This window comes from Pseudoalteromonas sp. SG41-5 (genome assembly GCF_014164495.1).
GTDB lineage: Bacteria > Pseudomonadota > Gammaproteobacteria > Enterobacterales > Alteromonadaceae > Pseudoalteromonas > Pseudoalteromonas rhizosphaerae.
On sequence record NZ_JACJFH010000002.1, the window covers coordinates 1 to 57,671 of the forward strand.

Here is a 57,671-nt window from a genome sequence, read left to right on the forward strand (position 1 = left end):
GAAATGAATTTATTCCACGCTTGCGAAACCTGTTCGACTATTTCTTCATAACCACTAAACACACGATTAGATAAACAGTGTTGCCGTATCCAACTCCATACTTGCTCTATTGGATTTAACTCCGGGGAGTAAGGCGGAAGTTTTATTAGCGTGACATTATTGAATGGTTTTACAGTATCAATAGTATGCCAACCAGCGCCATCAACGATCACGACCGCATGACGTCCTACCTCCGTGGCTTTTGATATTAATTCCATGTGTTGCGTCATGACGTCTTTATTGACGATAGGGCTGATCAGCGCTTCTGTTTTACCATTACTTGGGCACACTGCACCAAATAAGTATCCATACTCAAACTGCTGTTGTTTTGTTGCGCGAGGCCTAGAGCCTGTTTCAGCCCATAAGCGTGTTGTTTGATTTTGTTGTCCAAACCGTGCTTCATCTTGAAACCACACATCAATGCGATCTAAAGGGAGATGTCCTGGGGTGTGAAGGATCGTTTCCACTTGGAACTTTTTTAAAAGCCTCTTGGCTTTCTTTTGACTGCTTTGGGTGCTTAGAACGGCTTGTGATCCAGCTAAACCCACGCTTCTTGAGCAGTTTGTAAATATGATCGGTGTGATATCTTATGTTGAACTGGTCATAAATATACTGAGCAATATCTTCCCCCATTAGTCTGCCTCCTTCTGAAGAACTTGCTGACTGTTTTACATAATCTGACAGTGTGTTTAGTTGTTGTAAGGTTAATTTAGCTGGACGACCTTTAATCGGTTTGTTGTTCAAGCCAGTAACGCCATTATTAAGGTAGTTTGAAACCCATTTATTGACACTGCCGCGCGCTGTATTTAGCCGCTTAGCAATATTCGTTCTGTTTTCACCCTCAAAGAATAATGAAACAGCAAGCAGGCGTATTCGCTTTCTCGCATTAGGCTCTTTACGTGATAAAGCTAAAAGTTGCTTGGATTTTTCTAAGTTCAATTTAGTAAAAGTAGATAAGTATCAGTGTGCTAATTAGATCACATAATTTGGCAGATTGGTATAATTGAACTTTGATAAGGTATATCACAGGCATAAAAAAGCGGCCAAAGCCGCTTAAGGAAGTAATATAATTTTAGTTTTAGCTTAGAACGCGTATTTAACTGAGAACTGCAGGCGATCTAAATCACCATCAACGCCACTTTCTGTTTCGCGTTCTGCATGCTTTAACTCAGCACCAAACGTTAAACGTTTAACTGGTGAGTATAAAATGTTAGCACTATAGCTTTGGCTAGATTCAGTTGGGTCACCGGTAATCGTAAGCAAATCAGTGTTATTGTCTGCTGAGAAGAACGAGTAAAGGAATGTTGAGCGCCATTGGTTATTCCAATTGTGCTGGTAAGCAATAAACCCTGATGTAGAGTCAATTGCATCTAGCTCATCACCATTAAGCACTGCACCATGCGCAACATTTAAGCCAACGTAACGACCTAAGCCTTTACCTTGGGTAAGCATAAATTTAACGTTGTCTTGGCCAACTTTAAACATACCTGATGCACTAATACCAATTGATGTTTCATCAGCGTCAAGGCCGCCCACTTTATAAGTAAGTTGACGAGCAAGCGCTGCAACCACTAAGTTACCCCAATCAGCAGTATGTGTGTAACGTGCTGTGAAATCCGGTAATGATGCATCATCGGTTACAGCCATACCATTTGAAGTTGTAATTGTACTTTCAGGGTTTTCTAACGAGAAAGACCATGCGCCAGTTGTGTATTTAACTTGTGCTTGGCGAACAAATACCGTGCCTTCAGCTGGACCTACAAAATCAAGAGTTTCAGGCAGTGCACCAACATTTTGGAAGTTTGACCATGTTTGACCAAATAACCAGCCGTCGTAAGAAATAAATGCGTGGCGAATACGTGGCGCGTATGAGTTAGATACGCGCTCATTACCGCCAGCAGCAGATGCTAAAAAGTCTATTTCGATTTTACTACTTATGGTTTTGCCGTTGTCTAGGAGTGTTGATGTGCCAAAATTAAAACGAGACTGACGTGCGTGCATATCAAATACAGCATCAGAGTTGTTGTCGGCACCGACTGTTAATGTACTTGGTACATAAAAGTCACGCCCTACATTTGTACCCGCAGGCGCGCCAGCTGAATAATCACTCCACATTGCATCGAGTTTTATATAACCGCCATAAGTCACATCAGTGCCACCGATGGTTGCGGCTTGTGCTGTAGCTGAAAGCGCGCACAATACGGCTGTGGCAGTAAGTGTTTTTAATACTGTTGATTTTGTTGTCATAGTCAAAGTCCTATTCGGGGCTGCTTGTTGCATTATTATACTTGTGTTGTGATACCACTTTTGATTAAGTATGCTTTTTACTCAATTACCTATTGGTCTATTAGACTAAGGTGGCAAGCTTGCCATCTCAGTATAAACATATCATTAACATTTTGTATTGATAGCGTAAAATGATGAAATTTTAAAACAATTTGAGCGTACAGTGAAATAAATCAAAGATAATACAACTAAGGTCTAATACTTTCGCCCGCTATGCTGGGTGATCCTTAAGATAGGCCTTAGGCAAGTAATTAAAATGGAGACGACTATGTCACAAAGTATCTATCCAGTTCCTGCACATATCAAGAATGCAGCCTTAGTTGATAACGATAAATATAATACACTTTACAAGCAATCTATTGATGATCCAGAAGGTTTTTGGGCAGAGCACGGTAAACGTCTCGATTGGTCAACACCTTTTACTAAAGTAAAAAACACCTCGTTTGATAAAGGCCATATCAGTATTAAATGGTATGAAGATGGTGAGCTTAATGCTTCGTATAACTGTATTGACCGCCATCTGGCAACTAAAGCAGATAAAACGGCATTGATCTGGGAAGGCGACGATCCTTCGCAAAGTGAACATATTTCTTATCAACAGCTGCATGACGAAGTGGCAAAATTTGCCAACGGTTTGAAAAAACTCGGTGTTAAAAAAGGCGATCGTATTGCTATTTACATGCCTATGTCACCGCAAGCTGTTTATGCAATGCAAGCATGTGCGCGTTTAGGTGCAATTCACTCGGTAGTCTTTGGTGGTTTCTCACCATCAGCAATTGCTGATCGTATTAAAGATTCTGGTGCTAAAATTGTTATTACTTCTGATGAAGGGCGTCGTGCAGGCAATACAGTGCCGCTGAAAGCAAATGTTGATGAAGCCGTTGCACAACAGTCGGTCACAACCATCGAACACGTTGTTGTACATCAGTTAACGGGTGGCGAGGTACAATGGCATGAACATGATGTATGGTGGCATGATTTAGTTGCTGATCAAGCCCCAGACTGTGCACCAGAACCGATGAATGCAGAAGATCCACTCTTTATTCTTTACACTTCAGGTTCAACAGGTCAGCCTAAAGGGGTGGTTCATACGACTGGTGGTTATTTAGTATATGCATCGATGACTCACGAATATGTATTTGATCTAAAAGAAGATGATATCTTTTGGTGTAGCGCCGATGTGGGCTGGATCACAGGTCACAGTTACATTGCTTACGGCCCATTAGTTAATGGTTGTACGCAAGTCTTATTTGAAGGTGTACCCACTTACCCAACCGCAGGACGTATGGGTGAAGTAGTCGATAAGCATAATGTTACAATTTTATACACAGCGCCAACGGCAATTCGTGCACTGATGGCCAAAGGCGATGAACCAACAGCGACTTCAAACCGCGATAGCCTACGTATTTTGGGCTCGGTGGGTGAGCCAATCAACCCAGAAGCATGGACTTGGTATTACGAAAACATGGGTAAAAGTAACTGCCCAATTGTTGATACTTGGTGGCAAACTGAAACTGGTGGCATCATGATCACACCTTTACCAGGTGCAATTGATATGAAACCTGGTTCTGCAACCCGTCCATTCTTTGGTATTGCGCCAGCATTATTTGATGCTGAAGGTAATGCTCTGGAAGGCGCAGTTGATGGTAACTTAGTTATTCTTGATAGCTGGCCATCACAAGCTCGTACAGTTTACGGCGATCATGAACGTTTTGAACAAACTTACTTCTCAGCTTATCCGGGTGTGTACTTTACTGGAGACGGTTGTCGCCGTGATGAAGATGGTTACTACTGGATCACCGGCCGTGTTGATGATGTATTAAACGTATCAGGACATCGCTTAGGTACTGCCGAGATTGAAAGTGCACTGGTTGCTCACCCTGCGGTTGCCGAAGCTGCTGTAGTAGGTTACCCGCACGATATTAAAGGCCAAGGTATTTATGTTTACCTAACGCCAAACGAAGGTATAACGGTCAGTGACGAATTAACCAAAGAAGTTCGTAACTGGGTTCGTAAAGAGCTTAGCCCAATTGCATCGCCAGATATGATCCAATGGTCACCAGGCTTACCGAAAACGCGCTCTGGTAAGATCATGCGCCGTATTTTACGTAAGATCGCTGCAAATGAGCACGAGCAATTAGGTGATACCTCAACACTTGCAGACCCTGGTGTGGTTGATGAATTAATCGAGAACCGATTAAATCGTTAAATATGCGTTAAAAACTTGATTAGAAGTTGATTCTAAACGTAGTATATCGGCTGTCAGCTATTTGATAGATGGCAGCCGAATTCATTAGGAGTGAACCATGAGTCAGTTTTTAATAGCGGATGACCACCCGTTATTTCGCGAAGCACTAAAAGGGGCATTAACGGCAAAGTTTGATGGTTTAGAGGTTTTTGAATCTGAAAATTTTGAAACTACATTGCAAGTGCTTAGTGAACAAGAAGATTTAGATATCTTACTACTAGACCTACATATGCCCGGCAGTGGCGATTTATATGGCCTAATTCGCATTCGTGAAGATTATCCAAGCTTGCCAATTGCTGTTGTCTCTGGCAGTGAAGATATCAATATTGTTTCAAAAGTTATGAGCTACGGGGCGATGGGATTCATTCCTAAGTCATCATCATCAGATGATATTGCCGGAGCAATTAATCAAATACTCGATGGCGATGTATGGCTACCACCTGAGCTTAAAGACAAAGTAGCGAGCGTTACCAATGAAGATAAAGAAATCGCCGCTCAAGTAGCCTCCCTTACCCCACAGCAATATAAAGTGCTGCAGTACTTACACGAAGGTTTGTTGAATAAACAGATCGCTTATGAACTACATATTTCAGAAGCAACGATCAAAGCGCACATCACCGCGATATTCCGTAAGCTTGGAGTGTATAACCGCACGCAAGCGGTGTTGATAGCTGCAAAATTACAACTCGAACCTATCGAGCAAACACATTAAGTACAGTATAAAAGTAGTCAATAATAAAAAAAATAAAGAGGCGTTGAGCCTCTTCATTCTACTCTATTTCTAGAACCTAGCTAAATACGACGGTTCGATTACCATTAATAAATAGCTTATGTTCTGATGCTAATTGCAGTGCTTTACAAAACACTGTTTTCTCTACATCTTTGCCCATTTTAGCCATCATTTCGGCAGTGTTTGCGTGGTTTACATGGGTGACGTCTTGCATAATAATCGGCCCTTCATCGAGCTCATTATTAACAAAATGCGCTGTTGCACCAATGATCTTCACACCCCGTTCAAATGCCTGATGATACGGTTTTGCACCGATAAAAGCAGGTAAAAATGAATGATGAATATTGATAATTTTACCGTCAAAACGGCCTACAAATTCAGGACTTAAAATCCGCATATATTTGGCAAGGCCAATGATATCGGGATTGTAGCTGGCAATTAAGTCACCCACTTGCAGGTCGTGTTCAGCGCGTGATAGCCCTTCATGGCTGACCACATGAAACGGCACATCAAAGCCCTTCGCCAATGGCGCTAAGTCAGGGTAATTAGCAATCACAGCCAATACTTCAATATTCAGTGCTTGCTCAAATTGCTTTAGCAATACGCCCCCTAAGCAGTGGGCTTCTTTAGTCGCTAGTAACACCACTTTAGTTTTCTCGTCAGTGTGCAGTGCTAATTGCGCGCCATCGGGTAACAAAGCTTGTAATTGATTTAAAAAATCTGGATGTGGTTGGCCCGTTAGTTCAGTGCGCATAAAAAAGCGCTGAGCATCTTTATCTACAAATTCATTATTGCGGGTAATATTTAAATTATGCTGATGACAAAGCCCGGTGATTTTCGCTATTAAGCCGACATCATCGGCACATTGCGTGGTTAGTATCGTGTTCATTTTTCCTCATTCTAATCCCGTGAACAGTGGCTCCATTATTTGTTAATTTGTCACAATAGCAAGGGCTTTATTGAGAAATTCAGTATTACCTAAATTGCTATAAGTGGAAAATAAAAAAATATTTTAATTTTGTGAGAAATTATTATACAGATTTCGTTATGGGTTATTTATTGTTCATTATCTTATTATCGTCAGGTAGACAAAATATAACAACGAAAGGGATAATTTTATGAATCTAATTAAATCAATGCTTGCGGCATCTATTTCGCTGGCTTTATTGTCTGGCTGTGAATCTGATTTTGTTGATCACCCTGATGAGCCTATAAATACCGCACCAGTTATTAGCGTAAGCGATACAGCAGTAGTTGAAAAACAAGCTATTTCAATCAGTGCCACAGTGCAAGATGAAGGCCCCGTTACTTATCTTTGGAGCCAAAATGCAGGGTTGTCAGTTGCATTAGAGAACACCAATACAGGGACTGTTAGCTTTATTGCGCCAAGTGTTAGCGAAGATAAAAAAATATCTTTAAATTTAACTGTTACAGACAGTGAAGGTTTAACGAGTGAAAAAAATGTTGTAGTTGATATTCAACAGCAGCTGGTTAAATTATCACTGGAAGGCATAGCAACAGATTCCCCCTTAATTGACGCGGCTATAAAAGCCAAAATAGGATCGCAAGAGTTCACGACAACGACAAATAGCGATGGTTATTATAGCTTAGAGTTAGCACTTGACGATGATGCTGATATGAGTCAATTGGTGACAATTGAAGCACAGGGTAAAGAGCAACAACAAGCCGCTTTGTTGCAGTCACGACTAATGAGCTTTGCAAGCTTAAAAACGAAAGCGGGCGATGACGCTGTACTTACTAATGACGAAGACTTTTCGGTAAATATTACTAATCTAACCACAACAAAGTCGGCGCTTTTGGCGCGAGAAAATTTATTCGTAGACATTAAAAGCGAGCAAGACTTGAAACGCTTGTCGAATGAGATTAGTGCTGATGAGCTCGTTAAGGTTGCTACGACTATAAAAGTTATTTTGGACAAATCAACGAGCAATGAATTATTTGCTTTACCCGAGGGAGTAAATAATGTTTTAGAGCTGGCTTTAGATAATGAAAAAATGACTCAGTATATTAAAAAAGTGGAGCAAACGCCCGAGTTTAGCCAGGCCCAAGAAGAAATGCTAGCTGATGAGAAGGTTGTTCAGTCTACAAAGACTAATAACATTAAAACTTTTTACTATAATCGTGGCAATTTATCTATTAATCAAGTTATTGAATTAGATAACGACGGCACTGGTCGTTACCTTCTTCAAAATTATGATGGTCGCTTCGACTGGATATATCAAAACGATGTGTATACCTTAAATAATCCTGAAGGTTTTTATGCTTATCAGACTACTGCTGATATTGAAATTGGTGGTGAAACAAAGCGGGTTCGCCAAGAGGTTACTACTTATAAAGCAGAGCTAAAGTTAATTGCGGCAACTGAAAATGGTTTTTTAGTCAAAGAAACTGAGTATAAAAATGTAGAGTACCCAGATGGTGAGTTAGAAAATTATCAACTCACTAACGAGTCTATCCTTAAAGTATTCACTCAAAATGAGCAAGTTGATTTTACCTTCGCGCAAACTCAAAACCCTATTGCATTGCCTGCACCGCATATTTTCGTTGATCAAGTATCTCTTGGTGCGATTACGTTAATGTTAAATGACGATGGAACAGGTGCTGTTTCAGAGCTTGGAAATACGCCTATTACTTGGCGAATGATAGAAGATAATAACAAACAGTCATTACATATCACACTGAGTGATTACGATAATGAAACAATACTATTTAGGCAATTAACAAGTGATGGTGATATTGCAACGTTTGCTGCATTTAGTGAATTTGACGGAATTAAAAATGCGAGTGTAGGTACTGGCAGCATTATCGACGAATCAGAGACATTCAATATTGCAACAATCCCTGGAATATATAGCTACAACTTTGATGGTAAGAGTTTAGATGAGTTTTGGTTTGAGCTTTGGCCTGATGGCAAAGCTATTTCGATGAGTGTGTACGACAGCAATGAGGATGGGCAATTATCAGTTGCTGAAAGTCGAATTTATGCTGGTAACTGGCATCTTGATGATGACATTCTTACAATAACGCGAAACCTAAATGGACGAGATGATTGTTACTACGTTGAGCAAGATCCTAATTGCTGGTTGTGGAATACTCGGCAATGGAAGCTAATTGAACAGATCGAAGATACTATTTATGTAAATAACATGCATCAATTTACCTATAGCCAAGGTGAGGAACCAAGAGAGAAAACGTTCGATAATCGCAAGTTTAATCGAGCAACTGAGCGGCCTATTTCGTCTCCACTACCTGATGAAATTTTACAACAGATAGGCTATCAGCCCCCTGTTTCTTTGACTGGCCTAATTAGCCCTAATAACTACTTGGGTAAGCGTTTGTATTTTACAGATCATGATTATAAAGTGGAAGGCGAGCTTGGTTATTTTCAATTTGATGACAATAACTCATTTCAATATTATCAAGATAACAACCTATCAACAGGGACTTACCAGATATTTTCTGATAATCAATTAATATTACGCGATGGTTCATCATTAATGTATGGGGCTAATTATAGTTTATTAATTGGCTCGAGTAATGTGGTAATTGCTACTTTTGAAGAGCATATTTGGCCGCATTTTACTAGCGAAAACGATGCCAAAGAATACATGAGTATTGTTGCCGACAATAAACCAGTAAGTAACGTCGAACATTTAATCGGGCGCGATATATATATGGTCGACCGAGATCGAGATGATCAGTGGGTGGTTAGTTATTTGAAGTTTGATGAAGATAAAATCACAATTTATAGTGATGAAAGTTTCACAACCATTAATACAGAGCTTGATTACAGTGTTGATGACACAGGCATGATTAGCTTCCCGGATGATCAAAATACAATGTACTTATCGTTAGTGACTGATGAGTTTAATATTATTATTACTAATGATGTAGGAAATAGCAGTAAAGATTTTAACTATTTCTTATTTGATCAGCAAAAAGCAAAAGATTTTGTTAACAACACAAATGCATTAAGAGAAAGCGCACAGCGTTAACTCCACTTACAATCTTTTAGTTTTAACAAAAATAAAGCGCGATAATTTTTATCGCGCTTTTATTCGTTTTAGTGGCCTGCAAAATTACCGTCGCAGAGATTTTATATCACGTAAAATGTGTAAATGTTAGGTTATAAGGCCGACGCGGGGTAAACCCTTAAAAGAACGGGGGTAAACCCGCTGTTATGGTGTTGTATGGAGGTGATTGTGGCTCGTTTAATTTTTTGTTGTTTGATGGTTGGTGTTTTACCAGGGTGCGCGATGAGTGACCCATCTGCAGAGATTGATAAAAATCAGTATGTATATCCTTATAAATGTACACATAAAGGAGAGGTTGAATATCATTCAATCACGGCACGTGAGCCTTTAAGTAAAGCGTTTTTAGCTAAAATGCAAAATGCATTGCACGAGGGCTTTGAGCTAGATCCTAATAGTTGCGTGCCTGTAGAGGCAATACCAGACGCTAAGAATAAGTAATTCGTCTCAACGATTTAGTAACGCCATTAAGACAGATAAAAATATTTTAAATTTATGAGAAAAATTTAACTGCTATTCGTGTCTGTCATTGTTGTGATTTCTTCGTAAAATTTATTTAGCTATAAATAATAACTATCTAAGGAATTACATGAAGTTACAGTTTGAATCACCTAAAGTTAAAACATCAATTTTATTCACGTTCAGTCTTCTTCTATCTGCTTGTGGAGGTGGTAGCGATGACTCACAAACTACAAAATCTGATGCAGATAAACAGCCAGATAAAGTAGAAGCGTCGCGCTTAGTGTGGGAAAAATTATTACCAACAACAAGCTTTGCTTATTACTCGTCACCGGCACTTAGTGCTGATGAGCAAACAATTTATATAGGCACAGCTAAGAATGTACGCAATGACCCCGCAGGCAGTGATTTGATGGTAGCTTATAACCGCAATGGCAGTGAAAAGTGGCGTTACACTTTGCCTAATGGTGAAGAAGTGCGTTCAAGCCCTGTTGTACATAATGAAAATATTTATTTCACTGTTGATAAGCGAGTAGGTGAGTTTGAAAAAGCATATCGCGATTTAGTAGCTCTAAATAGTAGCGGCGAGCAAATGTGGCGTCAACGCGTATCTGATTATGGCTTTCAAACAGGTTCTGGTTTAACCAAGGTTGCGGCTTTTGAAGGCCAAGTTATATATACCGGTTTAGATATCCGCGCTTTTAATGCGCAAACGGGTGAGAGCTTGTTTGAGCGTTTATGTAACTGTGTAGAGCGACAAGACCGATTTGTAAATGGAGCGGTAAATCACAATGGAGAATTGGTATTTTATGATGAAGGGCGCGTACTTAAGCTTGATTTAAATAGTTATGAGTTAGTTGGCGAATTCAAAGATATAGACACCTTTGAAGGTGACTTGGTTTACTCTACTCCAGCTATTGATTCTAACAATAATATTTACTTTGGGTCTGAAGCCGGAGTTTTATACAGCTTTGATGATAATTTGGATCTTCGTTGGCAGTTTGAGTTAACAAACCCGCAGGTGTTCGAGGCGCCATACATTCGCTCATCGGTAGCGATAGATGAGTCGCGTAGTACGATTTATTTTGGTACAAAAAATAATGATGATAGTGAGTTTTACGCACTCGATATCAATGATAAAAGTATAAAATGGCAAGTGGCAATTACCGGTGATGTTTATGTGTCTCCTACCATTGGCGATAATGGTAATGTGTACTTTTCTTCAGAAAGTAATTTACTTTATACATATAAACCAGATGGCACGCTTGCATGGCAATATGATTTAAAAGCAAATGTAACTTGGTCTTCTCCAGCTATCGATAGTCAGGGGGTTTTATACATAGGTACTTTATCTGAAAGTAATGTATCGGCCGCAAGTGCAACAGGTAAGCTTGTGGCTATTCAAACCGACAGCACAGGTTTAATGCCTAATACTTGGTCTAAAATTCACCGGGATAATCAAAATAGTGGCGTGGTTAAGTAAAGTTAAAGTAAAGCAGTCGCACTAGTGTGCGATTGCTTTAACTAAAATTACAACGGGTTTACCACTGAGAACCGTTTATCAGAAACACTCCAGTAACCCAGATCAGAGACGATTAAAATTTTATAATTGTTACCTCGGCCATTAAAGAGTGCAGGGTCTAAGTTAAACTCTCCTGTATTTGGCAGTTCTTCAGCGAACTGGTACCAGCGCCTATTATTCACGATATTTAAATCCACTTGTTGCTTATCGCCAATTCCGCGAGAGTCATCATGCAGAACATACATAGCAACGGTTTGTCCGTAGAGTTTATTGGCGTTCCAGGTTATCGTTTTTTGCTGACCTACAGGGTAAATATCAAGGGCTTTAGGTGTGATAATAGTTGTAACCAATTTGTCTTTTAGTAAAAAGTGCTCTAAACCGTTATCAACAGTTTTACCTGAAGCAATACTAAAGAAACCATCAGATAGGCTCCAATAGCCTAAATCGCTGATGAGCATAAGTTTAAAGCGATTTGTGCCATTGGCCATAAAATGATAAGGGTCAATTTGGGCTGTTCCCGTGTTTTTTAAATTAGTTGCCGCTGGGTGCCAATCAATTTTCTTCAAATTATTAAAATCATCAAAGCTGTTAACTTTATAGTTGACGGTATGATTGACTAATACACTTATCGTATTGCCAATTAATCGTTTGCTATCCCATTCAATCGTAAATTCAGAGCCTATTTTTAGTTGGCTTGCATGTTTAGGGGCCGTGATCGAGCTAACTCGCTTTGTTTCACTTATCGCGTTGATATCTCTGGCAGGGCTAAATTGGTTCTTTGTGGAGTGTGATATATGGTTTTGCTTTTCGAGTTGTGCTAACCACTGTGTGTGTGGATTATTGTTTAGCTTATTAATAGTCGCTATTAATTCAAATGCCAAGGGAGAGTTTGATTTAGCATAAACAATGAGCTGCTGCATTTGCTGTGAAGTTAAAGTATTAAACATATTTGTTTTTATCACAAGCTCTAACCATTGAACTTGCTGTTGCTTGCTTAGTTGTGTTAGGTCAATATCAAATAATGCTGTTTTATTCAGTGTATTTTGTTCATATTGCGCCGTGTATTTTGCTAAGGTGATATCGTAATATTGGCTTGATTGTTGTGTACCATTGGCAAGCCATAGCTCTGCATTCTTTAAGGTTTGTGAGTACTTACGCAAACTTAAACCTAGCATGGTACTTTCATAACGCCCCTTCATGCATTTTTGATCACTTGTCGAACAATGTAGTAGCTGTTTATTTAAAAAGTTATTTGCTTGCAAATAATCACGTTCTTTTAGGTAATATTGATATTGCTCATATAGTACAGTACTAAGTTCATGTTCAAAGTTTGGGAGTAGCTGTTGATAGATAAACATGGCTTTATTCAGGGCTTGTTCTTGCGCAAGTTGTGCACCTGCTTGAGCATATAAATTTGCCGCAAAATGGTTTAATTTTGCGAGCTCACAATGTAGTGGGTGGTAGTTATTCGCAGCATTTTTTAATGTTGAGTCTAGTAACTTAATTGCTTGGTCTATTTGATTATCTTCTATCAGTAGGCTGCTTTTCATTAACGATTGCCATGCTTTTTGCGAGGCAGACGTTGCTGTCGTATTTTCATTCTCGAGAATTAATTGACGGCTGAGTATAGGGTGATTATCACGATGAGTAAAAATATGTATTAATAATTCCAGTTTTAGTTCGGATGCATCGCTATTTTGAAAAGCTATTTTGATCTGCTTTATGTCACCAGCTAAATAGCTATCTTTAGTAAGCCAACCAAGCAATTTAATGTTGCTGTTTTGAGGGTTTTGCTGCGATAGTTTTTGCCAAAGAATTCGTGCTTTTTGTTGTTGATTTAATTTAATTAAACTTTTAATTTTTAATATTTGCATGTCAATCGAACTATCGCACAACGCCAATATATCTAAAGCTGCTGTAAAATTTCCATGCAAGTATAAGCTTTGGGCAACGGTTAAGAGTACGCTTTGTTGGTTTTTTGGGCTTAATTGACTCTGCATTACTTGTTCAACACCAGCAAGTAACAAGGCCGATACCGACAGTTTTGCACCTTGCGGCGCTAGCGGTGTGCGCTAATTAGTAAGTTTTGATAAAAGTTGAGCAGTTCATACTGTTGCTTTACGGCTTGCTTTTGTTCATCTTGATAAAGAAATAAGCTAATACAGGCGACACCCAAAAAAGCGATAGTTGAGGTTATTAGAGCAGCAGTAAGAGGGGAGCGTCTTATAAACTTACCTAATATATATGTTTTTGAGTGTTTAAACCAAAGTAATGGACGATGCGCCAGATAAGCGGCGATATTTTGTTTTAATGTATCTGCTGATGCAAAGCGTTGCTGTGGTAGTGGCGCCAGTGATTTATTGATGATTTCTTGAAGCTCTGTACTAATAGGTTGTATAAGTAGTTTTTCTAAAATACGCCCAAGGCTATAGATATCAGCTTGGGTTGTTAAGCTTTCACCAGCCAGTTGCTCTGGGCTTGCAAACTCGTGACTAAGCGCTTTTATATATGCGTTATGTAATGGTATTTCATGATTCATGGAACTGGAACGCGCAACCCCAAAATCAACAAGTTTAGGTTCACCATTGTTATCTACTAGGATATTTGAAGGCTTTAAATCTGCATGGATCACCCTATTTTGGTGAGCATACTCAACGGCATCACATACTTTTTGAAATACCTCTAACCTTGCTTTTTGCGAAAGGTTTTTTGCGTAGTTAATTAATGTATCACCGGCTATATATTGAATGATGATGTAAGTGCCAATACTGCATTTACCGACATCTAATACGCTAGCTATATTGGGATGTGATAATTTGGCAAGATATTGCGCTTCTTGTAAAACATGTTTTTGTCCATGTAATTGTACAATGGATGGATAAAATAACTTAATCGCTACCTTTTGATTTAACTGGCCATCATTTCTAGTCGCCAAGTAAACTGCACCCATTCCCCCATAGCCAATTAATTGCTCTAACCTAAAGTGACTTATTTCGCCGCCTTGCAGTTGTAAAAGCTGATGATCATTAGTAAGTAAATTTAATTGGCCATGTAATAAGTCATTAAACAATGAGCTTTGATCATTACTTGTATGTGCATTTATTAATTGCTTCACTTCAATGATGAATTGTTCATCAGATAGTTGTAATTGCAGCAATCCTGAGGTTAAGTTGTTGGCATGGTGTGTAAGTAAGTGTTCAAAACACGAAAGCGCGTCTTTAAATTGATTCATTAATTATCTTAATTTGTTTGAATACGCACTTTTATAAACGCTTTAGCAGCATCTAATTCGCGATAAATAGTAGCAAGTGAGACCTTGAATTGTTTAGCTAGCACTTTAGTATCTAGGCCCAAAAAGTAATGTTGAGAGAATATTTGAGCTTTTTGCGGATGATTTTTTTCTAGATGATTTAGGGCGCTATCTAATGCTAAAAAATCCTCTTGGTGTTTTAGTTGATCGTTTTGTTGCTGGATTTTTTCTGCGTTAGGAGTGCGTTTGAGAGTTTGAAACTTGCGAATTTCATCGCGTAAAATATTACGGATAAATACACTTAAATAAGTATTAAATTGTGTTTGGTGATTAATGCTTTGTTGTGGCGGGATTAATTCAATAAGTGACTGATGTAGTAGCGATCCAGTATGCGGTAAGTGCTGCAATACATAGGTTGAATCGATTTCATTACGGTAACCTTCTAAATGTACATGACAAACTTGTTTCAGGTGGTAGTAAAGCCGAGCTTTAAGTTCATCAGCACTTTGCGGGCAACCATTTTGCCAGCCATTGATTAGATCTTCTAATGATGCCTGCATCGATCTTCCTTATTTCGATATTTCAATTAATAAGGTACATTTGCGGGACTTTAATTACAAGTGTTAACTTAATGTTCGTTAATCAATTCTCTCAGCTGTGAGGGAGTCGTCCCAGTCCAGCGTTTAAATGCGCGGCGAAAGTTAGTTAAGTCGCTAAAGTTAAGTTCGCCTGCTAGGGTTTCGTTACTTTGCGCTAAAGTGGCGATATTAAACACCGCGGTTTGGCGATTGATACAATCTTGCAAGGCGCTAAAACGAGTATGATGTTGTTTTAGTTTTCGCTTAAAAGTGGCGGGGCTCATAGCGAAATGCTGGGCAACTGTTTCGAGGTTTTGTTGTGGTTGAGCGCCAATATGATTGCGCACTAATTGCAGCCAAGATGCCGCAGGTAAAGGGTGCTGCTTTATGGTTGCTAATGATTGCTGCAGCAGGCTCGGACAGCTATCTATTAAGTGTTTGTTATAAAGTTCATCACTAATACTGACCATAAATAATTGTTGTGAAAACTTGCAGTTGGCTTGTAGGTTAGTTTGATATTGCTCTATGTGTGAGGGCTGCGCATAGGGAAACGAAAAACATAAATCACTGTTATTACCTATTCGCCATTTACATGTTGCAGCGATAAAACTGGCAAATAATTCGCAGCAAAATTGTTCTACGGCTGCATTTATTGCCCCGAAGCTGAGGTTGATAATGAAGTAATGTCGGCCTTGATGGTATTTATGTTCGGCATTAAATAAGTTAAAGCCATGCAAAGGAGTGCGTGTGAGTAGTTTTTGCAGTGTGCGTAAACTTTCTGCTTGAGAAAATGCGCTATATAACGGATTGTGATTAAGTAGTTTTCGCCCTAGTAAAAAACTGAGTTGGTGTTGATTATCAAATTGACGACAGTTTTCTTGTAATCGATAAAATTGCTCAACACTGATCGAAGCCGTTCCAGCTGCAAAATCTTGATAAAATAATCGAGTTCCTTTGAGTAACTTATCAGGGTGTACCCCTCGGTGTTTGGCTAAATCAACTAATTGCGCTGCCCATGACTGTAAACCTTGATAAGGAGAGTCGATATAACTGCTGTTACTAAGGCTTGCACTCACGCAGTATGTCCATGTAAGTTTTTGTTCGTTAGTAATTTTTGATGCAATTGACTGAGTAAACCAGAGGTCGAATCACGGTGCGTTGCGGCTACTAAACTGGTGTGTACTTTTTGTTTGTAGCTCACTGCTTTGTCGCTGCTATTAAACGAAAACGCTTCTAAAGCACTGACTAACGATACGCTTAGCTGCTCTGCGACAGCGAGTTCGGTATTGGGCAACATGACAATAAAGCAATCACTGGCGTAACGGCAGACTAAATCTTGTTCACGTACATTCAAGGTGATCACTTGAGCAAACTCTTGTAACAGCTTATCGCCTTCTGCATCACCAAATTGACGATTAAACCGATCAAACTGAGCAATATCTAACATCAGTAATGAAAATCCATGCAGGCTATGGTGGAGCAAATTTAGCTCGCGGCTGATCTGGCTTTTCATATAATCGGCGCTAGCTAGTCCGCTGATAGCATCACTGAGTTGATGCTCTCGATAAAAGCGCTCGCGATTACGTAATTGTTGATTAATGGTCATTTGCTCTTGGTGCCAATGATACAAAGCCATGGTCATTAAAATCATCCCAAATGGTGCAGGAATGGATTCAATAGTACTGAGCCATGCTTGTTCATTGCTGTAATATACAAATTCATCAATAAAATCGAGGGTCATCGATAGATTCATAATCGCAAGGCCTGAGAATAATAAGTTAGTTACTCGTCCCTTTGGCCTACTTAATAGAATAAAAAAGATCCACAGCAGGGTCATGGCAGTAATACCGCCTTCGCCACCTACATCAAACCAATCGATCTGGCTATGGCCTTTATAGTGACCGTAGCTAAGTGTCAGGGTTAATACGCTGGTTAACATCACCACTAAGATAAGCAGTAATGAGCGATGTAATTTTAAAAACGATAAATTCATTGTCAGCTCAATAGGTATATTTGATAGCCAGAATAAGCAAACAGCTTAAACACCACTAGGGTCAGATTAGCTCACAGTGATGACATATTTTTTACGTTGGCAACTTTTCAAACGGATTATTGTTGATTTTTGAATTAAAAAACCATAAAAACAGGGGGTCAAATCAGCTCATTTTGCCGTATTTAACTACTTAAAATGCCCTTACAATGGCTAATTATCAAGGACGTAACGGGTACTGACATATTTCTTTCATGATTGCCCCTTAGGGTGTTGCTGCGAGCCAAGCATGGCCAAGTAAACAATCAAAATCATTAGCAGCAACCAAGAGAACAATTATGAACCCTTTTATCAAATCGAGTATTGCATTAGCGTGTTGTGGTATTTTATATGCGACCCCAGCCTTAGCGGATGGTCGTGTGCAAGGTCGCATCACTGATGCCAGCCAAAGTGTGTATTTTGGCGGCGCGAAAGTATCGGTTAAAGAGTTAAACTTAAATACGGTAAGTAACCGCGATGGTTCTTTTTCATTTAATAAGTTGCCAGCGGGTGATTACACCCTAGTGGTTGATTACATTGGTGCACCATCGGTAGAACAAAAAATTACGGTGGTTGATTCACAAGTTTTTACACAACAAATTATTATTGGTGAGCAACAAGAAGCCATCGACAATATCATTGTTTATGGCCAAAGTGCTGGCCAAGCAGGCGCAATTAACCGTCAAAAAAACGCAACTAATTTAAAATCGGTAGTCAGTGCAGACTCGATTGGCCAGTTCCCTGATCAAAACGCAGCAGAAGCATTACAGCGTTTACCGGGTATTTTTATCGCTCGCGACCAAGGTGAAGGGCGATTTGTTGGTATTCGCGGTATTGATCCAAATTTAAACAACGTTACGGTTAATGGCTTAAATGTGCCGTCGCCTGAGGCCGGTGTTCGCTCTGTGGCGATGGATGTATTGCCAAGTGAACTAATTCAAAGTTTAGAAGTAAGTAAAACTGTTACCCCAGACATGGATGCCAGTGCTATTGGTGGCTCTATCGAAGTAAAAAGCTTAAGTGCCTTTGATAAAGCAGGTGAAAGCTATAGTTTTACTGCGCAGGGCTCATATAACGAATTAGAGTCAAAAACTAGCCCGAAGCTTTCAGGTAGTTACACTAATGTTTATGAGCTTGATGGTGGTCTTGATCTAGGTGTAGCAACAGCTATTTCGTGGTTTAAGCGTGATTTTGGTTCACGTAATATGGAGACCGACGGTGGTTGGAGTGAATTTGATGTTGAAGATGCAGCAACTGGCGACAAGGTCTCATTATTTGGCGCTGAAGAAATTGAGCAACGCCAGTATCAAATTACCCGTGAGCGTTTAGGTGCAGCACTTAATTTAGATTTACACAGCGGCGCCACTGATAAATATTATTTACGCACACTATATAGTGACTTTTCTGATGATGAGTATCGCCAACGTAATGAGTATAAGTTTAGCGATGGCAAACTATTAGATAGCAACGAGAGCGGTGCAAACTTTAGTGGTGCAGAAATGGACCGCGATACCAAAGACCGTTATGAAGAACAAAGTATTCTTTCACTGGTACTTGGTGGTGAAAATCAATTAGATAATTGGTTTGTTGAATATAATGTTGGTTATTCTAAATCAGAAGAAAAAGAGCCAAACCGCTTAGATGTGACCTTTGCTGGTAAAGATATTGATATGGGCTACATTGCGCGCGTTGATACTCCATTATTAAGCCAATCGACTAATGCCCACGATTTAAGCCTGTTTGAGATGGATAAAATTGAAGCGGCCAATAACCTTAGTGAAGACGAAGAGCTTAGCTTTAAACTCGACTTCAGCCGTGATTTTGTGTGGCAAAATAATAATGGTGAATTTAAGTTTGGTTTTAAACATCAAAATCGCGAAAAGCGTAATGATGTAAAGGTTGCTATTTATGATGGCGACTTTTTAGATGCTCTTGGTAGCGACTTTGCCGCGCCTGCACCTGACTTTGATTTGGGAAGTTTTGGACCGGGCCTTGATCGCGGCGCGATTCAAGCCTTTGTGAGAAAAAATAAAGAGGCGTTTGCTTTCAATAGTAATGAGTCACAAGTTGAATCTGATGGTCAAAGTTATGTAAGTAATGAAGATATTACCGCCGCTTATGCGATGGTTAGCATGGATATTGATAAGTTACATGTTGTCGCGGGCGTGCGTTATGAAGGTACTAAGTTTGAAACGCAAGGTAACCAAGTTGACTTAGTAGTCGATAAAGTAAGTGATACAGAAACTGTTACCACCACGCCTTGGCAAGTAAATAAAGATTATGACTACTTTTTACCAAGCTTAAATTTACGCTATAACATCAGCGATAAACTAGTGACCCGTTTTGCTTACACCAATACTATCGCGCGGCCAACCTTTAGCGATTCGGCCGCTTACCAATTAATTGAAACTGAAACAGTTGAAGATGAAGGTGTAATGGTTACAGAGCGTAAAGCTGAAGTCGGTAATCCAGCTCTCGACCCTTATGAATCAATGAACTTAGACGCATCAATCGAATATTATCCTGGTTCCATTGGGGTGTTATCTGCAGGTGTTTTCTATAAAGACATCGACAACTTTATTATTCAACAAGAAGTACAAGATAACGGTGATTGGGATGGTTTTGACGAAGTAGTGCAAATGGTTAATGGCGGTAAAGCGTCATTAACGGGGATCGAGCTAAACTGGAACAAAACCTTTAAATCAGGATTTGTGCTTGGTGCAAACGGAACCTTTATTGATGCGGATGAAAAATTACCAAATCAAGCAGACACAGTGGCAAATATCATTGTGGGCTTTGAAAATCATGCTATTAGCACTCGTTTAAGCGCATCATATAAGAGTGAGAGTTTTCAGTTTGATGATGCTGATATGGCGGTTTATGAAGATAGCCACATGCAATTGGATTTCAGCAGTAAATATTACTTAAACGATAATATGAACTTGTATTTCAATGCCACCAACCTAACAGATGAGCCAATGTACTTGTATCACGGCGAAAAACGTTACAACTACCAGTACGAATCTTACGGTCGTACATTTGAGCTAGGTTTTACGTTTTCTTCTTTGTAAGGTGAACATATGAGCCTGCTTAACAGTAGGCTCATTGTTGAGGATATTATGATTAATAAAACTATTTTGTATATTGCACTAACCGCATGTTTAGCAACGGTGGGTTGCACAGCTCAAAGTAACAAACAAAGCAGTACTGACGTCGCAAGTACCAGTAAAAAAGCCTCCGACAAGATTGAGTTTTTAGCTTTTGGTGATGGTGGTTATCATGTTGACTATCCAAAAACTAAACACATAACCAACCCTAAAAACAAGCAACAGTTTATAGCCGCAGAGCTTGCTGATTGGTTAGAAGATTATCGCCCTCGCGATGAATTTGACCATGCACCAATATATATTTATCCAGGCACTGAGATTGCTACAGAGCAAGGGGGCGCTCAGGCTGTGGGGATCGCAATGGCAAAATTGTGTGAAACAAAAGCGTGCCAATTTGCTATTCAGCTCGGTGATAACGTATACCCTGATGGTGCCGATGCTAATGATGGTAAAGACGACCAAAAACGTTTACAAGACTTAGTGTATGCGCCGCTTGAGCCATTATTTAAAGCTGAGCCTAATTTAGTGGTGTATTCCGCATTAGGTAATCATGATTGGAAAAGCTCGCGCAAAGGCGTAGCGGTACAAACGCAATGGATGGCAGAGCAAGCGAACTTTCACCTAGACGAAAAAGGCTACTATAGCTACAAAATGGGTGAGCCGGGTAACGATGTAGAGTTTTTTGTACTCGATACCAATATGTTACTGGCAGGGCAAAGTTATTATGATGTGCCGCTAAACCCAGATGGCAGCGAAGCAGATGAGCAACAAGCAATACGTGATGGCCGCGCAGATCTTGAAGTACACGACCCCCATGAAGGGCCACAAAATGATGAAGACCTAGCTCAGCTTATATGGCTTGAACAAGGCATTGCAAACTCGACTGCTAAATGGAAACTGGTTTATGGGCATCATATTTTATGGTCAATTGGGGGCACTAAATATAGTGAAGGCCACGTACTGCGTAAATTACTAATGCCAACTCTTTGCAAATATGCAGATGGTTATATTGCCGGCCACGAGCATGACTTAGAGTTACTAACCGATGATTGCTCAAAGTTTGATACCGGTAATAGCGTTGGCAAATTGCCGCTGATCATTTCTGGCGCTGCGTCTAAAATGCGTGGTAAACATACCCCGTTTGCACAGTTTCAAGAACGCCAATATCCTGAATATGATTTGCTTTGGTCAAAAAGCTTTGTATGGGGGTTTAGCCACATCAGTCTGGATAATCAAGCCAATAAGCTTGATGTGAGCTTTTATACCACGCCACGAGATTTAACGGGCAGTATTATTGATGAAGGTAGTTTTAGTTTTTCTAAACGCACTCGATAAACTTATATTTTGCATAAAAGCCAGTGTAACTACGCTGGTTTTTTGTTGTTTTAATGTGTTAAATTGTGCATTTTTTTGCATGTTTGTACATTTATTTACGGTTGCGTAAATATTTGTAAGTGGAGGTAATGCTTTGTAAATCATGGAATTATTGCTTTTGTTAATGGTCAAATTCAAACTATTAACAATAAGGAATTGATTACATGCGTGGCCCGTTATTTAAAACTGCACTAACAACCTCTTTACTTGCAACCCTAACTGCGTGCTCTGGCGATGACTCAAGCTCGAGTAAAAGTGGTTATATCCAATTATACAATGGCTCTTATAATAGCCCGTACACCCGTTTATTTATCGAAGATGCTGAACGCTCAGGCACTGATTTTGGTGGCGTTACCACTCGTCATAATTACAGTGCTAATAACTATGATGTGAGCTTTAAGTACCTTGATGCAAACGACAGTTATATAACGATCAGTGAAAAAGCAGTTTCGGTAAAAGACGACATGACCCAATTATGGGTGATGAATGGCGATTTTTCAGAGCCAACATTCAGTGAGTTAAGTTTACCAACCGGCAGTGATGAAGGGGCTATTAATTTAGGCTTCTTTAATATTGCCGGAGAAAATATTAGTTTTGATGTGTATTTAGCAAATGATGATGGCTTATTTGAAACCGCTGAGTTAATTGCATCACCACGGTATTTAAACGAACTGGCACTGCAAAGCTTTGATGAAGGATATTACACACTGTATTTAACTCAAAGCGGCAGTACTGATGTGCTATTTGAGTCTGCTTCGATTTACCTAAATGATGATGCCAGTTATGTTGCGATGATCAGATCAAGTTACGCCACTGAAGAACATGGTATTACGCTAGATCTCGTTACTTCAAGCAATACCGTAACCACGCTCAAACATCAAAATGCCCAAGGGCAATTGCGTTTTATCAATACTATTGATGATTACCCGCAAACTAGCTTTAGTGCAACGCGGGGGAGCGCAAGCAGCACTTCGCAAGTAACCGCTAATGACAGCTACTCAAACTACATTGAGCTTGCTCCAAACAGTTACAGTATTGCTATGTTAGATGAACAAGGAAATGCAATTGTTGATAACTTTTTACTAACCCTTGAGCGCGAGCAAAGTAATGTTGGTGTTTTTTATAAAGATAAAGATTACGGCCCGCGAATGATGACAGTAAAAGAAACCTTAACGCCAAGTAGCTACAGTCATAAGGTGACAGTCGTTAACTTAATTGATAGTTACGCGGGGCAAAATATTACTGACGTTGATGTGGTATTTACCCTCAATGGTGAAACCGTAGATGATGCTAAAAATATTATTGATGGCATCGATCAGTATGATCAAGAAGATCAGGTTGTCGATAATGAAATTTACACCACTTATGTGCTTTATGAAGATAATGGCCAGCAAATTGTACTCATGCAACAAGGCGATATGGACTTTAGCCAAGAAGGTAACTACATATTAATTCTTGAGCATGATGAAACAACCAGCACTGGCTATAAAATGACGCTAGAGCGAACGGTTACTGATTCGGTAGAGTAATCTTACTTTAATTTCAGCCTCGTAATAGCGAGGCTGAGATTTTTGGGTATATTTTCAATACACTTTACGTTATAAGGGAATATTAAAAGCAGTCAAGGATTGAAAAATGGACGATGTTTTAGGGCTCATAGTCATTTTATCGTTAGTTGTAGTCGCAGGCTCTATTGCCGGTTTTATTGCTTTAACGCAAATAAGTACGTTAAAGCAAGATATTGCGATGTTAAAAAAACAACTGCGTGGAGTCATGGTAGACAATACCGGGCAGCATCAAGTGCCGCGAGACATTGCTGCTAATATAACTGAGCCGCAAGTAGAGCATCCGGTTACGCTAGAACGATCATCCCAAGCTGAGGCAATTTTACATCAGCAACCACCGGTAAAAAAATACGTAAACACCGCACCGACTATAATAACAACTTCTCGCCAGAAACAAGCTTCTCCCTCAGTTATTGATATATTCTTTAGTAAATTAAAAACACAGTTCCAAGAAAATTGGATGATCTGGATTGGCGGCGTCGCGCTGGCCTTTGGGGGGATATTTTTAGCAAAATACAGTCTTGATGCCGGCTTATTATCACCAAGCTTACGACTCACCTTAGGGGGCTTATTTGGTGTCGCATTAATTGCCGGTGCCGAGTATTTACATAGAAAAGGTATTGTCTTCGAAGGCTTTAATAATTACGTGCCTGCAGCACTTGCAGGTGGCGGGTTTATTAACTGCTTTGCATTAACGTTATTAGCTTATTCAAGCTATGCCATGTTAAGCCCAACCGTGGCGTTTGTGATGCTGGCAGTAATTGCACTGGCTGCAAGCTCTATGGCGCTGCGTTTAGGGCCTTTATTGGCCGTGCTTGGCATAGTTGGCGCTTACAGCGTGCCGATTTGGGTTAATACTGGCAGTTGTAACTTAATGGCGTTATTGATGTACATTGGCTTTGTTACTTTTGCTGCGGTATTAGTGGCGCAAAAAGTAAAACGTAATTGGTTGTGGTATTTACTATGGGCTGGGCATATAGGTTGGTATTGGGTGGCACTGAGTGTAATCAATACGCAGCAATATTGGATTGTTGGTGGTTTTGCACTGCTCTCTATTATTGGTTTAATTGCCATTGCACGATTAGGTTTAACTTTGCGTTTATTAGAATATCGCCCACATAGTTTACAGCGATTATTAAAATTACAGCCGGATCATCCGTTATTGCTAGCGATAGTAATTCCTTTATTGCTGACGATAATGGCAGAGGCAGTGAGCTTACAATGGCAAATTGTGATGGTGTGTTTAATCGTCATGCTGTTATTTTTAGTGCTGCAAAATAGTCGTTGGGATCTTTGGCAAGGTTTGGCGTTAGTGGTTGCGATGTTATTAGTCTTTAGACAACAACGTTATAGTGTCGATAGCAATGATCATTTGTTTGTATTTAGGGAAATGTATGGCGTAGGGTTATTACTCGCGGTTGGGCTTTGTCTATACGGGCTTTATTTTGGCGCGCGTTACTATAAACGTTTAATGTTTCATTTAGTGGCTGCGTTTAGTGTGTTTACCTTGATTGCAACGCTCTATACTATAACACCCGAGCAAGGCTTAGGCGTTGCGTATCCGCTATGGACTGTATTGTTGCTAGTTACGAGTGGTGTATTAATTAAACGCGCACAAACAGCTCACACTCAATGGCAGCAGTTTAGTTATTGGGTTGGCGCTAATGCTAATATAACTCTTTGTTTAACTATGTTATTAGCCGATAGCGGGTTAACCCTCGCACTGGCTGCTCAAGTGTTGGTTATTAGCTATCTGGTGAAACGCCATGATGTGCCTATGCCGCATTGGCCTATTAAAGTGCTGGTGGCTGTGGTGCTGGCAAGGCTAACCTTTGCACCGTGGACGGCACATTATTTTGATCTAACCATATTTTCAATGCATTGGAGCGCAATTGTGTATCCATCAGCGGTTGGGTTATTTTGGTTTGCCGCAAAACAGTGGCAACAAACAGATATGAAAATTTGGCTCGAAGGGGCTGCATTACATTGCTTAGCATTATTTATCACCACCGAGACCAGCTATCAACTAGTCGGGCATTATCCACAGCTTACTTCTTTAAGCTTTTATGAGCAGGTATTACTCAGTTGTAATTGGTTAGCACTTGGCTGCGTTTATTTGCATCGGTCACACAGCGCAGGGAAACTGGGTAAACTTTATCGCATTGCAGGGCTTGCACTTGCGGGACTCGCTGGCTTGTTGTTGATAAGTACAGCATTATATGAAAATCCACTATTTATACGCCTTTACGTTGGTGAAATGCCATTATTTAATTGGCTGTTATTAACCTGGCTCGTACCAAGTATTCTTACACTGTGGTTGGCTAAATTAGTTAAACCACTTAATGCTAAGTTTAGTAAAATAGTACTGGGTGCATCAGGCTTATTAGCAGTGTTAGCTATCAACACATTGATCCGCCAATATTGGCAAGGCGGGTTCATTTATCTTGATAAAGCGACCAGTGACGCCGAGCTATACAGCTATTCGATCATTTGGTTATTACTTGGCGCGTTGGTGGTCATTACCGGGCATTTAAAACAACAGTTGCTACTACAAAAAGTCGGCTTAGGCATTCTCGGCGCGGTTATCGTGAAGGTATTCTTAATTGATATGGCAAGCCTGACCGGCTTGCTCAAAGCTGTATCATTTATTGGTTTAGGCCTGTCGCTCGTTGGCCTAAGCTGGCTGTTTCAAAAGCTCAGGAGTAAAGCACCAGCGGGGTAATTTAACTCAAGCAGTACACCCAATAAGGTTGTTGGGTGTACTTAGTTATGTTGTTTAACGCCAATCTGTTCTAATCTTTTGCCTAGCGCCTTTCCCTTCACGTACTATGGTTTAGCAGTGCTTTTAATTTCCCTGGCTTGATTGGTTTAGACAAATAATGAATATCAGCGGCTTTAGTCGCTTGTTTTAGCTCTACGTCGCGTACTGCGGTGATTAAAATTGCCGGCACATTGGTTTGCCAAATTTCCCGCAGGGCTTTAATTAATGTAATACCATCGTGTTCATGGCCTAACTGATAATCCATTAATATCACATCCGGTGCGCTGCGTTCATTTGCGTATGCGAGTACGCCTTCAACTTGATCAAACAACTGATAATTAGCTTGCCAATTTTGTAATAAACTGGCCATGGCGTTTAGGTTTTCAGGGTCGTCATCAACGGCAACGATATTCATTGCAGAGCGCTCTTCAAACAAGCTATTGGTAACGTGTTTTTGCTGAACAAATTGGCTTTCGCCATAAGGGACTTCAATACTAAAGCAGCTACCTCTTTGCGGGGTTGAGCGCACATCTAAGCGAATCGACAGTAAATCTACCATACGCTTTACTACGCTAAGGCCAAGGCCAACGCCTTTATTGTCAGAGGCCTCTACGCGGTAGAAGTCGTTAAATATTTTTGCTTGCTCTACCTCGCTAATGCCAGGGCCGGTGTCCCACACTTCAATGCGCAGGTGATGTTTGCGTTTACGACAGGCTACTAATACTTTGCCCGTATTGGTGTATTTAACTGCATTTGATACTAAGTTCTGCACAATTCGCCGTAGATAGGTGATATCACTGTGGACAATATGCTGTCCGCTGCGCACTGTGAGCTTGAGGCCTTTTTCGCTTGTTAAAATGGCGTATTCATTGCGCAGTGGTGCGAGGATATCATCAATACTAAAATGGCGAGGGGTGGGGGTCATCGCACCTTGTTCAAGTTTGGCAATTTCTAATAGGGCTGACATTAAATGCACTGTTGAATCGAGGCTGGCACCGAGCTTTTCGAAGTTATTGATATTATTATCAGCGAGGGATTTTTCATCTATCGCAGCAAGGTATAAACGGGCGGCGTTAAGCGGTTGTAAAATATCGTGACTTGCTAAAGCTAAAAAGCGGGTTTTACTGTCATTGGCTTGCTCTGCTTCTCGTTTTGCTAAAGTGAGTGCTTGCTCTGTTTGTACACGGCTTTCTATTTGTGCTTCGAGATCTTTATTGATAGTTCGAATTTCTTGGGTACGCGCTTCAATACGATTTTCCAAATCCATATTCACTTCTTCAAGTGCATTTTGTGTGGCAATGTGAGTGGTAATATCTGAAAAGCTAGTAACAAAGCCGCCATCAGGCAGTGGGTTACCGATCATTTCGTACACTAGGCCGTTACGACGGTGACGGATAAAGTGATGCGAACTACCATTTTTTAAATGTTGCACGCGCTTTTCTACTTGGCGTTCTATTTCACCAGGGCCACATTCACCGCGCTCGGCATTGTAACGAATAATTTGCTCAATCGGTTGTCCTACTTCTAAAAATCCTGTTGGGTAATTAAACATTTCTGCGTAGCGCTTATTCCACGCAACAAGATTAAGCTCTTTATCAACAACTGAAATACCATGACTGAGATTCTCTAAAGAGGTGAACAACAGGTTTTGGTTAAACTGTAGTGCTTGCGTTGTTTCATCAAAAAAGTTAACCACTTCTTCAAATGCCATTCGCTTGCCCGATGCTACCGTGTGGATCAAAGCTTGCGCTGAAGAGGCGCCTAATACACCAGTCAAGGCGCGTTCGCAGTAAGCTATAAACTCAGGATCGGGGTGAGTGTTATTGTCTCCGAGTTGGTGAGTTAGTGAAAAATGCGTCAATACTTGTTGGCTACGCTGGACTCCTAAAAAGGTTTGTAACAGTACTTTAAAATCGTATACCGTGGCTTTTACGTTTTTGTTTAAACGTCTTGCAAGTACTGCTTGCTCCTTGGGATTAACGAATGCTGCTGCTTGAATTTTATCAATTAACCGCTCATCAGCTCCCAGTGAAAAACTAATATAACAGCCAATATTGGCAAATAAAGCGATCAGTGTGCCGCGGGTAATAAGGGTTTGTTGTAGTTCGGTGTCAAGTGTATTACCTGCATCTAAAATAGGTAACATTAAAAATAATATCCAACAAATCAATCCTGCTAATAAACCAGCATAAACACCGTAGGCATGACCTTTGCGCCAGTATAGGCCGCCCACAATGGCCGGTAATAATTGCGTTACCAAAGAAAATGCCACTAATCCCATGCTGGCAAGTGCTTTGCCGTGACCAAACCATTGCTGATAAAAATACGATAAGATCAAAATACCGGCGATGGTAAAACGCCTTACCAGTAATATTTGTGGCTTATAACTGCTGGTGATCAGGTTGCGTTTGAATTTACGTCGCAGCATCAGCGGTAATACCACATCATTTGAGATCATAGTACTTAGGGTCAAAGTGGCAACCACAATCATCGCAGTCGCCGCAGATATTCCGCCAATAAACACAAACGTGGTAAGCAATGCATTGTCATTCATTAATGGCAGTGCCAATACAAAACTATCAGGAGAGAAGCTATTGCCGATCTGTGGATGAATAGCTGCGGTGGCTATTGGTAAAATCATTGCTGCAGTCAGCAGTAAATACAGTGGAAATGCCCAACGAGCGGTAAATAGGTGACGTTTGTCTTGGTTATCAACCACAGTAACGTGAAATTGTCGTGGCAAACAGATGATTGCAGCAGCGGCCATCAGTGATTGGCCAATAAAGTTAAAGCTTAAAAAGTTAAAATTATTCCAATGTTGCCATAAAGATTCTTTTATTTGTCCTTCATTAGCAGTGGGTAAATTATACAAAGTGTACACCGCCAAAGCCGCCACTGCTACTAATGCCAGTAGTTTTATCATTGATTCAAATGCGACTGCGAGCATTAATCCTGAACGGTATTCGGTTACATCAACTTTACGGGTGCCAAAAAATATTGCGAACATTGCCATGATCAGGGTGGCAGAAAGCGCGACCATTGAACCCGATATTTTATTGTCACTTTGTAGTAGTAAGAAGCTGTTGCTCAGTGCCTTTAACTGTAAGGCGATATAAGGAATAGTTGCTAGTAGCGCAATCATAGTCACCATAATGGCGGTGGTTTGACGCTTACCATAACGGGCAGAGATAAAATCGGCTATGGTGGTGATATTTTGTTTTTTACTCACTAGTACCAGTTTGCGCAAAAATCCTTGTCCGAAAAAAAACAACAGTGCAGGACCAAGTAGAATGGGTAAATAACTCCAACTGCTGGTAGCTGCAGTACCAACAGAGCCGTAATAAGTCCACGAAGTACAGTAAATACCCAGCGAAAAGGAGTAAACAAAAGGGTGATGGCTAATTCGTTTTGCCAGCGGTGTGGTTTTATCGCCCCAGTTTGCTAGCCAAAACAATATGCCAATGTACGCTAAAGCGACAAAAATTAGTGCAGCAGTCATGTTTTTATTCAATTTTTATTATGTTATTGCACACCATACCAGAAGTTTTCACTATTTTGAGCTGTCAATTTTTGTGAGTATTCTGAAAATAAACATATTTATTTGATATATATGAGAAATTTAATGTTTTATTGATGTATTAGACTAATGTCGCAAGTGTGCAATATAACCTGGATGAATAGTTAAAATCACCGAGTGGAAAGACTTAACATTATGATAGAAAACGTTTTTTACTTTTTTGTAACAAGCGCTTCAGTACAGTTTACGTAAACGTTAACTTGTTGTTACGACTATGGTCTCAATTCAATATTGTTCAGGCATTGCTAAGTTTATAGCCGAGAATAAATCGAACACATCACTTTTTACAGATGTTAAAGAGGAAATAAAAAATGGCTTTTAAAGATGAAGAACAAGCAAAAGCTTATTGGGCGGAAAACATTTCACTGCTGTTTAAATTATTAGCAGTTTGGTTTGTCGTGTCGTTTGGCTTTGGCATATTACTGGTTGATGTACTTAATGAAGTGCGTTTCTTTGGGTTTAAACTTGGCTTCTGGTTCTCCCAGCAAGGCGCGATTTACACCTTTGTGGCTTTGATTTTTGTGTACGTTTTCAAAATGAATACGTTAGATAAAAAATACGGCGTAGACGAATAGGAGCTAAGCAATGGATGTTCAAACACTCACGTTTATAATTGTCGGGTTGAGCTTCGCGCTTTATATCGGCATTGCAATTTGGGCCCGAGCAGGCTCAACAAAAGAGTTTTATGTAGCAGGTGGTGGTGTTCCGCCTCTGGCTAATGGTATGGCAACAGCCGCTGACTGGATGAGTGCTGCGTCATTTATCTCAATGGCGGGTATCATCTCTTTTGCAGGGTATGATGGCGGCGTTTACTTAATGGGGTGGACCGGTGGTTATGTACTACTTGCTATGTGTTTAGCACCTTACTTACGTAAATTCGGCAAGTTTACTGTGCCAGACTTTATCGGCGACCGTTACTATTCACGCACCGCGCGTTTAGTGGCAATCTTATGTGCCATCTTCATTTGTTTTACGTACATTGCAGGGCAAATGCGTGGTGTAGGCGTTGTATTCTCACGTTTCTTAGAAGTTGAAATTGAAACTGGCGTTTACATTGGTATGGTTATTGTCTTCTTCTATGCGGTACTCGGTGGTATGAAGGGCATTACTTATACCCAAGTAGCACAGTACTGTGTACTGGTATTTGCTTACCTTGTTCCTGCCATCTTTATCTCTATGATGATGACGGGTCACTTCTTCCCACAAACAGGCTTTGGCGCGACATTAATTGGCAGCGATGGTGTATACGTACTTGATAAACTGGACGGTTTAAGTGCAGAACTTGGCTTTGCACAATACACTGAAGGCTCTAAGAGCATGATTGATGTGTTTGCTATTACTGGTGCCTTAATGGTTGGTACTGCCGGTCTTCCTCATGTAATCGTACGCTTTTTCACTGTACCTCGCGTTAAAGATACGCGTATTTCAGCGGCATGGACTTTAGTATTCATTGCGATAGTTTACACAACAGCACCAGCGGTTGCAGCATTTGCCCGTGTTAACATGATTGATACCATAAATGGTAAAGACGGAAGTGGTACTGAATACGCTGAAGCACCAGTATGGGTAAAAAATTGGGAAAGAACGGGCTTAATCACTTTCAATGATAAAAACGGTGATGGCAAAATGTTCTACACAGCAGGTAAAATTGATGATCCAAACAGCGCTAACGAAGTTAACGTTGACCGCGACATCATGGTACTTGCTAACCCTGAAATTGCTAACTTACCAGCATGGGTCGTGGCACTTGTGGCCGCCGGTGGTATTGCTGCGGCACTATCAACAACCGCAGGCTTATTATTAGTTATTTCGACTTCGGTATCGCATGATTTACTTAAGCGGACCTTAAAACCAGACATTAGCGATAAACAAGAGTTACTCGCAGCGAGGTTGGCTGCCATGGTTGCGATTGTTATCTCCGCTTACTTTGGTATTAATCCGCCTGGATTCGTGGCGTCGGTGGTGGCATTTGCATTCGGCTTGGCCGCAGCAAGTTTCTTCCCGGCGATCATTATGGGTATCTTCTCTAAGAAGATGAATAAAGAAGGTGCGGTTCTAGGTATGGTTACAGGTATTACCTTTACTGCGGCATATATCATCTTCTTCAAGTTCATCAGCCCAGAACTAAATAGCCCTGAGCATTGGTTCTTAGGTATTTCACCAGAAGGTATTGGTCTAGTTGGTATGCTTATTAACTTTGCAGTTGCTGCAATCGTGGTTAAGTTTACCGCTGATACACCGCTTGAAATTCAAGAAATGGTTGAAGGCATTCGTAATCCTAAAGGGTCTAGTGAAGCTCACGCTCACTAACAACGCTGATACTCTATTAATTAATATTGATAGATCCAAAAGCCCGACTTAAGTCGGGCTTTTTATTTATCGTTGATAGCAGTACAGTGATTGTACGATTGTTTTTTGCGAGTAGACAAATGAATAATGAGCAACAGGAAGTCGCCCAGTTTGTGCTAGCACAAATGCCATTTAGCGACCTTGATAGCAGCGCAACAGATTACTTTATAAAACATCTCGATGTTATTTATCTAACCCGTGAAAACCAAACGCAATGGCTGCAATCAGCCTCACCTAAGCTGTTTTTAATTCGCTCTGGTTTGTATGACTTAGTGGATGCAAAAGGCGATGTGATCACTCGTTTAGCACAAGGCGATTATTTTGGCTTTCCTTCACTGCTGACCGGCGAGGCAATTCAAAACCGTTTAGAAGTGCAAAAAGAGGGCATAGTTTATATGCTCAACCAAGATGCTTTCGACTACTTACGCCGTGAATATAAAACGTTTGAGCAGTATTTTGTTCGCGCGCATGCAAATCGGCTGCTTTCTTCACATTATAAAAGCCAAAACGATAGTTGGTCTGAACGTAAGATATCTGAACTGATGTCACGTAAAGCGGTCACTTTGTCGCCTGATGCAAGTATTCGCCAAGCAGCTAAAAAAATGAAAGAGCACGGCGTTTCGTCGATTATGGTGACAGAATTTGAACGCTTGGTTGGTGTGGTTACAGATCGCGATTTACGCAACCGGGTATTAGCCGATGAAATCGATCCCAAACAAGCGGTTAGCACTATCATGAGTGTCAAACCCAAGTTTATTTTTGAAAATAACCGTGTTTTTTCAGCGCTGCATTTAATGCTCAAACATAATATTCACCATTTACCAGTGTTGGATGAACACCATAAAGCGTTGGGCATGATCACCAGCACTGACTTATTACGTCAGCAAAAGAGCGATCCCGTTCAATTGATTGGCCGTATTTATAAAGCTCGCAGTGTCGCCGATTTAAAGCGTTATGCGGCAGAAGTACCAGAATTACTGCGTAGTTTTTCTCATAATATTGATGATATATCTTTAATAGGTAAATTACTCAGTGGCTTAACTGATGCGTTAACCTCACGACTAATATATTTATTCCAAGAAGAGTGCGGTGCCGCTCCTACTAGCTTTAGTTTTATTTGTTTTGGCTCTCAAGCGCGTGAAGAGCAAACCTTACATTCTGATCAAGATAACGGCTTATTACTACCTGATGACTTAAGCGAGCAACATCAAGATTACTATCGCCGCATGGGGGAGTTTGTTTGCGAACAGTTGGTTGAGTGCGGTATTAAACGCTGCCCAGGTAATATTATGGCAAGCAGCGAATTATGCAGAATGAGTATATCGGATTGGTGTGAGCGCTTTTTTAACTGGATCAAAAGCCCGACACCTGAAGCAATGCTCAACTGTAAAATATTTTTTGATTTACGTTTTATTGAAGGCTCAACGGCACTTTACACTGCATTTTGTGAGCAACTAACCCGAATTTCTCGCAACGAATTATTTTACGCCGCAATGGCAACGGATATTAAATCGAATTCTGTGCCGATAGGGTTATTTAATCAATTCAAGTTAGAAAAAGATGCTAAGCAACATAGATACATTGATTTGAAAAAGCGTGGTGTGGTTATCATCAATGACATTGTGCGCTTGTATGCGTTAAAAGCAGGCATACGCCGAGCAAACACCCAAGAGCGCTTAGATGCATTGCTGAAACACTCATTGTTAAGTAATCACGATGTATATAATTTGAAAGACTGCTGGCGATTTTTAACTCAATTACGTTTACGTACACAAATAAATGAAGAAGGACTACCGAGTAACTGTATTAATCCAGATAGGTTAAACTCGCTAGAGCGCCATCAATTAAAAGAAGCGTTTTATTTACTCAAGCTCGCACAACAAGCTGCGGCATTTAAGTTTGCTCGTGGAAGTTTATAAATATGTGTTTTGCTATGAATAAGGTGACAAGCTAAGTGGTTAAACGTTGGTTGAGTCGTTATTTAGCACGTAAGCGATTACTTGCTCAAAACGCACTAGTACAGCGCTATATAGTGATTGATTTAGAGTTGACTGGACTGGATCCAAAACTGCATGAAATCGTCTCGATTGCGTGGGTGTTGATAGAAAAGCAATGCATTAAATTGAGCCAAGCTCAGCACGCCATAAATAAAGAAGTGCTGCGCCTTGAGCAAAGTCCTGTTTATCATGGAATTGCCCAGCAAGATGTCGCTAATGGAAAAAGCTTAGCGGCTATTTTAGCTAAGCTAAGCGCTCATTTTTCGGATGCTATTTTGGTGTTTCATAATGCTACTTTAGATTGGGGATTTTTAAAGCAGGCATTTCAAGCACATAATATTGATGTGCAGCCTTTATTGATTATTGATACTTTTCAGATTGAAAAAAAGCGCCTGCACCAACAAGGCTATGAAATAGGCTTAGACGATTTAACTCTCAGTGCCTGCAGGGCGCGGTATGAGCTACCTCATTATGGTTGCCATCATGCACTTACCGATGCCATGGCTACCGCTGAATTACTGTTAGCACAATGCCATCAAATAAGCTGCGGTAAGAAGTTGAAATTGGCTGCGCTGGTTTAAAGTGATGCTAGCTTGAGTATTGTCGTAATTTATCGTAGCTGAATGACTGCTATAATTAGCATCTAAATCAACTCATAAGTATTAATTTTTATTTTCAAAAATAGGCTCTTATAGTGCGGTTATTCGGTACTGTGCTTGCTATTATAGGAGGCTGTTATTTTACTTTCTCGTTTGGTTTTTTATCTATGAAAAATAATTTACTGCCATCTTTAGCTGGCGTTTTAGTAAGCTTGTTTGTTGTATGGTGGCTACATGGGTTTTTATTGGTTGACCGCTGTTTAGACAGTGGTGGAGCTATTAATCATAAAACAAACTTATGCGTGGGCGCAAACGAGCAAATAATAGAACTTGCTACACCGTCAGGTATGTTAGTTATTTATGGTGTGGTGATTATGGCTTTGTCGCTATCAGTCAGTGTACTGCTGAAAAAGCTAGGTAAGCGCTAAGTTTTGAATTGAAGAGCGAACACGGCAGTTCGCTCTTAACTTTGAATGCTAACTGATAAAGCTCGCTGGCATTTTCACAGCAATTACGCTGCCTTTAACACAGATCACGTTGTTCGCTGATAGCGTGATGTCGACAATCACTTTGTTGGGTTTTACTTCAATGAAGCTACCTATTAGCTGCAGCTCTACCCCCATTGGAGTCGGCGCTAAAAAGTTAACATTTAAAGCCCCTGTAACAAAACGAAATGCAGGTTGAGTCCCCATCTCTCGCTCTGCATATCGATAAGCTATAGCAGCGGCACTGCCTGTACCATGGCAGTCAATCAGGGACGCAAGCAGCCCACCATAAACAAAGCCAGGGATTGCTGTATGGCAAGGTTGCGGCGTAAAGTGGGCGATAGTTTTATCGATATTGCCTTGATTTTGCTCATCCTGATACCAATAACTTTTTAATTGGTGACCCTGCTCATTGTTTTTGCCACAGCCATAACAATGGCTGAGCTCATCGGGGTAATAATCTTGAAAGGCTATATTGTTCATTAAAACTCCTAGTTCTAATTGGGTTATCCGATGACTCGTTGATCATCAATCACTTTGCCATCATCAGCTAAGCTGCCTAGCTCGACCAACTCAACACTGCCATTTAATTTTGTGTATTGTTTTAAGTTATCTAGCAATACGCCGGTGAGTTCCAGTTTAGTTAGCTCTGATTGGTCTTGATCGTATTCACACAATAGCTGCATTTTGTCTTGATGATCTTGTAGCTTGACCACTAAGCGCATTTTCTTTATCCCCTTAACACTGAGTCTAATTCGCTCTATTTGTTGAGGATGAACAAACATACCTTTTATTTTCGTGGTTTGATCGGCTCTACCTAACCAACCTTGAATGCGCATGTTAGTCCGACCACACGCACTTTGCCCTGGCTTGATAGCCGATAAGTCACCGGTTGCAAAACGGATTAACGGATAATCAGTATTGAAACTTGTAATAACCACTTCACCAATCTCACCATCTGCGACTGGAGTGAGGCTGCCTGGGCGCACAATTTCGACAATTAAATCTTCAGCGATAATTAACCCATCGTCAGCAATGGTTTCATAGCCAATTAAGCCTACATCGGCACTTGCGTAAGTCTGTAAGGTGTTGATACCTTGTTGTTTAAACGACTCGCGCAGTTCATGAGATAATGCCTCTCCAGTCACCAGTGCTTTTTTGAGGCTGCTAACGTCACGTTTAGTTGCCTGCGCTTTATCCAGTAATATTTTTAAAAAAGAGGGAGTGCCACAATAACCTTGCGGGTGTAAATCTTCTATTACGTCAAGTTGTTGATCTGTTTGCCCTGGGCCTGCGGGTATAACCACACAGCCACACGCACGCGCCCCTGAATCAAGAATAAAACCGCCAGGAGTCAAATGGTATGACAAACAATTTTGTACTAACTCACCTGCTCTAAACCCCGCAGCATGAAAGGCTTGGCCCATTCGCCACCAATCTTGCTGGCAATTTTCAGGGTCATAAATAGGCCCCGGTGATTGAAAAATTCGATTTATATGGCCACTTTTAGATGCGAGACCGCCAAGCGGAGGCTGTTGCTTTTGTATGTCTAAAAGGTCAGATTTTCTGGTGATCGGCAAAGTCGCTAGTTGTGAGCGAGTAGTGATATTCGTGGCATCAATGTTCGCTAATATAGCCTGATAATAGGGGCTGTTATTTTTTGCATAGGTAATAAAGTCAGCTAAACGGGACAATAAATTTTGTTCTCTGGTTTCAGAGTGTTGATGTTCATTGGCATGATAAAAATGGCTCATAATAGCTCCAGTAACATAGAAAAAGTAGAGAGATAGATAGGTTGATTACAACCAGCGTTTGCGACGTTTATATGACTTAAGATCTTTAAAGCTTTTACGTTCTTCGTTACCTCCACCGAGGTAAAACTCTTTTACATCTTCGTTGTTTAAAAGCTGCTCTTGTGTGCCATCTAATACAACTTTCCCTGATTCAATGATGTAACCATAATTAGCCGCTCTCAGTGCATAGTTGGCATTTTGTTCTACCAACAGCATAGTAATACCTTGATCTTGGTTAATCTTTTTTATGATTCCGAACACTTCTTTAACCAATAATGGCGATAACCCCATCGATGGCTCATCGAGGCAAATCATCTTTGGACGTGCCATTAATGCACGGCCAATTGCCAGCATTTGTTGTTCGCCACCTGATAAATATCCAGCTAAGCCTGTGCGTTCTTTTAAGCGAGGGAAATAATGGTACACCATTTCAATGTCTTGATTTATTTGTGCGTCTTTGCGGGTAAATGCGCCGAGTTTTAAGTTTTCTAGAGAGGTCATATCTTCGATGATACGACGCCCTTCCATAACCTGAAACAATCCACTGCGCACCACATCTTCGGCATTTTTATTGTCTATTCGTTCGCCCATAAAGGTAATGTCGCCTTTAGTGACTTCGCCATTTTCAGTTTTTAATAAGCCAGAAATGGCTTTTAAGGTGGTTGATTTTCCTGCGCCATTTGGCCCAAGTAGGGTGACTATTTCACCCTCTGGCACATCTAAACTAACACCACGTAAAACTTGGATGACTTCATCGTAAACAACTTCAATATTGTTAACGCTTAGAATTGGTGATGCAGGTTGTATTTTTATAGCTGCTTGTGACATAGCTAACTCCGTGAAAAATTAATAATTTATCAGCGGATGAAAATAACGAGATGCTTCATCCGCTGCTATGTTTAACGAGCTATTAAAAACCTAACCACGCATCACGGCGCTCAATGGTTACCAGTGATAACTCTTCAATGACGACATTGCCTTCGTTATAGTTGCCTTTGTAAATGTAAACTTGGTTAGTGCCACGGTGATCTTGTTCACTCCAGTTGCCCGCAAGGCATACGCCTTCAAGTCCTGCTGGTACCCAATCTTTACGGGCATACATGGCTTTTTTAATATTTTCACCGGTTATTCCGCCGTTATCTTTTGCCCATTCCATAGCCTCTTTCATAAAGAATGTTGAGCACACGCCACGAATGTAATGATGAACACGCTCTTCTTGGCCTGAAGGGTCTGATTGTTTTGAAATCTCCCTAACGAGTTTCATGCCAGGTACTTGATCAGTCCAAAACGGCGTCATAGCTGGAAATACATAATCTTTAATGCCTTCGCCCGCAGCTTGGAATATTTTTTTATCGCCCCCCCATATATTCGACATAAACTGAATATCGGTACCAACGGTGTTACATGATTTAACTAAAGACAATACTGAACCACCTAGATTGCCTATATATCCGTAATTTGAGCCTGAGCTTTTTAAGCTTAAACATTGCGCTTTAAAATCACCTGGTTTCATCGAAATAACAACCGCAGGTTGTACATCAAAGCCTAATTCGGTGGCGTACTCTGCACAGGCTTCTTTCGGTGCATTAGGGAAGGGGTGATTTGCACCAATATGAGTAAACTTAGGTTTGCCTTTGCCCCCCTTTTTTTGCCAGTCCTCAGCTGCCCACTGGACTAAACCGCGGCACGCATCTGAATAGGATGCGCCGTAAAAAAAGTTATAAGGAGCTGGTTTCTTTGTATGTGGGTTTTTACCCATAGGATCCGTTAAGTGGCCAGAGTAAGACGCTGAAAATACTGGTAGTTTATCTTTGGCTACAAATGAGATCAGTGCTTCGGTATCAGCGGTGCCCCAGCCTTGCATGGCAACCATGTTTTTACGCGAATGCCACTTTTTATAAGCGGCAATCGCTTGCGGCACTTTGTAAGCGTAATCAATTGTTTCATATTCGAGTTTAGTGCCATTGATGCCACCATTTTCGTTAATGTAAGCTAGGGAATCACGCACGCCGTCAGCGTAATTTTTACCAACAAAAGCTGTCGGGCCACTCATATCAGCTAGATGACCAACAAAGACTGAGTCTTCAGCGAATGTTTGTTGGCTGGTGCACAGCGCGCTTACTATTAATAGAGACGTTAATTTTGCCTTATGATTGTGCATAACTATTTCCTTTTTCTTTTTATGGCTAGATTGCCAATTATTTACGCATTAATGATGCTCATGTGTGTTGTATATGCTTAAGTTAGTGTCTATTGATTAGTACGAGAACGGGTAAAACTTCCAATAGTTTTTAATTTGTGCCCAGCGGTGTGCCATGCCTTGCGGCTCAAAAATAAGGAATAAGATAATCACTAAGCCAATGGCCATTTCTTTGATATAGGCCAGGCCATCAACCACCATTGGAATATTGCCCCAGTCGGTCATTTTCATTAAACCTACGCCGCTTTCGAGCACTTCAGGTAAAAACACCATAAATACCACACCCATTAAGGTGCCTTTAATTGAACCCAAGCCGCCGATGATGATCATGGCTAAAAATTGAATCGACATAAATAAGGTGAAGCCTTCGGCAGAAACATAGCCTAAGTAATGGGCATATAAGGCACCGCCAATACCGGCATAAAAAGACGATATACCAAAAGAGAGTAAGCGATATTTATTGAGCTTGATACCCATGATCTCAGCTGATAGATAATGGTCACGTACTGCAACAAAGGCGCGACCATCACGACTGCGCATCAGATTACAGCCCCAAATATACATAATAACTAAGGCTGCTAAGGCGATATAAAAGAAGCTTTCATCGCTATTAAAAACAAAGCCAAATATACTAATTGGGTCGGCAGATGAGCCGGCAGAACCACCAGAAAACCAGTCAGCACGGGCAAAGAAGTCTTCTAAAATAAACTGCGCAGCCAGTGTGGCTATAGCTAAGTACAAGCCTTTAATTCTTGAGGCCGGTAAACCAAACATCATGCCTACAGCCATTGTTAAAAAACCAGCCAGTGGAATACACAGCAATACAGGAATACCAAAGGAGATATTGAGCCATGCTGATGCAAAAGCACCAAAGCCAAAAAATGCGCCATGACCTAATGAAATTTGTCCGGTGTAACCGACCAAAATATTGAGCCCTAGTGCGGCTATCCCTAAATATGAAATTTGAATAAATAGGGTTAGGTAATATGCATCGACTAAGTATGGCGCTGCACATAATAGGGCAATTGCGAAAATTGCCACATTTTTGATGGTTGTTGTTTCAAAAATTGTATTATCTTGTTTATAACTGGTGCGGAAATCGCCGCAGGGTCTCATGGTTAAACTGGACATAATAAACTCCTAAAATTTACCTTTATCTGCACTTGTTAGGCGCTATTGATGCACCTAAATCGGCTTGTTTAAATACGTTCAATATCTTTTGTGCCGAACAAACCGTATGGTTTGAACCAAAGGATGACGAGCAACACGTAAAATGGTGCGATGTCATACATATTGCCAACATGCAGATATTGGCTGTCGAAAAACTCAGCGACATTCTCTAATACACCAATGATCAAACCACCGACAATAGCGCCGATGATAGAATCTAAACCGCCAAGAATAACTGCAGGGAAAACTTTGATACCAATTAATGACAGTGAATTTGAAACCCCGTTTACCATGCCAATAACAATTCCAGCTGTGGCTGAAACCGTAGCAGCAATACCCCAGCTCATAGCAAAAACTTGTTTTACCGAAATACCTAAGCTTTGTGCAATCTGTTGATCAAAGGCTGTGGCTCGCATTGCTAAACCGTATTTTGAATGTTTAAAGAATAGATAGAAGGCAACCATAATTATTAAGGCGATTATGGTGCTCATTAAGTAAGCGGCTTCAATGTTCAAGCCAAATATTTGGATGCTATTAGTGGTAAATACTTGCGGGTAACTTTGCGCTGAAACACCAAAAATCCATTTCATCAAGGCTTGAAAAAAGATTGATAAGCCAATGGTGATCATGATCACTGAGATTATAGGTTCACCTATCATCGGGCGTAAAACAATCATTTGCAGCAGCACACCAAAGATTGCCATAAAGGCCATTGTCAGTAAAAAGCCCACTACAAAAGGCAGCTCTAAATAAATCAGTACTGCCCAGCATACCCAGGCACCCACTAATAAAAACTCACCTTGGGCAAAGTTTACAATTTGCGTTGATTTGTACACTAATACAAAGCACATCCCAACGACGCCATAGAGTAAGCCGACAATTAAACCATTGACGATTAGTTGAATTAGCAATTCAAAATTCATGAGACTCTCCGTGTTATGTTGATAGTGTTATCAGCAGCCGTGCAGGCTGTTTCGATCAGCGAAGTGACTTTAAGCTGGGTTTGAATACGGGTTTTAGTACCATCTTGAAATACCACCATGGTATCAATATCAACATTTTCCTTGTTGTCATAAATGGATGAAATAATGTCGCCATATTTATCCGCAATAACACTACGGCGAACTTTACGGGTTCGTGTTAATTCGCCATCATCGGCATCAAGTTCTTTGTAAAGTAATAAAAATTTATGGATTTTTTGTGATTCAGGAAGTGACTCATTGACGCGCATTATTTCTTCGCCAATTTTTTCGTACACTTCAGGCAGGGTTGATAAGTTGGTGTAGTTGGTAAACGACAGCCCTTGTTGCTCAGCCCATTTCGCAACAATACTAAAACGAATACAAATGATGGCTGATAGATAAGGCTTTGCTTTACCTAAAATAACGGCTTCGCCAATAAATGAAGAAAACTTAAGTTTGTTTTCTATATATTGAGGAGAATATTGTGCGCCGTCGCTGGTGCAAGCGAGATCTTTGATCCGATCAATCACCACTAAATGGCCAGACGGTTTAAAGTAACCGGCATCACCTGTTTGCATCCAGCCGTCAATCACGTCTTCATCATAGGCTTGTTGATTATTAAGGTAGCCACTAAACATTCCGACTGTTTTAGCAATAACTTCGCCAATACCGGCTTTATCGGGATTAATGACTTTAATTTGTGCATTATCAAACGCGACGCCAACACTGTCGTAGTCAACATCGGCTTCATGATGGATGGTGTAAGCTCCGCACATTTCTGTTTGGCCGTAGAGTTGGCGTAAAGGCACACCAATGGTTTGGAAAAACTTAAAGGTGTCAGGCCCCATCGCAGCTCCGCCGGTGGCAGCCGATTTTAAGAATGAAAAACCGAGTCGATCACGAAGTGCTTTTAGCAGTAGAATTTCAGCTAGCCATGATTTTTTGCCTGTTACTTGGCTTTGCTCAGCCAGCTTCATGGCAAAATTAAATAGCTTTCTTTTAAAAGGTGTTGAATCCATCATACGGGTTTGTACGTCAGCTAAAATGCCTTCCCATACCCGTGGTGCTAATAGTACAAAGCTGGGGCCAATTTCTCGTAGGTCAGCCATGAGTGTTTCTTGTTCTTCAACAAAATTTACAATTTGACGGGCGATCAGTGCTTGGCCAATTGCATAGACTTGCTCCATGATCCAAGGTAAGGGCAATACAGATACATAGTTGTCGCCAGCTTGACGCGGGTCAGCACGTAAATATGAACTACAGTGCTTAATAAAATTGCCACCATTGAGTAGGGCAATTTTGGGTTTTGATGTGGTACCTGAAGTGGTGCAGTAAATAGCAATGTCGTCAGGGGCTGAGGCATCTATCATGGCTTGATAACGATCAGGGTATGCTTGTTCGAGTTCTTGGCCCAGTATGTATAGGGTATTGATATCTATAAGTCGCGAGTCGTTGTATTTGCGCATACCTCTTGGGTCGCAATAAACAATGAATTTTACTTGCTCTATGCCATCACCTAAATCAAGTAATTTATCGCATTGCTCTTCGTTTTCAGCAATCACAACGGTTGCGCCACTGCTAGCGAGTAAATAGATTACTTCGTCATGCATTGAATCTTGATAAATACCTAATGAATGGCAACGTAAAGCGTGAGCAGCAATTTCGCCCCATATCCATTCTGGGCGGTTATCACCAAGTAAGGCAATGGTATCATCTGTATTCACGCCTTTGTTACTCAACGCGAGCGACAACCACTTTACTTTATTGTTATATTCGGCCCAGCTGAACTCGTTCCAAATACCAAACTCTTTTTCTCGCATCGCCACCATATCAGGCCAATGCGTGGCATTGTGTTGTAGAATTTTGGGGAAGGTATTCAGTTCACCCATCTCAAAATCTTGATTGATTTGGCTAGTCATTAACTTACCTCCTCTAAGGTGGCTGGCTCTGCGTCGTCTTCAAGACCAAGGTAGGCACGTTTAACATAGGGGTCAGCCATGACTTCGTGTGGTAAACCAGAAATTAATTTTTTACCAAAATCCAGCACCATAACTTCATGAGAAATATCCATTACAACTCCCATATCATGTTCAATCATAACGACCGTAATACCGAATTCTTCATTTAAATCGAGGATGTATCTGGCCATGTCTTCTTTTTCTTCCAGATTCATTCCAGCCATTGGTTCGTCAAGTAAAATCAGTTTTGGGTTTAGAGCCATTGCACGAGCTAATTCAACGCGTTTACGAAGCCCGTAAGACAAGGTGCCAGCGATGGATTTTCTGATATGAGAGATCTCAAGGAAGTCGATCACTTCTTCTACTTTTCTACGGTGAGCGAGTTCTTCTTTTTGCGCCCCAGAAGCCCAATATAACGGCCCTGTTAACCAATTGTTTTTTAATAAGTGATGGCGACCAACCATAATATTATCGAGCACTGACATATGGCCAAATAAGGCTAAGTTTTGAAAAGTACGGCCCATACCTAAGTCTGCGCGGTCATTGGGTTTTAAGTGGGTAACATCTTGATCTGCAAAGGTGATTTTTCCACTGTTAGGTTGATAGCGGCCAGAAATGCAATTGAGCATTGATGTTTTACCAGCCCCATTTGGGCCAATAATTGAAAATACAGAGCCTTTAGTCACCGAAAAACTAACATCTGTTAAGGCTTTAACACCACCAAAGGCTAGCGATATTTGCTCTATATTGAGTATCGATGTTGTCATACTCATACTCCTAAATTTAACTGAGAATAAAAATGAATAACGAATGCGTTGAAAAATAAGAGGGGGTGAACCCTCTTTAAAATGTATTAACGGTTGGGGTCGTTATTACACACAACAAACATTAGAAAGTGTTCTGTCAGCTAGAGGATGTATCTCATTGTGGCTTGTAGGTAATTTGAATCTTTATCTAACTCATCAATTGAAAAGTTACCGACTTCAATACCCACTTCGAGTTCTTTAGTTAAGTTTTGAAAGAGGTTTATACCCCATTGCGTACGCTCACGATTGGATACATCTCCATCAACTTTGCCGTACAGCACGCTTGAACGCAGTGAATCATTCCAAAAATGACGATAGGCAACTAATACAGAGGTAATATCTTCAACTTCTTCACCATAGAGATCTTTAACAGCCGCAGCCCCTACATAGCGGCCTAAATCACCTTTATGAATTTGTAGGCGTAAGTCATCTTTTCCTGTTGTTTTAATTCGTGCCGCAACAGATGCGCCAAAGGCGCTTTCAGTGTTACCTGATAAGGTATGTAATTGCCGTGCTAAGCCAGAAATAGAGACATTGCCCCAATCACCTTTGATGTTATAGCGTGCGATTAAATCAGGAATATTATCGTTTGCGGTATCGCCCCCCCAGCTCTCAGGATTTTCAATGGATACTTGGAAGTTGCCCATGTTATAACGTACTTGTCCTTGACGAATAAATACTAGACCTGTTGTTGCGCCAGCAAAATCGGCAGTTTCAGGAATTGCGCTAGTATTCATAAAGGTTGACCAAGTTTGGCCAACAGTGAGATCTTTGTAGTTTATAAAAGCATGTCGGATGCGCGGGTTAGCTGAGTTAGAGACAATTTCATTACCGCCGCCGCCCCAAAAATCCATTTCGATGAAGCCTGTTATCTCGCCGTGTTGGTATTTAGTATTGAAACGGGTTTCGTTAGCAAAGATACGAAACTGGGATGCGTCTTCTTCTAAAGCAATGCCATCACCAATCCAGTAATCACGATAGGCAATGTCACCGTCAACGTATCGTGCATCAATTTTAATGTAGCCACCGAAGGTTAATTTATCGTTTTCAGTTATGTTGATCTCGTAGCCTGCCAGTGCGGATGTACTGGCAGTAAGAAAAGCAGATGTAAGCAGTAATTTTTTATATTGTGTGTTGAACATCGACCAAATTCCTTTGTTATTATGTGTGATTCATACTAGGTGAGTCGAAAAAATCAACAATTGTAAATAAGGGCTAGTACCTTGCGCTTAGTCCTTTAGTCCAATGTTATATGCTGTGTTTTACGGGCAAAGTAAGCATTGAAAATAATAATAAATACAATTTGATACAAAGAAGAGCGCGATGTTTTCTAATTGGTTGTTGGTTAGTGTAAGTATTGGTTACATTAGTTTGTTATTTCTAATTGCCCACCTTGGGGGCAAGTATCGACATAAGCTAGTTGCCAAACAGCATGCTATTATTTATGCCTTATCATTAGGGGTTTACTGTACGTCTTGGGGGTTTCTAGGTACTTCAGCGCAGGCGGCAAATAGCTCTTTTTCTTATATTTCGGTTTATTTAGCCCCTATTTTATTATTTATATTTGCTTGGCCTTTTATTCAGCGGATCATAAAAACCTGCCTCAAACTCAAAAGTACTTCCATTGCTGATTTACTTTCGGCTCGGTTTGGTAAATCACAAAGCTTAGCCTTGTTGGTAACGTTAGTGGCCATGATTGGCACCTTGCCTTATATTGCTTTGCAGCTTAAAGCGATTGTTTACTCTTATAAAATTTTACAGCAAAGCCAAGATTTTCCGATTTGGCAATTAGGTTTAATCGTTAGCCTGATTTTAGCTGGATTCACCATTATCTTTGGCATTCGAACTATCGATGTAACAGAGCGTCATCCCGGCGTCATGATAGCGATTGCCTTTGAATCGTTAGTTAAACTGATCGCTTTTTTACTTGTTGGCTTATTTGTATCATTTGTTATTTATGATTCCCCCGCTGATATTTGGCAAAAGTCACAAGATTACGTGTCCTTATCGCAGCAGTTTGAAAGCTATAACCTAGTAGGTATGGTGGGTTTATTGATCATCGTTATGTCAGCTTTTTTATGTTTACCAAGGCAATTTCAAGTTATGTTTGTTGAAATTAAAGAGCAAAAAACCAGTAATTTAGCACGTTGGTTATTGCCTATTTATATCTTGGTATTCGCATTTTTTGCAGGCCCTATAGGCCTTGCTGGCACATTAAATTATGGACACTCTTTAGACCCTGACGCGTATGTTTTATTTTTGCCCGCTTATAACGGCCAAGAGTGGTTGTCGCTATTTGCATTTTTAGGAGCGGTTTCTGCGGCAAGTTCAATGGTAATTGTATCGACCATTGCTTTGAGTACTATGCTCAGTAATGAAATTGTTTTTCCATTAATTTTTAAACTCGCACCTCGTAAGCACCACGACTTTTTACACTTTCAATCCCGATTATTATTGATCCGAAAAATATTAGTGGTGGTGGTTATTGCACTTAGTTATTGCATGTTACTGGTATCTCCCCCTGATACGCTGGCATCACTTGGGGAGGTTGCGTTTGGCGCGATTGCGCAAATAGGGCCTGCATTGGTTGCTGCTTTTTTTTGGCGAAGAGCAACTCAAAAGGGCGTTTTTTGGGGCATGTTTTGTGGTTTCTCTATTTGGGCACTGTTTAATTTATTACCACAGCTTGGGTTTTATGCACACCCGTTAAGCAATACAAATTGGCCTGCTACAACGGTGGCTACCTTGTTTGGCTTGGCTATTAACCTTATTGTGCTGTTTATTGTTTCACAGCTTACTCGGCAAAATATTCGCGAAGAAATGCAGAGTAAATATTTCTATGAAACCGATAATAAACAAGATTCACATCTGCCTAAACAACCAAAAATAGATCGTCAGGAACTCGAGCTGTTAATTGCTCGCTTTATTGGTCAAGACAAAGCAGCCGAGTGCTTTGCTGAATTTAATCAATCACATAAAATTAAAAAGCATAAAACCTATAATGAGGCTTTATTACTGCATGCAGAGCAGACATTAGCGAGTGTAATGGGCTCGGCATCAGCCAAATTGGTGATTTCTTTTGCTTTGGCTGGTCGTGATATCGCATTTGATCAAGTTGCTAAAATTGTTGAGGATAACTCTACTCAACAACTTGAATTTAGTCGTTCAGTATTGCAAGGAGCGATTGAAAATACCAGTGAAGGGATCTCTGTGATAGATGCTAATTTGAATTTAGTAGCATGGAATAAGCAGTATCTAGATATTTTTAATTACCCTAAAAATTTAATCTATATTGGTTGCCCAATTAGCCAGTTGATCCGCTTCAACCTTAGCAATCAAAATCGCTATATACATAATATTGAGGGGCAGGTTAATAAACGTCTTGAGTACTTAAAAGCCGGTAGTAAGCATAAATCAGAGCGAAAGTTAGCCAATGGTAAGGTGCTGTTAATTGAAGGGAACCCAATACCTGGTGGAGGATTTGTGATGATTTTCTCAGATATTACGGAGTTTCGCCGAGCAGAAAATTATTTAAAAGAAGAAAACACCGATCTTGAAAGTCGTGTTCTTGCGCGCACGACAGAATTAGAACTAGCAAACTTAGAGCTTGAAAAAGCCAATCGAGAACTCGCTGATGCAAGGTTAAAAGCAGAGCAGGCTCATTTGAAAAAGAGTCAATATTTAAGAGCCTGTAGTCATGATCTTTTGCAACCATTGTCGGCTGCTCGGTTGTTTTCTTCTGCGGTATGTTTGAGCCCTAGAGTGTCAATACAAGAGCGTGAGCAAATTAAGAAAATTGATAATTCGTTAGAGATAGCAAATAACCTATTACTTGATTTAAATGAAATTGCGCGGATTGAAAGTGGCAATATCGCCCCTGTTTTCAATGACATTGCACTGAAGCGGGTATTTAGTATGTTGCATTCGGAGTTTTCTGCCTTGAGTAAAGATTATAAAATTGATTTTCGCTGTCACTCAAGTCAATTATTTATCCGCACAGATCTAACTTTGCTAACGCGGATTGTGCAAAACTTTTTAAGTAATGCATTTCGCTATGCAAATAACGGTAAAGTATTGCTGGGTTGTCGTCGTAAGGGCAATTACTTAAGTATTCAAGTGATTGATAACGGACCTGGCATCCCCGAAGATAAGCAGCAAGAAGTATTTGAACAATTTACACAATTATCGACGCAAATGATTGGCCCTAAAGGCTTGGGGTTGGGTTTAAATATTGCACAAAGCCTGGCTAATATTCTTGAGCATAAGGTTGGCTTGGTATCAGAGCCTGAGCATGGCTGCTTGTTTAGCGTTGAAGTACCGATTGTAAACCGTGTACAGCAAACAAAGCCGACACTTGCCCCTAAGAATATGACTTTGCAAGGAGTTGGGGTGCTATGTATTGATAACGAAAAAGATGTTATTGCAGGTATGACCGAGCTTTTAACAGCCTGGAAATGTCGTGTATTTACCGCGACAACCGCAGCTGAGGCGTCTGCACTTTATAAAACACATGAAGATGAAATTGATATTCTCTTAGTTGATTATCAACTTAGTGCTGAACCAATGTTCCCCGCTAACCCTTTGCATATTGTAACAGTAGACTACTCTGAGCGTCAGGAGCAAAAGCCTCACTCGGAGCATCTTGATGGCTGTAATGGCATTGAATTAATCAAGCGTATTCGAGCAATCAGCCAGTATCCATTACCTGCGATTTTAATCACCGCAACAACTGATGAGTTAGTGCAAGTACAGGCAAAGCAAGCCGATATTGGCTATTTGCGGAAAATCATCAAGCCCGTCGCATTACGGGCGTTGATGAGTGCTTTATTAACTAAACAGCTAGAAAAAAATTATAATAGTTAATGGCGATGAAAAGGTGAAAGTGATGCTTGTGCCAGTTGCTGCTCGTTTAATAAAATCACGGCTTGAGTTCGACTTTTTACCCCAAGTTTTAAGTATATTGTGCTGGCATGGCTTTTGATTGTAGATTCAGACAAGCTAAGTTCGTAGGCGATTTGTTTATTTAACAAACCATCGGCAAACATGTGTAATATTTTATGCTGTTGGGGCGTTAATGTTGCTAACTTTTCTGCTTGCTGTTGCTCTGGCGTATTTTTATTGTGATCATCGGTGGGTGTCCATAGTTTGCCTTGTAGCACATCTTCTATTGCTTTTATCATCTCAGGGACGGGAGTTGATTTAGGTATAAAGCCTGCTGCACCCAGGCTCATCGCTTTGCGTATGGTATCAGGCTCTTCAAAACCTGATACTACAATCACCCCTATTTCAGGATACAGCTCACGTATATTACTCAGCGTATTAAAACCCTGTGCACCCGGAATATCAAGATCGAGCAAGATCAGATCAACATCTGTGGTGTTTGCTAATTTGTGCTCTAATTCGGGAATTGTTTCGGCTTCAAGTAGGCAAGCATTATTAAAGCTCGATTCCAGCATAAGTAATAGTGCTTGTCGAAACAGCGGGTGATCATCTGCAATTAAGATTTTTGTGTGTGTTGTCATTTTATTTCTAACCTAATGTTTAGATTAATGATCTTTTAGTTTCATCAATTGTTTTTTGATTGAATAGTGTTCGTTGTCTTGAATAAAGTAACGCTATTATAAAATAATTCAATAATAATAAACCTAAATAGCACAAATTGACTAAAATTCACTCGTGAAAATGAACCTATAAGCGCTGTTTTATTCTATGTTATGAGTAGATATCAGGAAGAAAGGAGAGGGAGTAAACATTTATTTAATCTTGCCTTTTATATTCAGATTAAAGGTCGATTACCAAAATTACAGCATCAAAAGCAGGCTTAACACATTTATTTAACTTTCCCTCTTATAATCAAGACAAAGGTCGATTACAATACGCGCATCTAAAAGGCAGGTTGCCTTTATCTGCAAGCAACTAGAGTGGATTTTCTTCTTCATGGCAATCAAACTTGCAATCAATGGTTTTGGTCGAATTGGTCGAAATATTGTTCGCGCTCTTTATGAATCGGGCTTAAGCGACGAGATCAAAATTGTTGCGATTAATGAACTTGCTGATCCACAAGGGATCGCTCATCTTCTTAAATATGATACGTCTCATGGCCGTTTTGCGTTTCCAGTTACTTTAGGTGAAGACACCTTATCGGTAGCGGGCGATACAATTGCTTTATTTGCAGAACAAAACCCGCGTGAATTACCTTGGCAGTTACTTGATGTTGATGTGGTTTTAGAATGTACTGGTGTGTATCACTCTCGTGAACATGCGCAATTACATCTTGATGCTGGCGCAAAGAAAGTCTTATTTTCTCAGCCCGCAGATGCGGATGTTGATGCCACGATTGTCTATGGTATCAATGATGATGAACTACTCGCTGAGCATACGATTGTCTCTAATGGATCGTGTACCACAAACTGTATAGTACCGGTGATTAAAGTACTTGATGATGCCTTTGGTATAGAATCAGGGGCGATTACGACTATTCATGCGTCGATGAATGATCAGCAAGTAATTGATGCTTATCATCATGATTTACGTCGTACCCGCGCTGCGAGTCAGTCGATTATTCCCGTTGATACTAAATTAGCTCGCGGTATTGAGCGTATTTTACCTAAGTTCCATGGCCGCTTTGAAGCTATTTCGGTGCGAGTACCTACTATCAATGTTACTGCGATGGATTTGAGTGTGACTGTCAACGCAGATGTTGATTTAAAAGCGGTAAATAAGGTATTAAAAGCAGCAGCGAGAGACCGCCTAGAAGGTATTTTAAGTTATACCGAAGAGCCATTGGTCTCGGTTGATTTTAATCATGACCCACATTCTTGTATTATAGATGGCACACAGACACGAGTCAGTCATAAACGACTGATAAAGTTGTTAGTGTGGTGTGATAATGAGTGGGGGTTTGCTAATAGAATGCTCGATACAGCACGAGTAATGATGGCAGCAAGTAATTAATATAAAAGTTCAAACCTAAAAATAAAACCTATATATTTCAAGTCAGTATCGTTAACTAAGGAGAAGTCCATGTCGGTCATAAATATGGCGGATTTAGATTTAAACGGCAAACGCGTGTTAATTCGTGAAGATTTAAATGTACCAGTAAAAGCAGGTAAAGTGACCTCAGATGCACGTATTCGTGCTGCATTACCGAGTATTAAATTAGCCCTTGAAAAAGGCGCTAAAGTAATGGTTATGTCACACCTAGGCCGCCCTACGGAAGGGGAATATGATGAAGCGTTTTCTTTAGCGCCAGTTGTTGATTACCTTAATGAAGCACTTGAACAAAATGTACGTCTTGAAAAAGATTACTTAAATGGCGTTGAAATTGCTGATAATGAAGTGGTCGTTTTTGAAAACGTACGCTTTAATGTTGGCGAAAGCAAAGATGACGAAGCGTTATCTAAAAAGCTTGCTGCATTATGTGATGTGTATGTAATGGATGCATTTGGTACCGCCCATCGTGCTCAAGCGTCTACCCATGGCGTTGGTTTATTTGCAGATGTTGCTTGTGCAGGCCCACTATTGGCGGCTGAATTAGAGGCATTAGGTAAAGCACTTGATAACCCAGCTCGTCCATTAGTGGCGATTGTGGGCGGCTCTAAAGTATCAACTAAACTAACAGTACTTGATTCACTTTCAACGATTGTTGATCAATTAGTCACTGGTGGCGGTATTGCAAATACCTTTATTGCTGCGGCAGGCTACCCGGTTGGTAAGTCATTATACGAAGCTGACCTAATTGATGAAGCAAATAAGCTAAGTGCGGCTGCTAAAAGTAATAATGGTGAAATACCAGTACCTACTGATGTGGTTGTTGGCAATGAGTTTTCAGAATCAGCCGTTGCAACATTAAAAGATGTTAGCGAAGTAACAGACACAGATATGATTTTTGATATTGGCCCAGATACAGCGAGCAAACTTGCAAAAATTATTGCTAATGCAGGTACTGTTGTATGGAATGGTCCGGTAGGTGTATTTGAATTTGACCAGTTTGGTAATGGCACCCGTGCTATTGCTCAAGCAATCGCTAATTCAAATGCGTTCTCAATAGCTGGTGGCGGTGATACGTTAGCAGCGATTGATAAATACGGCATTGCCGATAAAATTTCGTATATTTCAACTGGCGGTGGTGCTTTCCTTGAGTTTTTAGAAGGGAAAAAATTACCAGCAGTTGCTATGCTTGAACAACGCGCTAAGTAATTAGCGTTTACTCAATGTAGTTAGCAATCGTTAGTTTAGGCTGCTAACTACACTGAGTGTGATCAGATATTAAATACCTCTCACCCTTATTTAATAGCTGGTTTTGTATAACGGTAGATTTGGCAAGAGCCAATACTATCGAGGTGCAGTGATTGCACCGAACTCAACTATTCCGTTCGAACTAGGTAGTTTTGCGCGTGCGCAGCTATCGACAATTTGGAGAATACCAAATGGCTTTAATCAGTATGCGACAACTTCTTGATCATGCAGCTGAACATGGTTATGGCGTACCAGCATTTAACGTTAATAACCAAGAGCAGATCCGCGCTATTATGATGGCGGCTGACAAAACTAACAGCCCAGTAATTGTACAAGGTTCAGCTGGCGCTCGTGCCTATGCTGGTGCCCCATTTATACGTCATATGATTTTAGCTGCGATTGAAGAGTGGCCACATATTCCAGTGGTAATGCATCAAGATCACGGTACCTCACCTGGCGTTTGCCAACGTTCAATTCAATTAGGTTTTTCATCAGTGATGATGGATGGCTCGTTAATGAGCGATGGTAAAACACCATCATCATATGAGTATAACGTTGATGTAACGCGTAAAACTGTTGAACTTGCACACTCTTGTGGTGTGTCTGTTGAAGGCGAGTTAGGTGTGCTAGGCTCACTTGAAACTGGCGAAGCTGGCGAAGAAGATGGCGTTGGTGCTGAAGGTAAACTAACCACAGATCAAATGCTAACTGATCCAGAAGAAGCGGCCGATTTTGTAAGTAAAACCCATGTTGATGCCTTAGCGATTGCGTGTGGTACTTCACACGGCGCGTATAAATTTACACGTCCGCCAACGGATGATATTTTGGCGATTGATCGTATTAAAGCGATCCACGCACGAATTCCTAACACTCACTTAGTTATGCACGGTTCATCATCAGTGCCGCAAGAATGGCTTGAGATCATCAACCAATATGGTGGTGAGATCCCAGAAACCTATGGTGTGCCAGTTGAGCAGATCGTTGAGGGAATTAAGTTTGGTGTGCGTAAAGTAAATATCGATACAGACTTACGATTAGCATCTACAGGGGCTATTCGTCGCCATCTTGCGCTTAATCCAGCAAACTTTGATCCACGTAAGTATTTAGCTGAAGCGACAAAAGCAATGACAGAGATCTGTGTTGCACGTTATGAGTCATTTGGTACAGCGGGTCAAGCAGGTAAGATCAAACCAATCTCACTTGATGAGATGCACCTTAAATATTTAACGGGTGAATTAGATCCGAAAATTAAATAATTTAATTTATTAAGTTATAAAACAGCCAGTAGTGTTAAAGCTACTGGCTTTTTTATGCCTGATCGTAAAAGATCATTATTTTACCAAGCAGGGGCTTTGGGATCATTACTTTACTAACTGTGCTTTGTTGAGATCAGATTTTTACTAAGGATCAGCTTGATTGGCAGAGGTTTTGTTATAAAAATAGCCATTTCAAAGCTTTGTTGTATAAATGATCAACAACTTATGGCTTTGGCTAGGTAAAACACTGATCCCAGATCTAACTCGGTTGGTAAACGAATGATCCCTGAAATGAAACTTGGTAGGATTTTGATCTCTGTTAATGATCACCGATGTTAATAGGCGTTTTAATTGAGTTAGAGTGTGAAGATGCTTTCGTGGCTTACATCGTGATACTGTATAGTTGATTATTGAAAGGGGAATTTAATACAAAGTAGTAATGTAGCAATTATAAAGTATGATTTTTAAATGTGAAATTTGATAATGTATGCTAATTTTGTACCTTAAAAGGGTTTATTTTGCATTTTTTACCCCGCATTTCGATTTACACGTTACACTTTCATAAAAATGTCATACTTAGTCATAATAATGAAAACTAGTTCGATAACGAAAGAGATAAATTGGAATGTCACGTAAAGTACTTGTCGTCGATGACGAAGCACCGATCAGAGAGATGCTGGTTTTTGTATTAGAGCAAAATGGTTTTCAAGCGATTGAAGCGGAAGATTACGATTCAGCCATTGCAGCGATGGTAGAGCCTTATCCAGATATGGTGTTATTAGATTGGATGCTACCAGGTGGTAGTGGAATTCAAATTGCTAAAAAGTTTAAGCAAAGTGAATATACTCGCCAAATTCCTATTATTATGCTGACTGCTCGCGGCGAAGAAGAAGATAAAGTTCGCGGTCTTGAAGTCGGTGCTGATGATTATGTTACTAAACCATTTTCACCAAAAGAATTAATGGCGCGTATTAAAGCCGTTATTCGTCGTGTGTCGCCTACTTCATTGGAAGAAGCGATTGATGTACATGGTTTACGTCTTGATCCTATTTCACACCGTGTTACCTCTGAAGGTAGCGAGTTGGATATGGGACCGACAGAATTTCGCTTATTGCATTTCTTTATGACTCACCCTGAACGTGTTTATAGCCGTGAACAGCTACTAGATAACGTATGGGGGACTAATGTCTATGTTGAAGATAGAACCGTAGACGTGCATATTCGTCGCTTACGCAAAGCGATTGCACCGCTTGGTCATGACCGTTTAGTACAAACTGTACGTGGTGCAGGCTATCGTTTTTCCAGTAAATTATAAGTGTCATGGAGATGACCAAGCCAATAATTAATTTTGGCTTAAATTTACTTACTCTAAGGTAAAGTGAGTGTATGTATCGAGTTGTTAATAAGCAGGCGTTAGCAAAGCGTCTGTTTATCTATTTCCTACCTTTATTATTAATTGGCGTGCTTATTGGTGCGCCATTTTTGCTTTTATTTTTAGGATCTTTTTCACTGCTTGTTTGGCATTATCATCAACTCTATCGGCTCAGTGATTGGCTATTGAATCAACGTAGTTTTAATCCACCTGAAGGCGAGGGGGCATGGGAGCAAGTATTTGAAGGGATCTACCATTTACAACATCGCAACCGTAAAAAACGTAATGAATTAGCTGATTTGATCCGTCGTTTTCGCGATGGCGCAGAAGCAGTGCCTGATGCGGTTATTGTTCTACAACGTGATTTAAGTATTGTTTGGTGTAATCAACTAGCTTTGAAAGTGCTTGGATTACAGTGGCCAGCGGATCATGGTCAACGGCTTGACAACCTTATTCGCGATCCTAAATTTGCAAAATACATGCAAACGGAATTGTTTGATGAAGCATTAGAACTTGAAAGTGGTCACAGTGTTGAGCAAGTTTTAGAGTTTCGGGTAATGCCATATGCCAGCTCACAATTAATGGTTGTTGTGCGTGATGTCACGCGACTGAAGCAACTTGAGCAAATGCGCAAAGACTTTGTTGCCAATGTATCTCATGAGCTACGTACGCCATTAACCGTTGTTACTGGTTACTTAGAAATGTTTGATGGCGATATGGTGCCACCACCGGCAATGTGGAATAAAGCACAAGGTACTATGCTTGAACAGTGTAAACGCATGGATAGCTTGGTAAATCAGCTATTGTCGTTATCACGTATTGAAGGCGCTCGACGTCAAGATAATGATAAAGCGATCAATGTACCGCAGTTACTTAGCTATATTAGGACTGAAGCACAATCATTGAATCAAGACAAAGGGCATGAGTTGATATTTGATATTGATGCTAACGTCGATATAAAAGGCGCTGAAGAGGAGCTGCGCAGTGCCTTCTCTAATTTAGTGTTTAATGCTATTCATTATACCAAGGCGGGCGGTAAAATAACCGTAAGCTGGAAGCTAAAAGATAATCAAGCGTACTTTTCAGTAGTTGATAATGGCGATGGTATTGCACCAGAGCATAATAATCGTTTAACTGAGCGTTTTTATCGGGTTGATAAAGCACGTAGTCGTACCACCGGTGGCTCAGGGCTGGGTTTAGCCATCACCAAACATGTATTAACTCGTCACGATAGCCAATTGATAATTAAAAGTAAATTAGGCGAAGGATCATGTTTTTCGTTTGCTTTTAGTCGTGAAAAAACAGTGCTATTAAATAATTGAGCCAAAAAGCCAAAGTCATAAAAGTGTCATTTTAGAGTAATCTAACTGTCATCTATTCTCTTTAGAGTAGACGACAGTTAAGAAATGGACGAACAAAATCGGAGCAACCTAATGAGATTTAAAAACCTAGTAGCCGCAATGGGTGTGGCAGTAACAACATTTGTATCTGCACAAGCAATGGCAGTAGATACAGTTATTCCTGAGTATCAAAAAACCAGTGGTATTTCAGGTAATTTTTCATCTGTGGGCTCTGATACTTTAGCCAACATGATGACCTTTTGGGCTGAAGAATATAAACGTATTTACCCAAATGTGAACATCCAAATTCAAGCGGCTGGTTCATCTACTGCGCCACCGGCATTGACAGAAGGCACAGCAAACTTTGGCCCGATGAGCCGCAGAATGAAATCAAAAGAAATCGAAGCGTTTGAAAAACGTTACGGTTATAAACCTACTGAAGTACGTGTAGCGATTGATGCATTGGCAGTATTTGTTCATAAAGACAATCCAATTGAAGGTTTACGTATCGACCAAATCGATGCGATTTTCTCTTCAACTCGTAAATGTGGTGCTGATGCAGATGTGACTCGTTGGAGTGATGTAGGTTTAACGGGGAATTGGGCTGCAAAAGACATTCAGCTTTATGGCCGTAATTCTGTATCTGGTACTTACGGATACTTTAAAAACAAAGCGCTATGTAAAGGTGACTTCCGTAACAACGTGAACGAGCAACCAGGTTCAGCATCGGTAGTGCAATCAATTTCTTCATCAGTGAATGCAATTGGTTACTCAGGTATCGGTTATAAAACATCAGGCGTACGTACTGTACCACTGGCGAAAAAAGGCGATAACTTTGTTGATGCAACACTTGAAAATGTAGCAACAGGTAAATACCCACTGTCGCGCTTTTTATATGTTTATGTGAATAAACACCCGAATAAACCGCTTGCACCTATTGAAGCAGAGTTCTTAAAAATGGTGTTATCACAAGATGGCCAAAAAATTGTAGAGAAAGATGGTTATGTACCACTTTCTGGCAAGATGGCAATGGGCGAACTTAAGAAGCTAGGTCTTCTTTAAACTTAACGCCAACTATGAGTTAATAAAAAACCGCGCAATGTAAATTGCGCGGTTTTTTTATATCAACTAGGTTCAGGTTAGTTAAACAGCTTCTTTTTGAGCTGTTGATGGGCATTTAAAACGCGTTTACGTTTACTTAAACCTTGGCGCTTAAAGCTCTGAATTGGCATTACGCTAGGTTGCTCTTGCCCCAATGTAGGGATTGTAAAGTTAGCAACATCATCATTCGGTAATGCTATTTCTTGCTCATGTACACGTAAGGCTGCAAGGGTGTCGTTATTATCAACTTCACTCGGGCAAATAAATATGCCCATTTTACGTAATTTAACCCCTAAGCCTATGCTACTTGAATATCGTACAATTGGGGCTGCTAAGATCAATCCAACTAAGATCGGCGATAACCACCAAAAGAATACAGGCGTAAAGTAATAAGCAATACCGCCCCAAGCTAAGGCGATTAAGGTTGATAGTAATGTGTAACCTATCGCTTCTTGCCACGGAACCATG

41 protein-coding genes (1 of these 41 running past the window's edge) are annotated in these 57,671 nt (G+C 40.4%); 21 read left to right on the top strand and 20 right to left on the bottom strand.

What is annotated here, in order from left to right:
- Together H5232_RS00660 and H5232_RS00665 are read right to left on the bottom strand one after the other, a co-directional pair.
- Nucleotides 1-978, bottom strand: a protein-coding gene (locus H5232_RS00660; RefSeq protein ID WP_182830452.1) for an IS630 family transposase whose coding sequence is annotated in 2 segments (ribosomal slippage) — nucleotides 1-513 and nucleotides 512-978 — 980 coding nt annotated over the 2 segments. Because the reading frame shifts where the segments join, the coding sequence is not laid out codon by codon here. This gene is flagged as partial in the annotation.
- A gap of 144 nt (nucleotides 979-1,122) precedes the next feature.
- Nucleotides 1,123-2,286 carry a DcaP family trimeric outer membrane transporter gene (locus H5232_RS00665; protein ID WP_145235291.1) on the bottom strand — a complete coding sequence of 388 codons (1,164 nt, stop codon included), beginning with the start codon at nucleotides 2,284-2,286 and terminating at the stop codon, nucleotides 1,123-1,125.
- Nucleotides 2,287-2,593: 307 nt separating this feature from the next.
- On the opposite strand from H5232_RS00665, the gene acs reads away from it, so the two are divergent.
- Nucleotides 2,594-4,534 carry an acetate--CoA ligase gene (acs, locus tag H5232_RS00670; protein WP_182783735.1) on the top strand — a complete coding sequence of 647 codons (1,941 nt, stop codon included), beginning with the start codon at nucleotides 2,594-2,596 and terminating at the stop codon, nucleotides 4,532-4,534.
- Between the two features lie 97 nt (nucleotides 4,535-4,631).
- Nucleotides 4,632-5,285: a response regulator transcription factor gene (locus tag H5232_RS00675; RefSeq protein WP_145235295.1), complete on the top strand. Its 654-nt coding sequence runs from the start codon at nucleotides 4,632-4,634 to the stop codon at nucleotides 5,283-5,285.
- 76 nt (nucleotides 5,286-5,361) lie between these two features.
- Here the strand turns inward: H5232_RS00675 and purU are convergent, their stop codons facing one another.
- On the bottom strand, nucleotides 5,362-6,192 hold the full coding sequence (gene purU / locus H5232_RS00680; RefSeq protein WP_182783733.1) for a formyltetrahydrofolate deformylase: 831 nt from the start codon (nucleotides 6,190-6,192) through the stop codon (nucleotides 5,362-5,364).
- A gap of 229 nt (nucleotides 6,193-6,421) precedes the next feature.
- On the opposite strand from purU, the gene H5232_RS00685 reads away from it, so the two are divergent.
- From H5232_RS00685 to H5232_RS23905, 3 genes are all read left to right on the top strand, one after another.
- A complete protein-coding gene (locus H5232_RS00685; protein ID WP_182830453.1) occupies nucleotides 6,422-9,319 on the top strand; it encodes a PKD domain-containing protein in 2,898 nt (965 codons plus the stop codon).
- A gap of 207 nt (nucleotides 9,320-9,526) precedes the next feature.
- Nucleotides 9,527-9,796: a hypothetical protein gene (locus tag H5232_RS00690; protein WP_182783729.1), complete on the top strand. Its 270-nt coding sequence runs from the start codon at nucleotides 9,527-9,529 to the stop codon at nucleotides 9,794-9,796.
- Between the two features lie 148 nt (nucleotides 9,797-9,944).
- Nucleotides 9,945-11,297 carry a PQQ-binding-like beta-propeller repeat protein gene (locus H5232_RS23905; RefSeq protein ID WP_220496034.1) on the top strand — a complete coding sequence of 451 codons (1,353 nt, stop codon included), beginning with the start codon at nucleotides 9,945-9,947 and terminating at the stop codon, nucleotides 11,295-11,297.
- A 47-nt stretch (nucleotides 11,298-11,344) separates the two neighbouring features.
- Here the strand turns inward: H5232_RS23905 and H5232_RS00700 are convergent, their stop codons facing one another.
- The 5 genes from H5232_RS00700 to H5232_RS00720 all read right to left on the bottom strand — a co-directional run bounded on the left by H5232_RS00700 (nucleotide 11,345) and on the right by H5232_RS00720 (nucleotide 17,157).
- A complete protein-coding gene (locus H5232_RS00700) occupies nucleotides 11,345-13,363 on the bottom strand; it encodes a lipopolysaccharide assembly protein LapB (protein ID WP_182830454.1) in 2,019 nt (672 codons plus the stop codon).
- 32 nt (nucleotides 13,364-13,395) lie between these two features.
- Nucleotides 13,396-14,568 carry a serine/threonine-protein kinase gene (locus H5232_RS00705; RefSeq protein WP_182830455.1) on the bottom strand — a complete coding sequence of 391 codons (1,173 nt, stop codon included), beginning with the start codon at nucleotides 14,566-14,568 and terminating at the stop codon, nucleotides 13,396-13,398.
- A gap of 8 nt (nucleotides 14,569-14,576) precedes the next feature.
- On the bottom strand, nucleotides 14,577-15,146 hold the full coding sequence (locus H5232_RS00710; RefSeq protein WP_145235307.1) for a sigma-70 family RNA polymerase sigma factor: 570 nt from the start codon (nucleotides 15,144-15,146) through the stop codon (nucleotides 14,577-14,579).
- A 68-nt stretch (nucleotides 15,147-15,214) separates the two neighbouring features.
- On the bottom strand, nucleotides 15,215-16,240 hold the full coding sequence (locus tag H5232_RS24590; protein WP_182783726.1) for an AraC family transcriptional regulator: 1,026 nt from the start codon (nucleotides 16,238-16,240) through the stop codon (nucleotides 15,215-15,217).
- Entirely contained in the window at nucleotides 16,237-17,157 is a 921-nt protein-coding gene (locus tag H5232_RS00720) for a GGDEF domain-containing protein (protein WP_182731521.1), read from the bottom strand. Before H5232_RS00720 ends, H5232_RS24590 begins: the two co-directional genes overlap by 4 nt.
- 335 nt (nucleotides 17,158-17,492) lie before the next feature.
- On the opposite strand from H5232_RS00720, the gene H5232_RS00725 reads away from it, so the two are divergent.
- From H5232_RS00725 to H5232_RS00740, 4 genes are all read left to right on the top strand, one after another.
- Entirely contained in the window at nucleotides 17,493-20,264 is a 2,772-nt protein-coding gene (locus H5232_RS00725; RefSeq protein WP_182783724.1) for a TonB-dependent receptor, read from the top strand.
- A 48-nt stretch (nucleotides 20,265-20,312) separates the two neighbouring features.
- Complete coding sequence (locus H5232_RS00730; RefSeq protein ID WP_182717232.1) at nucleotides 20,313-21,635, top strand: metallophosphoesterase; 1,323 nt, start codon at nucleotides 20,313-20,315, stop codon at nucleotides 21,633-21,635.
- Nucleotides 21,636-21,838: 203 nt separating this feature from the next.
- Entirely contained in the window at nucleotides 21,839-23,203 is a 1,365-nt protein-coding gene (locus tag H5232_RS00735; protein ID WP_182739729.1) for a hypothetical protein, read from the top strand.
- Between the two features lie 106 nt (nucleotides 23,204-23,309).
- Nucleotides 23,310-25,961: a DUF2339 domain-containing protein gene (locus H5232_RS00740; protein ID WP_182830456.1), complete on the top strand. Its 2,652-nt coding sequence runs from the start codon at nucleotides 23,310-23,312 to the stop codon at nucleotides 25,959-25,961.
- Between the two features lie 97 nt (nucleotides 25,962-26,058).
- On the opposite strand, the gene H5232_RS00745 is transcribed toward H5232_RS00740, so the two are convergent.
- The gene (locus H5232_RS00745) at nucleotides 26,059-29,499 is read right to left on the bottom strand and encodes a PAS-domain containing protein (RefSeq protein WP_182830457.1); all 3,441 of its coding nucleotides are present in this window, start codon (nucleotides 29,497-29,499) and stop codon (nucleotides 26,059-26,061) included.
- Nucleotides 29,500-29,888: 389 nt separating this feature from the next.
- On the opposite strand from H5232_RS00745, the gene H5232_RS00750 reads away from it, so the two are divergent.
- From H5232_RS00750 to H5232_RS00770, 5 genes are all read left to right on the top strand, one after another.
- The gene (locus H5232_RS00750) at nucleotides 29,889-30,152 is read left to right on the top strand and encodes a DUF4212 domain-containing protein (protein WP_004586074.1); all 264 of its coding nucleotides are present in this window, start codon (nucleotides 29,889-29,891) and stop codon (nucleotides 30,150-30,152) included.
- Nucleotides 30,153-30,162: 10 nt separating this feature from the next.
- Nucleotides 30,163-31,887: a sodium:solute symporter family protein gene (locus H5232_RS00755; protein WP_149982128.1), complete on the top strand. Its 1,725-nt coding sequence runs from the start codon at nucleotides 30,163-30,165 to the stop codon at nucleotides 31,885-31,887.
- A gap of 119 nt (nucleotides 31,888-32,006) precedes the next feature.
- The gene (locus tag H5232_RS00760) at nucleotides 32,007-33,845 is read left to right on the top strand and encodes a DUF294 nucleotidyltransferase-like domain-containing protein (RefSeq protein WP_182830458.1); all 1,839 of its coding nucleotides are present in this window, start codon (nucleotides 32,007-32,009) and stop codon (nucleotides 33,843-33,845) included.
- 35 nt (nucleotides 33,846-33,880) lie between these two features.
- Entirely contained in the window at nucleotides 33,881-34,504 is a 624-nt protein-coding gene (locus H5232_RS00765; protein ID WP_182830459.1) for a 3'-5' exonuclease, read from the top strand.
- Nucleotides 34,505-34,689: 185 nt separating this feature from the next.
- Complete coding sequence (locus H5232_RS00770) at nucleotides 34,690-34,950, top strand: hypothetical protein (protein ID WP_149982125.1); 261 nt, start codon at nucleotides 34,690-34,692, stop codon at nucleotides 34,948-34,950.
- 48 nt (nucleotides 34,951-34,998) lie between these two features.
- Here H5232_RS00770 and H5232_RS00775 read toward each other — a convergent pair whose 3' ends face one another.
- The 9 genes from H5232_RS00775 to H5232_RS00815 all read right to left on the bottom strand — a co-directional run bounded on the left by H5232_RS00775 (nucleotide 34,999) and on the right by H5232_RS00815 (nucleotide 45,038).
- Complete coding sequence (locus tag H5232_RS00775) at nucleotides 34,999-35,490, bottom strand: PaaI family thioesterase (protein WP_145235331.1); 492 nt, start codon at nucleotides 35,488-35,490, stop codon at nucleotides 34,999-35,001.
- Nucleotides 35,491-35,513: 23 nt separating this feature from the next.
- Nucleotides 35,514-36,761, bottom strand: a complete 1,248-nt coding sequence (locus tag H5232_RS00780) for a phenylacetate--CoA ligase family protein (protein ID WP_182830460.1) — start codon at nucleotides 36,759-36,761, stop codon at nucleotides 35,514-35,516.
- Nucleotides 36,762-36,806: 45 nt separating this feature from the next.
- Complete coding sequence (locus H5232_RS00785) at nucleotides 36,807-37,628, bottom strand: ABC transporter ATP-binding protein (protein WP_145235336.1); 822 nt, start codon at nucleotides 37,626-37,628, stop codon at nucleotides 36,807-36,809.
- A gap of 82 nt (nucleotides 37,629-37,710) precedes the next feature.
- Nucleotides 37,711-38,961, bottom strand: coding sequence for an ABC transporter substrate-binding protein (locus tag H5232_RS00790; RefSeq protein ID WP_182830461.1), 1,251 nt, complete (start codon nucleotides 38,959-38,961; stop codon nucleotides 37,711-37,713).
- A 96-nt stretch (nucleotides 38,962-39,057) separates the two neighbouring features.
- Nucleotides 39,058-40,131 carry a branched-chain amino acid ABC transporter permease gene (locus H5232_RS00795; protein ID WP_149982122.1) on the bottom strand — a complete coding sequence of 358 codons (1,074 nt, stop codon included), beginning with the start codon at nucleotides 40,129-40,131 and terminating at the stop codon, nucleotides 39,058-39,060.
- 68 nt (nucleotides 40,132-40,199) lie between these two features.
- Nucleotides 40,200-41,093: a branched-chain amino acid ABC transporter permease gene (locus tag H5232_RS00800; protein ID WP_182797579.1), complete on the bottom strand. Its 894-nt coding sequence runs from the start codon at nucleotides 41,091-41,093 to the stop codon at nucleotides 40,200-40,202.
- Complete coding sequence (locus tag H5232_RS00805; protein WP_182761374.1) at nucleotides 41,090-43,051, bottom strand: long-chain fatty acid--CoA ligase; 1,962 nt, start codon at nucleotides 43,049-43,051, stop codon at nucleotides 41,090-41,092. The genes H5232_RS00800 and H5232_RS00805 overlap by 4 nt, the downstream gene beginning before the upstream one ends.
- Complete coding sequence (locus H5232_RS00810) at nucleotides 43,051-43,857, bottom strand: ABC transporter ATP-binding protein (protein ID WP_182717177.1); 807 nt, start codon at nucleotides 43,855-43,857, stop codon at nucleotides 43,051-43,053. Before H5232_RS00810 ends, H5232_RS00805 begins: the two co-directional genes overlap by 1 nt.
- 140 nt (nucleotides 43,858-43,997) lie before the next feature.
- Complete coding sequence (locus tag H5232_RS00815; RefSeq protein ID WP_145235348.1) at nucleotides 43,998-45,038, bottom strand: DcaP family trimeric outer membrane transporter; 1,041 nt, start codon at nucleotides 45,036-45,038, stop codon at nucleotides 43,998-44,000.
- A 181-nt stretch (nucleotides 45,039-45,219) separates the two neighbouring features.
- Here H5232_RS00815 and H5232_RS00820 point away from each other — a divergent pair, with 181 nt between their 5' ends.
- Nucleotides 45,220-48,759, top strand: a complete 3,540-nt coding sequence (locus H5232_RS00820; RefSeq protein WP_182830462.1) for a PAS-domain containing protein — start codon at nucleotides 45,220-45,222, stop codon at nucleotides 48,757-48,759.
- On the opposite strand, the gene H5232_RS00825 is transcribed toward H5232_RS00820, so the two are convergent.
- Nucleotides 48,756-49,418 (bottom strand): response regulator transcription factor, encoded by a 663-nt coding sequence (locus H5232_RS00825; RefSeq protein WP_145235355.1) that lies wholly within the window; start codon nucleotides 49,416-49,418, stop codon nucleotides 48,756-48,758. The two genes, H5232_RS00820 and H5232_RS00825, sit on opposite strands and share 4 nt — an antisense overlap.
- 415 nt (nucleotides 49,419-49,833) lie before the next feature.
- Here H5232_RS00825 and epd point away from each other — a divergent pair, with 415 nt between their 5' ends.
- From epd to H5232_RS00855, 6 genes are all read left to right on the top strand, one after another.
- Nucleotides 49,834-50,850: an erythrose-4-phosphate dehydrogenase gene (gene epd, locus H5232_RS00830; protein ID WP_145235357.1), complete on the top strand. Its 1,017-nt coding sequence runs from the start codon at nucleotides 49,834-49,836 to the stop codon at nucleotides 50,848-50,850.
- Nucleotides 50,851-50,919: 69 nt separating this feature from the next.
- Complete coding sequence (locus H5232_RS00835) at nucleotides 50,920-52,095, top strand: phosphoglycerate kinase (RefSeq protein ID WP_145235359.1); 1,176 nt, start codon at nucleotides 50,920-50,922, stop codon at nucleotides 52,093-52,095.
- A 230-nt stretch (nucleotides 52,096-52,325) separates the two neighbouring features.
- Complete coding sequence (gene fba / locus H5232_RS00840) at nucleotides 52,326-53,390, top strand: class II fructose-bisphosphate aldolase (RefSeq protein ID WP_145235361.1); 1,065 nt, start codon at nucleotides 52,326-52,328, stop codon at nucleotides 53,388-53,390.
- Between the two features lie 625 nt (nucleotides 53,391-54,015).
- Nucleotides 54,016-54,705 carry a phosphate regulon transcriptional regulator PhoB gene (phoB, locus tag H5232_RS00845; RefSeq protein WP_145235364.1) on the top strand — a complete coding sequence of 230 codons (690 nt, stop codon included), beginning with the start codon at nucleotides 54,016-54,018 and terminating at the stop codon, nucleotides 54,703-54,705.
- A 71-nt stretch (nucleotides 54,706-54,776) separates the two neighbouring features.
- The gene (gene phoR / locus H5232_RS00850; protein WP_182830463.1) at nucleotides 54,777-56,084 is read left to right on the top strand and encodes a phosphate regulon sensor histidine kinase PhoR; all 1,308 of its coding nucleotides are present in this window, start codon (nucleotides 54,777-54,779) and stop codon (nucleotides 56,082-56,084) included.
- A gap of 111 nt (nucleotides 56,085-56,195) precedes the next feature.
- Entirely contained in the window at nucleotides 56,196-57,164 is a 969-nt protein-coding gene (locus tag H5232_RS00855; RefSeq protein ID WP_145235368.1) for a PstS family phosphate ABC transporter substrate-binding protein, read from the top strand.
- A gap of 77 nt (nucleotides 57,165-57,241) precedes the next feature.
- On the opposite strand, the gene mdoH is transcribed toward H5232_RS00855, so the two are convergent.
- On the bottom strand, nucleotides 57,242-57,671 hold the 3' end of the coding sequence (mdoH, locus tag H5232_RS00860) for a glucans biosynthesis glucosyltransferase MdoH (protein WP_182830464.1). Its footprint extends 1,532 nt past the window's final position; only the last 430 of its 1,962 coding nucleotides appear in the window; the start codon falls outside the window, past its right edge; the stop codon is at nucleotides 57,242-57,244.

Bases quoted from the DNA above. Each gene is read 5' to 3' on its own strand.
- H5232_RS00665 (WP_145235291.1), bottom strand. From the start codon at position 2,286: ATGACAACAAAATCAACAGTATTAAAAACACTTACTGCCACAGCCGTA.
- acs (WP_182783735.1), top strand. From the start codon at position 2,594: ATGTCACAAAGTATCTATCCAGTTCCTGCACATATCAAGAATGCAGCC.
- H5232_RS00675 (WP_145235295.1), top strand. From the start codon at position 4,632: ATGAGTCAGTTTTTAATAGCGGATGACCACCCGTTATTTCGCGAAGCA.
- purU (WP_182783733.1), bottom strand. From the start codon at position 6,192: ATGAACACGATACTAACCACGCAATGTGCCGATGATGTCGGCTTAATA.
- H5232_RS00685 (WP_182830453.1), top strand. From the start codon at position 6,422: ATGAATCTAATTAAATCAATGCTTGCGGCATCTATTTCGCTGGCTTTA.
- H5232_RS23905 (WP_220496034.1), top strand. From the start codon at position 9,945: ATGAAGTTACAGTTTGAATCACCTAAAGTTAAAACATCAATTTTATTC.
- H5232_RS00705 (WP_182830455.1), bottom strand. From the start codon at position 14,568: ATGAATCAATTTAAAGACGCGCTTTCGTGTTTTGAACACTTACTTACA.
- H5232_RS00710 (WP_145235307.1), bottom strand. From the start codon at position 15,146: ATGCAGGCATCATTAGAAGATCTAATCAATGGCTGGCAAAATGGTTGC.
- H5232_RS00720 (WP_182731521.1), bottom strand. From the start codon at position 17,157: ATGAATTTATCGTTTTTAAAATTACATCGCTCATTACTGCTTATCTTA.
- H5232_RS00725 (WP_182783724.1), top strand. From the start codon at position 17,493: ATGAACCCTTTTATCAAATCGAGTATTGCATTAGCGTGTTGTGGTATT.
- H5232_RS00730 (WP_182717232.1), top strand. From the start codon at position 20,313: ATGATTAATAAAACTATTTTGTATATTGCACTAACCGCATGTTTAGCA.
- H5232_RS00735 (WP_182739729.1), top strand. From the start codon at position 21,839: ATGCGTGGCCCGTTATTTAAAACTGCACTAACAACCTCTTTACTTGCA.
- H5232_RS00740 (WP_182830456.1), top strand. From the start codon at position 23,310: ATGGACGATGTTTTAGGGCTCATAGTCATTTTATCGTTAGTTGTAGTC.
- H5232_RS00745 (WP_182830457.1), bottom strand. From the start codon at position 29,499: ATGACTGCTGCACTAATTTTTGTCGCTTTAGCGTACATTGGCATATTG.
- H5232_RS00750 (WP_004586074.1), top strand. From the start codon at position 29,889: ATGGCTTTTAAAGATGAAGAACAAGCAAAAGCTTATTGGGCGGAAAAC.
- H5232_RS00755 (WP_149982128.1), top strand. From the start codon at position 30,163: ATGGATGTTCAAACACTCACGTTTATAATTGTCGGGTTGAGCTTCGCG.
- H5232_RS00760 (WP_182830458.1), top strand. From the start codon at position 32,007: ATGAATAATGAGCAACAGGAAGTCGCCCAGTTTGTGCTAGCACAAATG.
- H5232_RS00770 (WP_149982125.1), top strand. From the start codon at position 34,690: ATGAAAAATAATTTACTGCCATCTTTAGCTGGCGTTTTAGTAAGCTTG.
- H5232_RS00775 (WP_145235331.1), bottom strand. From the start codon at position 35,490: ATGAACAATATAGCCTTTCAAGATTATTACCCCGATGAGCTCAGCCAT.
- H5232_RS00780 (WP_182830460.1), bottom strand. From the start codon at position 36,761: ATGAGCCATTTTTATCATGCCAATGAACATCAACACTCTGAAACCAGA.
- H5232_RS00785 (WP_145235336.1), bottom strand. From the start codon at position 37,628: ATGTCACAAGCAGCTATAAAAATACAACCTGCATCACCAATTCTAAGC.
- H5232_RS00790 (WP_182830461.1), bottom strand. From the start codon at position 38,961: ATGCACAATCATAAGGCAAAATTAACGTCTCTATTAATAGTAAGCGCG.
- H5232_RS00795 (WP_149982122.1), bottom strand. From the start codon at position 40,131: ATGTCCAGTTTAACCATGAGACCCTGCGGCGATTTCCGCACCAGTTAT.
- H5232_RS00800 (WP_182797579.1), bottom strand. From the start codon at position 41,093: ATGAATTTTGAATTGCTAATTCAACTAATCGTCAATGGTTTAATTGTC.
- H5232_RS00805 (WP_182761374.1), bottom strand. From the start codon at position 43,051: ATGACTAGCCAAATCAATCAAGATTTTGAGATGGGTGAACTGAATACC.
- H5232_RS00810 (WP_182717177.1), bottom strand. From the start codon at position 43,857: ATGACAACATCGATACTCAATATAGAGCAAATATCGCTAGCCTTTGGT.
- H5232_RS00815 (WP_145235348.1), bottom strand. From the start codon at position 45,038: ATGTTCAACACACAATATAAAAAATTACTGCTTACATCTGCTTTTCTT.
- H5232_RS00820 (WP_182830462.1), top strand. From the start codon at position 45,220: ATGTTTTCTAATTGGTTGTTGGTTAGTGTAAGTATTGGTTACATTAGT.
- H5232_RS00825 (WP_145235355.1), bottom strand. From the start codon at position 49,418: ATGACAACACACACAAAAATCTTAATTGCAGATGATCACCCGCTGTTT.
- epd (WP_145235357.1), top strand. From the start codon at position 49,834: ATGGCAATCAAACTTGCAATCAATGGTTTTGGTCGAATTGGTCGAAAT.
- H5232_RS00835 (WP_145235359.1), top strand. From the start codon at position 50,920: ATGTCGGTCATAAATATGGCGGATTTAGATTTAAACGGCAAACGCGTG.
- fba (WP_145235361.1), top strand. From the start codon at position 52,326: ATGGCTTTAATCAGTATGCGACAACTTCTTGATCATGCAGCTGAACAT.
- phoB (WP_145235364.1), top strand. From the start codon at position 54,016: ATGTCACGTAAAGTACTTGTCGTCGATGACGAAGCACCGATCAGAGAG.
- phoR (WP_182830463.1), top strand. From the start codon at position 54,777: ATGTATCGAGTTGTTAATAAGCAGGCGTTAGCAAAGCGTCTGTTTATC.
- H5232_RS00855 (WP_145235368.1), top strand. From the start codon at position 56,196: ATGAGATTTAAAAACCTAGTAGCCGCAATGGGTGTGGCAGTAACAACA.